The 57,671-nt window shown below is 37.3% G+C and carries 62 protein-coding genes and 1 pseudogene (2 of these 63 running past the window's edge); 56 read left to right on the forward strand and 7 right to left on the reverse strand.

Annotated elements, in window-relative coordinates; genetic code table 11:
• The 11 genes from mltG to MHB53_RS25245 all read left to right on the forward strand — a co-directional run.
• On the forward strand, positions 1–1,071 hold the 3' portion of the coding sequence (mltG, locus tag MHB53_RS25195; RefSeq protein WP_445661482.1) for an endolytic transglycosylase MltG. The gene continues 117 nt to the left of window position 1, outside the view; the window shows 1,071 of its 1,188 coding nt (coding positions 118–1,188); the start codon falls outside the window, past its left edge; it ends in the stop codon at positions 1,069–1,071.
• Positions 1,064–1,717 carry an O-methyltransferase gene (locus MHB53_RS25200; RefSeq protein ID WP_340923928.1) on the forward strand — a complete coding sequence of 218 codons (654 nt, stop codon included), beginning with the start codon at positions 1,064–1,066 and terminating at the stop codon, positions 1,715–1,717. The genes mltG and MHB53_RS25200 overlap by 8 nt, the downstream gene beginning before the upstream one ends.
• Positions 1,714–2,349 carry a uridine kinase gene (gene udk, locus MHB53_RS25205; protein WP_340923930.1) on the forward strand — a complete coding sequence of 212 codons (636 nt, stop codon included), beginning with the start codon at positions 1,714–1,716 and terminating at the stop codon, positions 2,347–2,349. The genes MHB53_RS25200 and udk overlap by 4 nt, the downstream gene beginning before the upstream one ends.
• Before the next feature lie 135 nt (positions 2,350–2,484).
• Positions 2,485–2,961 (forward strand): transcription elongation factor GreA, encoded by a 477-nt coding sequence (gene greA, locus MHB53_RS25210; RefSeq protein ID WP_340923932.1) that lies wholly within the window; start codon positions 2,485–2,487, stop codon positions 2,959–2,961.
• A gap of 126 nt (positions 2,962–3,087) precedes the next feature.
• The gene (locus tag MHB53_RS25215) at positions 3,088–3,732 is read left to right on the forward strand and encodes a YrrS family protein (RefSeq protein WP_340923934.1); all 645 of its coding nucleotides are present in this window, start codon (positions 3,088–3,090) and stop codon (positions 3,730–3,732) included.
• A gap of 28 nt (positions 3,733–3,760) precedes the next feature.
• Complete coding sequence (mtnN, locus tag MHB53_RS25220; protein WP_340923937.1) at positions 3,761–4,453, forward strand: 5'-methylthioadenosine/S-adenosylhomocysteine nucleosidase; 693 nt, start codon at positions 3,761–3,763, stop codon at positions 4,451–4,453.
• A gap of 104 nt (positions 4,454–4,557) precedes the next feature.
• On the forward strand, positions 4,558–5,136 hold the full coding sequence (locus MHB53_RS25225) for a histidine phosphatase family protein (RefSeq protein WP_340923942.1): 579 nt from the start codon (positions 4,558–4,560) through the stop codon (positions 5,134–5,136).
• 140 nt (positions 5,137–5,276) lie between these two features.
• Complete coding sequence (gene rpiA, locus MHB53_RS25230) at positions 5,277–5,960, forward strand: ribose-5-phosphate isomerase RpiA (protein ID WP_340923945.1); 684 nt, start codon at positions 5,277–5,279, stop codon at positions 5,958–5,960.
• Positions 5,961–6,135: 175 nt separating this feature from the next.
• On the forward strand, positions 6,136–6,624 hold the full coding sequence (locus tag MHB53_RS25235) for a sigma-70 family RNA polymerase sigma factor (protein WP_340923948.1): 489 nt from the start codon (positions 6,136–6,138) through the stop codon (positions 6,622–6,624).
• Positions 6,625–6,627: 3 nt separating this feature from the next.
• Complete coding sequence (locus tag MHB53_RS25240) at positions 6,628–7,758, forward strand: anti-sigma factor (protein WP_340923952.1); 1,131 nt, start codon at positions 6,628–6,630, stop codon at positions 7,756–7,758.
• A gap of 24 nt (positions 7,759–7,782) precedes the next feature.
• Complete coding sequence (locus tag MHB53_RS25245; protein ID WP_340923954.1) at positions 7,783–8,079, forward strand: DUF4190 domain-containing protein; 297 nt, start codon at positions 7,783–7,785, stop codon at positions 8,077–8,079.
• Positions 8,080–8,081: 2 nt separating this feature from the next.
• Here the strand turns inward: MHB53_RS25245 and MHB53_RS25250 are convergent, their stop codons facing one another.
• Positions 8,082–9,875, reverse strand: a complete 1,794-nt coding sequence (locus MHB53_RS25250; protein ID WP_340923956.1) for a M3 family oligoendopeptidase — start codon at positions 9,873–9,875, stop codon at positions 8,082–8,084.
• A gap of 144 nt (positions 9,876–10,019) precedes the next feature.
• On the opposite strand from MHB53_RS25250, the gene sigK reads away from it, so the two are divergent.
• Positions 10,020–10,748 (forward strand): RNA polymerase sporulation sigma factor SigK, encoded by a 729-nt coding sequence (gene sigK, locus MHB53_RS25255; RefSeq protein WP_340923958.1) that lies wholly within the window; start codon positions 10,020–10,022, stop codon positions 10,746–10,748.
• A 46-nt stretch (positions 10,749–10,794) separates the two neighbouring features.
• A complete protein-coding gene (locus MHB53_RS25260) occupies positions 10,795–10,929 on the forward strand; it encodes a hypothetical protein (protein ID WP_340923960.1) in 135 nt (44 codons plus the stop codon).
• A 324-nt stretch (positions 10,930–11,253) separates the two neighbouring features.
• Here MHB53_RS25260 and pssA read toward each other — a convergent pair whose 3' ends face one another.
• On the reverse strand, positions 11,254–11,793 hold the full coding sequence (gene pssA / locus MHB53_RS25265) for a CDP-diacylglycerol--serine O-phosphatidyltransferase (RefSeq protein ID WP_340923963.1): 540 nt from the start codon (positions 11,791–11,793) through the stop codon (positions 11,254–11,256).
• A 114-nt stretch (positions 11,794–11,907) separates the two neighbouring features.
• On the opposite strand from pssA, the gene MHB53_RS25270 reads away from it, so the two are divergent.
• Positions 11,908–12,723 carry a phosphatidylserine decarboxylase gene (locus tag MHB53_RS25270; protein WP_340923966.1) on the forward strand — a complete coding sequence of 272 codons (816 nt, stop codon included), beginning with the start codon at positions 11,908–11,910 and terminating at the stop codon, positions 12,721–12,723.
• Between the two features lie 136 nt (positions 12,724–12,859).
• Here the strand turns inward: MHB53_RS25270 and MHB53_RS25275 are convergent, their stop codons facing one another.
• On the reverse strand, positions 12,860–13,009 hold the full coding sequence (locus MHB53_RS25275) for a sporulation histidine kinase inhibitor Sda (protein ID WP_340923969.1): 150 nt from the start codon (positions 13,007–13,009) through the stop codon (positions 12,860–12,862).
• Positions 13,010–13,347: 338 nt separating this feature from the next.
• On the opposite strand from MHB53_RS25275, the gene MHB53_RS25280 reads away from it, so the two are divergent.
• The 8 genes from MHB53_RS25280 to MHB53_RS25315 all read left to right on the forward strand — a co-directional run bounded on the left by MHB53_RS25280 (position 13,348) and on the right by MHB53_RS25315 (position 18,560).
• Positions 13,348–13,869 (forward strand): YqeG family HAD IIIA-type phosphatase, encoded by a 522-nt coding sequence (locus MHB53_RS25280; protein WP_340923971.1) that lies wholly within the window; start codon positions 13,348–13,350, stop codon positions 13,867–13,869.
• Entirely contained in the window at positions 13,851–14,972 is a 1,122-nt protein-coding gene (gene yqeH / locus MHB53_RS25285) for a ribosome biogenesis GTPase YqeH (protein WP_445661483.1), read from the forward strand. Before MHB53_RS25280 ends, yqeH begins: the two co-directional genes overlap by 19 nt.
• 204 nt (positions 14,973–15,176) lie before the next feature.
• Entirely contained in the window at positions 15,177–16,025 is an 849-nt protein-coding gene (gene aroE / locus MHB53_RS25290; RefSeq protein WP_340923975.1) for a shikimate dehydrogenase, read from the forward strand.
• Entirely contained in the window at positions 16,019–16,312 is a 294-nt protein-coding gene (yhbY, locus tag MHB53_RS25295; RefSeq protein ID WP_340923977.1) for a ribosome assembly RNA-binding protein YhbY, read from the forward strand. Before aroE ends, yhbY begins: the two co-directional genes overlap by 7 nt.
• Positions 16,313–16,324: 12 nt before the next feature.
• Positions 16,325–16,924: a nicotinate-nucleotide adenylyltransferase gene (locus MHB53_RS25300; protein WP_340923980.1), complete on the forward strand. Its 600-nt coding sequence runs from the start codon at positions 16,325–16,327 to the stop codon at positions 16,922–16,924.
• Entirely contained in the window at positions 16,887–17,468 is a 582-nt protein-coding gene (yqeK, locus tag MHB53_RS25305; RefSeq protein ID WP_340923982.1) for a bis(5'-nucleosyl)-tetraphosphatase (symmetrical) YqeK, read from the forward strand. The genes MHB53_RS25300 and yqeK overlap by 38 nt, the downstream gene beginning before the upstream one ends.
• Complete coding sequence (rsfS, locus tag MHB53_RS25310; protein WP_340923984.1) at positions 17,458–17,814, forward strand: ribosome silencing factor; 357 nt, start codon at positions 17,458–17,460, stop codon at positions 17,812–17,814. The genes yqeK and rsfS overlap by 11 nt, the downstream gene beginning before the upstream one ends.
• The gene (locus tag MHB53_RS25315; protein WP_340923987.1) at positions 17,811–18,560 is read left to right on the forward strand and encodes a class I SAM-dependent DNA methyltransferase; all 750 of its coding nucleotides are present in this window, start codon (positions 17,811–17,813) and stop codon (positions 18,558–18,560) included. Before rsfS ends, MHB53_RS25315 begins: the two co-directional genes overlap by 4 nt.
• Before the next feature lie 87 nt (positions 18,561–18,647).
• On the opposite strand, the gene comER is transcribed toward MHB53_RS25315, so the two are convergent.
• Positions 18,648–19,514 (reverse strand): late competence protein ComER, encoded by an 867-nt coding sequence (comER, locus tag MHB53_RS25320; RefSeq protein ID WP_340923989.1) that lies wholly within the window; start codon positions 19,512–19,514, stop codon positions 18,648–18,650.
• A gap of 38 nt (positions 19,515–19,552) precedes the next feature.
• On the opposite strand from comER, the gene MHB53_RS25325 reads away from it, so the two are divergent.
• The 3 genes and pseudogenes from MHB53_RS25325 (at position 19,553) to MHB53_RS25335 (ending at position 23,312) form a co-directional block, all read left to right on the forward strand.
• Positions 19,553–20,167, forward strand: a complete 615-nt coding sequence (locus MHB53_RS25325; RefSeq protein ID WP_340923991.1) for a helix-hairpin-helix domain-containing protein — start codon at positions 19,553–19,555, stop codon at positions 20,165–20,167.
• Positions 20,168–20,229: 62 nt separating this feature from the next.
• A pseudogene (locus tag MHB53_RS25330) lies at positions 20,230–20,664 on the forward strand (ComE operon protein 2); the annotation flags it as partial.
• 329 nt (positions 20,665–20,993) lie between these two features.
• The gene (locus MHB53_RS25335) at positions 20,994–23,312 is read left to right on the forward strand and encodes a DNA internalization-related competence protein ComEC/Rec2 (protein ID WP_340923995.1); all 2,319 of its coding nucleotides are present in this window, start codon (positions 20,994–20,996) and stop codon (positions 23,310–23,312) included.
• Between the two features lie 77 nt (positions 23,313–23,389).
• Here MHB53_RS25335 and MHB53_RS25340 read toward each other — a convergent pair whose 3' ends face one another.
• Complete coding sequence (locus MHB53_RS25340) at positions 23,390–23,524, reverse strand: YqzM family protein (RefSeq protein WP_340923997.1); 135 nt, start codon at positions 23,522–23,524, stop codon at positions 23,390–23,392.
• Between the two features lie 537 nt (positions 23,525–24,061).
• Between MHB53_RS25340 and holA the strand changes: the two genes are divergently transcribed.
• Entirely contained in the window at positions 24,062–25,081 is a 1,020-nt protein-coding gene (gene holA, locus MHB53_RS25345) for a DNA polymerase III subunit delta (protein WP_340923998.1), read from the forward strand.
• A 49-nt stretch (positions 25,082–25,130) separates the two neighbouring features.
• Here holA and rpsT read toward each other — a convergent pair whose 3' ends face one another.
• Positions 25,131–25,394 (reverse strand): 30S ribosomal protein S20, encoded by a 264-nt coding sequence (gene rpsT, locus MHB53_RS25350; protein WP_340924001.1) that lies wholly within the window; start codon positions 25,392–25,394, stop codon positions 25,131–25,133.
• 198 nt (positions 25,395–25,592) lie between these two features.
• On the opposite strand from rpsT, the gene gpr reads away from it, so the two are divergent.
• The 12 genes from gpr to deoC all read left to right on the forward strand — a co-directional run bounded on the left by gpr (position 25,593) and on the right by deoC (position 40,250).
• The gene (gene gpr, locus MHB53_RS25355) at positions 25,593–26,720 is read left to right on the forward strand and encodes a GPR endopeptidase (protein ID WP_340924004.1); all 1,128 of its coding nucleotides are present in this window, start codon (positions 25,593–25,595) and stop codon (positions 26,718–26,720) included.
• A gap of 99 nt (positions 26,721–26,819) precedes the next feature.
• Positions 26,820–27,146, forward strand: coding sequence for a hypothetical protein (locus MHB53_RS25360; RefSeq protein WP_340924007.1), 327 nt, complete (start codon positions 26,820–26,822; stop codon positions 27,144–27,146).
• 830 nt (positions 27,147–27,976) lie between these two features.
• Complete coding sequence (lepA, locus tag MHB53_RS25365; protein WP_340924009.1) at positions 27,977–29,812, forward strand: translation elongation factor 4; 1,836 nt, start codon at positions 27,977–27,979, stop codon at positions 29,810–29,812.
• Positions 29,813–29,948: 136 nt separating this feature from the next.
• A complete protein-coding gene (gene hemW / locus MHB53_RS25370) occupies positions 29,949–31,076 on the forward strand; it encodes a radical SAM family heme chaperone HemW (protein WP_340924012.1) in 1,128 nt (375 codons plus the stop codon).
• A gap of 93 nt (positions 31,077–31,169) precedes the next feature.
• The gene (gene hrcA / locus MHB53_RS25375) at positions 31,170–32,198 is read left to right on the forward strand and encodes a heat-inducible transcriptional repressor HrcA (protein ID WP_340924987.1); all 1,029 of its coding nucleotides are present in this window, start codon (positions 31,170–31,172) and stop codon (positions 32,196–32,198) included.
• 96 nt (positions 32,199–32,294) lie between these two features.
• A complete protein-coding gene (gene grpE / locus MHB53_RS25380) occupies positions 32,295–32,885 on the forward strand; it encodes a nucleotide exchange factor GrpE (RefSeq protein WP_340924990.1) in 591 nt (196 codons plus the stop codon).
• A gap of 35 nt (positions 32,886–32,920) precedes the next feature.
• Positions 32,921–34,753, forward strand: a complete 1,833-nt coding sequence (dnaK, locus tag MHB53_RS25385) for a molecular chaperone DnaK (RefSeq protein ID WP_340924015.1) — start codon at positions 32,921–32,923, stop codon at positions 34,751–34,753.
• A gap of 351 nt (positions 34,754–35,104) precedes the next feature.
• A complete protein-coding gene (dnaJ, locus tag MHB53_RS25390) occupies positions 35,105–36,226 on the forward strand; it encodes a molecular chaperone DnaJ (protein ID WP_340924018.1) in 1,122 nt (373 codons plus the stop codon).
• 21 nt (positions 36,227–36,247) lie between these two features.
• Positions 36,248–37,186 (forward strand): 50S ribosomal protein L11 methyltransferase, encoded by a 939-nt coding sequence (gene prmA, locus MHB53_RS25395; protein ID WP_340924019.1) that lies wholly within the window; start codon positions 36,248–36,250, stop codon positions 37,184–37,186.
• Positions 37,187–37,198: 12 nt separating this feature from the next.
• Positions 37,199–37,951 (forward strand): 16S rRNA (uracil(1498)-N(3))-methyltransferase, encoded by a 753-nt coding sequence (locus tag MHB53_RS25400; RefSeq protein ID WP_340924021.1) that lies wholly within the window; start codon positions 37,199–37,201, stop codon positions 37,949–37,951.
• A 4-nt stretch (positions 37,952–37,955) separates the two neighbouring features.
• The gene (gene mtaB / locus MHB53_RS25405; protein ID WP_340924023.1) at positions 37,956–39,308 is read left to right on the forward strand and encodes a tRNA (N(6)-L-threonylcarbamoyladenosine(37)-C(2))-methylthiotransferase MtaB; all 1,353 of its coding nucleotides are present in this window, start codon (positions 37,956–37,958) and stop codon (positions 39,306–39,308) included.
• Between the two features lie 270 nt (positions 39,309–39,578).
• Entirely contained in the window at positions 39,579–40,250 is a 672-nt protein-coding gene (gene deoC / locus MHB53_RS25410; protein ID WP_340924024.1) for a deoxyribose-phosphate aldolase, read from the forward strand.
• Positions 40,251–40,358: 108 nt separating this feature from the next.
• On the opposite strand, the gene MHB53_RS25415 is transcribed toward deoC, so the two are convergent.
• A complete protein-coding gene (locus tag MHB53_RS25415) occupies positions 40,359–41,291 on the reverse strand; it encodes a Na/Pi symporter (protein WP_340924026.1) in 933 nt (310 codons plus the stop codon).
• Positions 41,292–41,470: 179 nt separating this feature from the next.
• Between MHB53_RS25415 and rpsU the strand changes: the two genes are divergently transcribed.
• The 18 genes from rpsU to MHB53_RS25505 all read left to right on the forward strand — a co-directional run.
• Positions 41,471–41,644, forward strand: a complete 174-nt coding sequence (rpsU, locus tag MHB53_RS25420) for a 30S ribosomal protein S21 (protein ID WP_340924028.1) — start codon at positions 41,471–41,473, stop codon at positions 41,642–41,644.
• Between the two features lie 14 nt (positions 41,645–41,658).
• Positions 41,659–42,105, forward strand: coding sequence for a GatB/YqeY domain-containing protein (locus tag MHB53_RS25425; protein ID WP_340924030.1), 447 nt, complete (start codon positions 41,659–41,661; stop codon positions 42,103–42,105).
• Positions 42,106–42,287: 182 nt separating this feature from the next.
• Positions 42,288–43,589, forward strand: a complete 1,302-nt coding sequence (locus MHB53_RS25430) for an NfeD family protein (RefSeq protein ID WP_340924032.1) — start codon at positions 42,288–42,290, stop codon at positions 43,587–43,589.
• Positions 43,590–43,634: 45 nt separating this feature from the next.
• Positions 43,635–44,636: a flotillin-like protein FloA gene (gene floA, locus MHB53_RS25435; protein ID WP_340924993.1), complete on the forward strand. Its 1,002-nt coding sequence runs from the start codon at positions 43,635–43,637 to the stop codon at positions 44,634–44,636.
• 34 nt (positions 44,637–44,670) lie between these two features.
• A complete protein-coding gene (locus MHB53_RS25440) occupies positions 44,671–45,156 on the forward strand; it encodes a hypothetical protein (RefSeq protein ID WP_340924034.1) in 486 nt (161 codons plus the stop codon).
• 82 nt (positions 45,157–45,238) lie between these two features.
• On the forward strand, positions 45,239–45,523 hold the full coding sequence (gene yqfC / locus MHB53_RS25445; RefSeq protein WP_340924037.1) for a sporulation protein YqfC: 285 nt from the start codon (positions 45,239–45,241) through the stop codon (positions 45,521–45,523).
• Between the two features lie 3 nt (positions 45,524–45,526).
• A complete protein-coding gene (gene yqfD / locus MHB53_RS25450; RefSeq protein ID WP_340924040.1) occupies positions 45,527–46,723 on the forward strand; it encodes a sporulation protein YqfD in 1,197 nt (398 codons plus the stop codon).
• Positions 46,724–46,726: 3 nt separating this feature from the next.
• Positions 46,727–47,701, forward strand: a complete 975-nt coding sequence (locus tag MHB53_RS25455) for a PhoH family protein (RefSeq protein ID WP_340924043.1) — start codon at positions 46,727–46,729, stop codon at positions 47,699–47,701.
• A 122-nt stretch (positions 47,702–47,823) separates the two neighbouring features.
• Complete coding sequence (locus MHB53_RS25460; protein ID WP_340924046.1) at positions 47,824–50,013, forward strand: HD family phosphohydrolase; 2,190 nt, start codon at positions 47,824–47,826, stop codon at positions 50,011–50,013.
• Positions 50,000–50,467, forward strand: a complete 468-nt coding sequence (gene ybeY, locus MHB53_RS25465) for an rRNA maturation RNase YbeY (RefSeq protein ID WP_340924048.1) — start codon at positions 50,000–50,002, stop codon at positions 50,465–50,467. Before MHB53_RS25460 ends, ybeY begins: the two co-directional genes overlap by 14 nt.
• Positions 50,451–50,834, forward strand: coding sequence for a diacylglycerol kinase family protein (locus MHB53_RS25470; RefSeq protein ID WP_340924050.1), 384 nt, complete (start codon positions 50,451–50,453; stop codon positions 50,832–50,834). The genes ybeY and MHB53_RS25470 overlap by 17 nt, the downstream gene beginning before the upstream one ends.
• A gap of 427 nt (positions 50,835–51,261) precedes the next feature.
• Positions 51,262–51,660, forward strand: a complete 399-nt coding sequence (locus MHB53_RS25475) for a cytidine deaminase (protein ID WP_340924052.1) — start codon at positions 51,262–51,264, stop codon at positions 51,658–51,660.
• Positions 51,653–52,567, forward strand: a complete 915-nt coding sequence (gene era, locus MHB53_RS25480; RefSeq protein ID WP_340924055.1) for a GTPase Era — start codon at positions 51,653–51,655, stop codon at positions 52,565–52,567. The genes MHB53_RS25475 and era overlap by 8 nt, the downstream gene beginning before the upstream one ends.
• Before the next feature lie 264 nt (positions 52,568–52,831).
• Positions 52,832–52,975, forward strand: a complete 144-nt coding sequence (locus tag MHB53_RS25485; RefSeq protein ID WP_340924058.1) for a YqzL family protein — start codon at positions 52,832–52,834, stop codon at positions 52,973–52,975.
• Positions 52,976–53,032: 57 nt separating this feature from the next.
• The gene (gene recO / locus MHB53_RS25490; protein ID WP_340924061.1) at positions 53,033–53,785 is read left to right on the forward strand and encodes a DNA repair protein RecO; all 753 of its coding nucleotides are present in this window, start codon (positions 53,033–53,035) and stop codon (positions 53,783–53,785) included.
• 335 nt (positions 53,786–54,120) lie between these two features.
• Complete coding sequence (gene glyQ, locus MHB53_RS25495) at positions 54,121–55,017, forward strand: glycine--tRNA ligase subunit alpha (RefSeq protein WP_340924064.1); 897 nt, start codon at positions 54,121–54,123, stop codon at positions 55,015–55,017.
• Entirely contained in the window at positions 55,010–57,073 is a 2,064-nt protein-coding gene (gene glyS / locus MHB53_RS25500; RefSeq protein WP_340924066.1) for a glycine--tRNA ligase subunit beta, read from the forward strand. Before glyQ ends, glyS begins: the two co-directional genes overlap by 8 nt.
• A 324-nt stretch (positions 57,074–57,397) precedes the next feature.
• Positions 57,398–57,671, forward strand: partial view of a pyruvate, water dikinase regulatory protein gene (locus tag MHB53_RS25505; protein ID WP_445661484.1) — the start only. The gene runs 533 nt beyond the window's last position; the window shows 274 of its 807 coding nt (coding positions 1–274); the start codon lies at positions 57,398–57,400; its stop codon lies off the right edge, out of view.

The following is a 57,671-nucleotide window of genomic DNA, read 5'->3' on the forward strand; positions in this document are numbered from 1 at the left end:
GCACTTATTCTTATTCTTATTGCTGGAGGTACGGCCTTGGGCGGTTATATATACATTAAATCTGCTTTAAAGCCTGTGAATCCAGAAAATAATAAACAAATTAAAGTTGAAGTTCCGATTGGATCATCGACAACTTCGATTGGGATGTTGCTCGAGAAAAAAGGAATTATTAAAAATAGCACTGTTTTTAAATATTATGTGAAGTTAAATAATATTTCAGGATTTCAAGCAGGTAACTATGCCTTAACTCCTTCTATGACATTAGATGAAATTACGCAAACCATCCAGACTGGAAAACTTGTTAGAGAAGCCTTATTTAAAATGACCATACCTGAGGGGCTTTGGTTAGATCAAATAGCTGAAATCATTGCAAAGAAATTAGATGTACCAGTCGCTGATGTAACAAAAAAAATGACGGATGATGAAACACTGAAACGATTAATGGCTAAATATCCTAGTTTACTTACAGATGATATTTTACAAAAGCAAATCCAGCAACCGCTTGAAGGTTATTTTTTCCCAGCTACATATCCGTTTTATGAAGAAAAGCCCTCTATTGAGTCAGTGTTAGATATGATGTTGAATCAAACGCAAGTAGTTATTGCAAAATATGCTGAGACGATGGAAGAAAAAAATATGTCCACACATGAGCTACTAACAATGGCTTCGTTAGTAGAAAAGGAAGCAACGGAAAAAGCGGATCGCCATTTAATATCAAGTGTTTTTTATAATCGAATAAAAAACAAAATGCCGTTGCAAACAGATCCAACCGTTGCATATGCGCTTGGAAAACACTTAGATAGAACGCTATATGAAGACTTAGAAGTAGATTCTCCTTATAACACGTATAAAAATCAAGGTCTACCACCTGGACCAATTGCTAATGCTGGAGAAGCTTCGATTGAAGCTGCATTAAATCCAGAGAAATCTGATTATCTATATTTCTTGGCTGAATATGGAACTGGTGATGTATATTATGCGAAAACATTGGACGAACATAATGAATTAAAAGCAAAGCATATTACGAATAAACGGAAAGAGTCTACGGGAGGCAATAAAGAAAATGAATGATGCAATGAAACACTATCTTGAAGGGTTGCTTCCTGTTAGAAATCAACACTTTAAACAGCTAGAAAAGTTTGCTAAGGAACACCGCGTACCAATTATGGAGCCGACGGGCATAGAGTCAATGCTGCTTATGATGAAAATGCAAAGCCCTAAACGGATTTTAGAAATTGGTACTGCAATTGGCTATTCGGCTCTAAGAATGGCAGACGCGCTTCCAGAGGCAAAAGTAATCACGCTAGAATTGGATGAGGAAAGAGTCGAACAAGCCTTAACAAATATTAACAATGCGGGAATGGATGAGCGAATTAAGGTCATTACAGGGGATGCACTTGAACTTTATGATGAAACTGCAGCACAAGGTCCATATGACGCTATCTTCATTGATGCGGCGAAAGGCCAATATATAAAATTTTTTGAAATGTATAGTGAGCTTTTAACAGAGCAAGGCTGTGTATATACAGATAATGTTTTATTTAAAGGACTTGTTACAGAAGATAGTATAACGAATAAGCGGTTGTCTGGGCTAGTGAATAAAATTAAAACGTATAATAGATGGCTCATGGATCATAATGGATTTGATACTGTTATCCTACCAGTAGGGGATGGATTAGCTGTTAGTAGAAAAAGGTCAGGTGTTAGTAACGAATGAATAAGAAACCAGTAATTATCGGTATCGCCGGTGGCTCAGGATCGGGAAAAACGAGTGTGACAAATACGATCTATGATATTTTTAAAGAGCATTCGATTCTCATTATGGAACAGGATTATTATTATAAAGACCAAGCGGATCTACCTTTAGAGGAACGGTTAAAAACAAACTATGACCATCCGTTTGCATTTGACAATGATTTATTAATTCAACACCTTGAGCAATTATTGCAATACGAAGCAGTTGAAAAACCTGTTTATGATTACACATTGCATACACGTTCTTCAGAAGTAATCCAAGTAAAGCCAAAGGACGTTATCATTCTTGAAGGTATTTTAGTATTAGAAGATGAAAGATTGCGCAACTTAATGGATATTAAGCTTTTTGTTGATACAGATTCTGACCTTCGTATCATTCGTCGTATCCTTCGTGATATGAAAGAGCGTGGAAGGTCGATTGATTCCGTTGTTGCACAGTATGTTAATGTGGTGCGTCCGATGCATAATCAATTCATAGAACCGACAAAAAGATATGCAGATGTAATTATCCCTGAAGGGGGACAAAATCATGTTGCAATCGATCTTGTGGCAACAAAGATCCAAACAATTCTTGAACAAAAGTCATTTTTGTAATACGATAGCATAGATACTAATATATGTATTGTCATGAAACGAGAAGCGCGCCTGTAAAAGGCGCGCTGTCATGTATTACATACAAAAACATCCTGAACCATTTTGGGATGGTGAAATGATAAGGAGTGAAGGGAAATGGCTACAGAAAAAGTATTTCCGATGACAGAAGCAGGTAAAGAAAAACTCGAACAGGAATTAGAACAATTAAAATCAGTGAAACGTAAAGAAGTAGTAGAACGCATTAAAATTGCACGCAGTTTCGGTGATCTCTCAGAGAACTCTGAATATGATTCGGCGAAAGAGGAACAATCATTTGTTGAAGGGCGTATCACAACTCTTGAACATATGGTCCGTAATGCGAAAATCATTAAGGACGATGAATTAAATTCTGATACTGTAACGCTTGGAAAAACGGTTACATTTATCGAGCTTCCTGATGGAGATGAAGAAACATACACAATCGTTGGAAGTGCAGAGGCTGATCCATTTGAAGGGAAAATTTCAAATGATTCACCTATTGCTAAAAGTTTACTTGGACATAAAGTAAATGAAAAAGTGACAGTACAAACACCTGGTGGAGAAATGAAAGTGAAATTAGTATCAATTAGTTAATAAAGAAAAACGCGGTTTATAACCGTGTTTTTTTATTCTTTATAATCTGTTATGAGATGGACAGGTTATTGATTCAAGTTTTATCGCGTCCATGATATTATTAATGATAGAAATGGAGGAGATACAGTGCCAATTGATTTTAAAAATTCTGGGCAACGCTTTGAACAACGAGCAAAGCGTAGAAAAACAAATATTATATTAAATTCATTAATTACCATCGTTATAATTCTAATTATCCTTGTTGGTAGCTACATCTTTTTCGGTGGAGATAATAAAGATCAAGAGAAGACTAGTAGTGGTGCAACTGGTAAAGATAAAACAGAACAAAACATAGAGGATTCTAAGAAAAAAGATGAGCAGTCGGTTGATGATCAAGAAGCAACAGATGAAAATAGTGCTGATGAAACCGAAAAAGATGAACCGATTGAAACCGAAAGTGATGAACCAAATGTAGAAAAAGTAATTGTTAATCCAGCATGGAAACCGATCGGGACAGAGCAAACCTCTGGTCATCAGTCGTCTTCTGAAATGGGTAGTGTAGATTGGAATGAGAAGTTAAAGGCTGCTGCCTATGCAGTGAATATATCTGTAGATAATATGACACCTTGGTGGGTAGAACGTGGGGAAGACCGGGAAAATCAGGCGATTTTAACTGTTTCCGAAAAAAGTGCTGGCTCAGATGTTTTTCGAGTATATATTGAGTGGGTCGATGGTGAAGGTTGGAAACCAACTGAAGTGAAAAAATTAATTGAAAATGATAAAAAGCAATAATGTAAACATGGGGAAATGGGGTTTAAGGATGATAATTGCTATAATTGGGGCGATGGAAGAAGAAGTCTCATTATTACGTGAACAAATAGAAAATAAACAAACGGAAGTTATTGCTGGATGTGAATTCATCGCGGGAACTCTTGGTAATAAAGAAATTATTTTATTACGCTCTGGTATCGGTAAAGTAAATGCAGCTATGTCTACAACCATTCTGATGGAAAGATACCAACCGGATGTCGTAATTAATACAGGCTCTGCTGGCGGTTATAACCCTGAATTAAAAGTAGGAGATCTCGTCATTTCCACTGAAGTGCGACATCATGATGTTGATGTTACGATTTTTGGGTATGAATATGGACAGGTGCCACAACTGCCACCCGCTTTTAAAGCAGACCAAGGCTTGATAGATGCTGCAGCAAAGGCAGCATTACAACTTGAAGATATTCAAGCTGTAACTGGATTAATCGCTACAGGTGATTCATTCATGAATGATCCAGTGAGAGTAGAATTTGTACGAGAGAAATTCACCGATCTACAAGCTGTGGAAATGGAAGGGGCAGCGATTGCCCAAGTTGCACACCAATACAGCGTGCCATTTGTTGTTATTCGTTCTTTATCCGATATAGCGGGTCAAGAATCAAATATCTCTTTTGATCAGTACTTGGAGACAGCAGCAGTTAACTCTGCGAATTTGGTGTTGGGGATTGTTAAATCAATATAGGGAAAAAACCAAGGGCAGCTGCTCTTGGTTTTTTCTTATATTATCTTTGTTGTTTCACCATTCTATAATAAATAAAATAAAGGATATATCTAGGAGGAGGAGGAATGATGGAATTAATTTTTATTAGACATGGGCAAGGCGAGCATACATTAGATTTACCTGAGAGCCTAAAAATTTCTGATCCATCATTAACCAAACTGGGTATAGATCAAGCGATTTCTTTAAGAGAGAAAATCGCCCTTACTGAAAATGACATTATATTAATTAGTCCCATTAGAAGAACGCTAGAAACGGCATTATTATGGAGTGGCAATATAAAATGCCGTAAAGTCGTTCATCCCTTGGTCTCGCCTAGAATGTTTCCTATTCATCCAGAATGGAGCACACTTCCCTGCGATAAAATTCTTGATATAGAATTAATAGAAAGTGATTTTCCAACATTTGAAATTGAAAATAGTTTTTCTAAGAGTATATGGCTTGAAGGAATCAATGTTTTACCTGAGAACCTTTTTTTATTATTAGTAGAAGAATTCGTTACATACTGCAAACAGTTTCAAAAAGAAAAAATATATATCGTGTCACATGATGGAACTATTACATCTTATCGTCAGTCTATTTCCGGTAAAAAGCTTACTCGTAAAGATTTTCCTGAAGAAATAGCCTGGTTTACATTAACCTGTTGAACGCAAGGGCAAAGTAACGAACTTCAATAAAAAACTGAGTCTTTACGTATTCAAATAAAGAGGTTCATGTTAGATTAGTCTTAATGAGGATAAATGTATTGATAAATAAAACGTTTATTCGAGATGGGTTGTGATGAGGAATGAACGCTAAAAAAGCTGCTGGGGAAAAAGTAGTTGAATTTGTGAAGGATGGAATGATATTAGGATTGGGAACGGGCTCTACAATTTACTGGACCATCCTTAAGCTCGGTGAATTGGTTAGAAATGGATTATCTATTCGTGGTGTAGCTACCTCCCTTAGTACGGAAGAACTTGCTATTAAGATGGGAATTCCATTAGTAAATCTTGAGGAAGTTGATGAAATTGATTTGACGATAGATGGTGCTGATGAAGTTAATTCTAATTTAGAATTAATAAAAGGTGGCGGTGGAGCGTTATTACGTGAAAAAATAGTTGCAACAAATTCACGGAAAAATATTATTATTGCGGATTATACAAAATATGTTTCTGATTTAGGGGATTTTCCTTTACCGATAGAGGTGGTTCCATTTGGTTGGAAATTGACATGTAGACAAATATGTAAATTAGGTTGCAGATTTAGTTTAAGAATGGATAATCATCTTCCTTTTATTAGTGATAATGGAAATTATATACTCGATTGTCAATTTGGGAAGATCCAAAACCCAAAAGAATTAGCCGTTTGTATTAATATGATTCCTGGAGTAGTGGACAACGGACTTTTTGTAGGTATGACAGATATAGTTCTCATAGGTTCTAATGATGGTGGAATTGAGACTCTAAATAAAAATAGCTTTAATCTATGAATACAAATAAATTAGATTTTAAGAAAGAAAATAGTTCATCCATTTTCCCAATTGGCGTTTCTACAACGAGTAGGAATGCCCTTTTTACGTCAATTTTAGAAAGAAAATATAATTCTTTTGTTAATTATGTAACCTTTTTCCTTTTCAATCGTGCTATTAGTGAGGGGAGGAGTAAATGAAGGAATCAATTGAATCGATTTATGACTATTATTTTAATGATATCTACCGCTTCCTCCTTTCACTCAGTCGTGACCATCATACAGCTGAGGACTTAGTTCAGGAAACATTTTTGCGCGCGTATTTACATGTAGATAAACACGATAATGAAAGCATAAAATCATGGCTTTTCACTGTCGCACACCATGCGTTTATTGATTATTATCGTAAACAAAAACGGATAGAATTGAAAAAGCAAGGCTTCTTTTCGAAACTATTAGATAAAAGAAATACGCCAGAAGAATCAATCGTTATTCAAGAGGATATCCAAGAAATTATCAATCTTTTGGACGGTTTACCGGAAAAACAAAAATATGCTGTTCTCTTACACGATTTTCATGAACTTAGTTATTTGGAAGCAGCTACAGTAATGAATGTGTCACTAGCCAACTTCAAAGTGATTTTATACCGAGGCCGACAAGCGGTGAGAAGGAAGAAAGGTGAATGAGAAATGAGTGATGAATTTAAGAGAAAACTCGAAGCCTTTGAAAATGGTCAGTTAAAAGGCGAGGAGTTAATAGAGTTTGAAAAGGAATTAGCTAAACTAGAACAGTATCAAGAATATCTTGAAGAAAAAAGTCCGAAACAGAAACTGCAAATGAATGTAGAAAAGCAGAAGAAAATTCTGAGAAGAAGTAAGTGGAGGGCTCGTTTTCAAACAGCTGCATTGGCGTTAGGTATTTTTATTGTTGTTTTGATCGCTTCAATAATTTTGACAGGAGTGTATTATTCTTGGGGAAATCCTGATCGGAGCGATGTATTTACAGATGTAATTGATTACACGTTGACAGTCACCGAACCTTACGGTGATGTAGGGAGTACAAGTTCGAATGCGAAACCATTTTTTGGAATGGAGATGTCGAGAGATCTAAATAAAAAAGTTGGTAAAGAGATTATCCAAATGGGCGAGTTGAAAGTTAATTTTCTTTTTTCACTAATGAGTTATCCAGAGCGAAATTATACAGGTAATATATCACAGAATCAACCGTCATTTACTTATCCAGGGTTCGGAGATCTAAGTATGGCAGAATGGGATAGATTGAAAAAGCTCCCAGAAGGGACAGTCGTTTCAGCTTATCTCTCTTTCAATAAGTTAGTAGAAACGAGTGATGTTTTTCAACAATTTGCTGATATGAATTTTGACATCACTTGGTTTACGGTTGATACAGGTATTGAAGGCCGGGATGATTGGTATGGCGATTTTATTGGCTTTCCTGCCTCCCCAATTTGGCATGATGATGACATGATTCGAGGCTCTCGTGAAGAACAAAAAGATTTTCTGTTCGGAAAGGTTGTTTCAGAAATGTATTCTTCCCCGGATTACGAGGCAGGGGATAGTGTGATTCTTCATAAACAGTTTTTAAAAACATTACAATTTCTTGAAAAACATGAAAAGAAAGCGGAACAATTATACGGTAGAGCGGACCTAGATCTTGATAAACGAATCAAATACCTTGAAAAGAATGGAATAAAACATTATGGAATTGTCGTCACTGGACCGACGAAAGAGATATTAAAGCTAAAAGAGGAGAAATTAATTAGTTCTGTTGAGGTCGACGAGGTTGGTTTTTGGAACTGGTAAGGTTGATAAGAAATATGTGGAGGGATGCATGGAGGAAGTAAAAGTAAATCAATTGCTTTCCTTTACTTAGGTATTTTATCAATAATCGTAATTTATGCTGGTTTAATCTTAGGTATTATCGGATTTGTTATGGCACGAAAAGTCATGGAAGAAATCGATAATCAAAGCAATAATAGCAATAGTTTAGCTGTTTCTGGAAGGATATTAAGTACTGTAGACATATGTATTCAATCACTTTTATTCATATTAACTATCCTCGGATTCGCGGTGTATTATGTTAAATCAAAAGGGTTCGGAGTCAATCACTCCGAACCCTTTTAGCATTATTTATTCACCATCTCCATAAAATCCTCTACATCTTTAATACAAAGCTTTACGCCAGCTTCCCAGAATTCGCGCTTTGTTAAATCAACACCAAGATGTTTTTGCGCTAGATCCTCCACTGTCATCGAGCCTGTATCCTCAAGCATCGCCATGTATTTTTTCTCATAGCCTTTGCCTTCTTTTACAGCTTGGGCATAAATTCCAAGAGAGAACAAATAGCCAAACGTATACGGGAAATTATAGAAAGGAACACCGGTAATAAAGAAATGCAGTTTAGAACCCCAAAATAACGGATGGTAATCCTCAAGTGAGTCGGCATATGCTTCTTTTTGAGCATTCTCCATCAGTTCATTCAACCTTTTTTTATTAACCATGCCTTTTTTGCGTTCTTCGTAAAAGCGTGTTTCAAACAAATAGCGTGCGTGAATATTCATCAATAAAGCAACAGAGCGTTGAATTTTATCTTCTAGCAATGCCAGTTTCACATCTTCATTTGCTGCATTGTTTACGGCGGCATCAGAGACGATCATTTCTGCAAAAGTAGAAGCTGTTTCAGCTACATTCATTGCATAGCTTCTATTCAATGGGTGTGCGTCCTTTAGTGCATAGGAGTGAAATGCGTGACCAAGTTCATGAGCAAGAGTCGAAACATTGGACGGTGTACCTGAATACGTCATGAAAATTCTAGATTGATCACTAAGAGGGAAAGAGGTGCAAAATCCACCTGGCCGTTTCCCAGCGCGATCCTCTGCTTCAATCCAGCGGTCTTCAAAGGCTTTTATTGTAAAGTCTGTGAGTTCGTCTCCAAAATCGCCAAAATGCTTTAGAATGAATGCTGCGCCTTCTTGGTAGTTATATGTTGTTTCTGTTTTTCCCACGGGTGCATCTAAATCAGCCCAACTTAATTTTTTTACTCCGAGCAATTCCGCTTTCTTTTTTAGAAAATCAGCAAATGGTTGTTTGTTGTCTGATATTACTTCCCACATGACATCGAGTGTTTCTTGCTTCATTCTGTTATATGTCAGTGCTTCCGTTAATACATGGTCCCAGCCTCGCTGTTTATAAACAGATAAACGGAAGCCTGATAGATGGTTTAATGTGCCCGCAAGTAAATCAGATTGCTTGTCCCAAGCCTTTTCCCATTCCTGGAAAATTTGTTTTCTTATTTTAGGATCGGAACTGGAAAATTTATTAGCTGCCTGTCCTACAGATAAGTTCAGTTTTTCTCCATTTTCTTCAAATGGGATTTTAACCTGAGAGACGATCGTATCATACATTTCTCCCCATCCGTGATAGCCATCGATACTTAGAGCATTGATCAATGCTTCCTGTTCTTTTGAAAGTTTTTCACCCGCATTTTTGCGTCGCTCATTCAGTACGAAGCTAAGTTCTTTTAATGAATCTTGCTTAAGTAATCCGTTCCATATGTCTTTTTCGATGTTTAAAAGCTTTTCATCAAAACTTGTTAAAAGCGTGCTGAATCTAGAACTTAGAGTAGTCACCATGCCCCGCAATTCATTTGCCCTTGTGTCAGTCGTATCTTGTGCTTGTAAACAGCTAACAAAAGCACCTGCTTGTCTTATATTTTGTGATGTAGATTGAAATAAATGAAGTAGATCAGATAGACTTTGATCATTAGCAGATACTGGGATTTCCCAATTCTCGATGGATGACTGGAAATGCTCCAATTGACCTTTTACTTTTTCCAAATGATTGATAAACTCGCGAGACGCACTTCCATCTTTAAAAAAAACATCGATATCCCATGTTAAATCATATATAGCTACCGCCAAATGAATCCCTCCATAATATGTATTCATTACATTATACGAGAAAATTAGTTATTATCCCAATATTACATCTCCTTCATTACGGTTATTTCAACGACAACACATACATATATATAAATATAGGCTAAAACTGTGGGGGGTGAGGCATTGTCCAGTATTCTTACGGCAATAGGTTATTTATTTAAAGAACTCGTATTTCTCGTTTCATATGTTAAAAATAATGCATTTCCTCAGCCGCTTTCAACTGAAGATGAAAAGAAATACTTACAACTAATGGCAGAAGGTGATGAAAATGCTCGGAATCTCCTAATAGAGCATAATTTACGGCTTGTCGCCCATATTGTGAAGAAATTTGAAAACACTGGGGAGGATGCTGAGGATTTGATCTCGATCGGAACGATTGGTTTGATTAAAGGAATTGAAAGTTATTCTTTTGGAAAAGGCACGAAACTTGCTACCTATGCTGCTCGCTGTATAGAAAATGAAATTTTAATGCATCTACGAGCGTTAAAAAAGACCAAAAAGGATATTTCTTTACACGACCCGATTGGCCAAGATAAGGAAGGGAATGAAATATCGCTAATTGACGTATTAAAGTCTGAAGCGGAGGATGTTTTTGACACAATCCAACTAAATATGGAGTTAGAAAGAGTCAAAGAATACGTTAGTGTGTTAGATGAACGAGAGCGGGAAGTCATTGTTGGCAGATTTGGCTTAAGTTTAGAAAAAGAGCGAACGCAAAGGGAAATAGCAAAAGAACTCGGCATATCAAGAAGCTATGTATCGCGTATAGAAAAAAGGGCGTTGATGAAAATGTTCCACGAATTTTATCGAGCAGAAAAAGAAAAACTTAAGAAAGCGAAAGAAGATGAGTAAAAGTGCGGGACGGAAATTACCTTTTTTAAAAAGGGTGGAAGCATAAATGAACAACAATAAAAAGTCACAAGAAAATATCGATTATGAACTTGAAGTGGCACGGATGATATACGAAGGTGGGGCTAATTGTCAAGATTATATTATCTCCACTAATAATGAATCCAATCGAGTAGAGGAATAATCATCAAATATTGATATAATACAGGGAAGAACCTACTTTATAATGCTGTGATGTATGGCTAGTTAAAAAAACATTATATTCATTTCAAGGAAAATTAGTATTTCCGGAACAAAGAAGTTGGCCATTAGTTATCGATGGAGAGGAAACGGAAAAATTAATATAGCCAACTGACCATAATCATGTTATATTTATATAGCGATGAGCTGATTTGCATAAGTCGACTGACATGCTTAAATGCACACATGCTGTGAACATGTGGTCTTTCGCCGCAAACGCATAAGACGCCTGCATTTATGCAGGCGTCTTTTATCATATCTTATTGTATTAAATCTTTTTTAATGTAAAAGTGCTGATCATCATTAATGATAAGGTTAAAATAATAAAAATGAATGAGTACGATGGAAAATATGGGACAAATAAATAACTAAGTGTTAATAAGCAACCCGCTGAAGTAATTGGAAGTCCTGTAAAATAACCATTGCTTTCGGAGACGTTAAATCTTGCAAGGCGGAAAGCTCCACAGGCTATATAAAATATAGTGAAAAACACTCCGGGAAAACCGAACAAGAATAAGATACCTTGGTATAATAATAAGGCGGGTGCTACGCCAAAAGATACAATATCACTCATAGAATCCAGCTGTTTACCAAGATCAGATTCAATTTGAAGTTTTCTGGCAGCCATTCCATCGAAACGATCAGCCAGTGCAGCAATAAAGATAAAAACTACACTTAAATGAAGTTGGCCATTGATACATGAAATAATCGCGAAGCTACCTAATCCTAAGTTTACTAAAGTAAGAAAATTGGCGGTTTGTGCTTTTATTTTTCTAATTGTACTGTCTACGACATCTGATAAAAACAAATAAATTCCCCCTTCCTTTTTGATGTAATTAAGTGCCTTGTATCTATTAATACTTAATTATATTCTTTTTAGACATTAAAGTTAAGGGAATCTTTTTGGAAGGAGTGAAAAGTATTGAAGGGTAAGCTGTATCGCGGGCTTATTCAATCTTTGAATGGACCGGTCGTTTCAAACGTATTACTAAAATATGCGCAATCTAAATGGAGTAAGCCAATAATTAAATTTTATGCAAGAGCCTACCGAATTAATGTAGCGGAAATGCGCGATAATATGGAAACCTATCCTAATTTGCATGCTTTTTTTACGCGAAGATTGAAGACTGATTCTAGACCCATTAATTTTGAACCAAATACCATTGTCAGTCCAGTGGATGGTATCTTAGAGGATTGTGGAACCATCTCTCCTGCGTGTGAAATAATTGTGAAGCATAAGGCTTATTCCATTAGCGAAATGCTAGGTGGGGAAGATAAGGCAAACAAATATATTGGTGGTACATATTTGATTCTTTATTTAAGCCCTTCACATTACCATAGAATTCACTCTCCAATTGATGGTAAGGTCGTTTCTACATATTCTTTAGGTGGAAAATCTTACCCCGTTAATCGATTAGGATTAAAATACGGTAATAGTACATTAGCTAAAAACTTTCGAATTGTTACAGAACTTAAGCATCATACCAATTCTATGGCGATGGTAAAGGTTGGAGCAATGTTCATTAATTCTGTCAAAGTAGTGAATCAGCATCATGAATGGAAAAAGGGCGATGAGGTAGCTTATTTTTCATTTGGTTCTACTGTTGTCCTGCTGTTTGAAAAAGGAATGTTTCAACTAAAACAATCATTATCTACACCGGCGGAAATAAGAATGGGGGAGCATTTGGGGAAGTGTGTTGAGATTAGAAAAGAGAGAGGGTTGTATGAGGTGCAGTGACTGAGGACTATTAGAATGTGTACATCAAGATAAGCGTAAAAAAGACTAATGATTCAAGGCGATTCTAAAACCAGTCATTTATTCTAAAATAAAAAGCGCCTTATCATAGGCGCTAAAGTAATCATATTTATATATATTATCCAACAACATAGGTTATTTTTATTTGATTCACCAATGATCTCCGTTGAAGCTCAGATTCAATTAAATCAATAAATTCGGAACTTAGGTTTAATTCTTTCGCTTTTTCGTAGGATTCTATTAGTAACTCATCAGATAATCTGTTCATTAGCTTCACCTCCAGGAATTTTTTGTTCTAATTCTAATGGGTCATGAATAAATTAGTAAGATATCCCTTTAATAACCATTACATTATCAGAAGAAATGAATTGGAACAAGCGTTCCTTTATCCACAGGTACTGGTGGATAACCTGTTGGTAAGAAGATATTATCGCATAATAAAGTAGCCCCTACGCAATACTTCATGTTTATAAAGTTATCCACAATTGTGGAAATGGTAGAAAATTGTCGAAAACTTTTCTCCCCTATTTGGAAAAAGATGCGAACGAACCGAATATTGGTTAAAATAAACATAATGACAAAGATTAATTAATGAGGTGCAGATGATTGTTAAAAAAATTTTTACCAAGTGAATATGTTAAAAATATATTTCTAATAAAACCTGAGGATCTAAAAACAAGAGGAATAAAAGGAATTATCACAGACTTGGACAACACGCTCGTTGAATGGGACAGGCCTAATGCTACACCAGAGCTTATTGAATGGTTTGCTGAAATGAAGCAACATGATATTAAGATAATCATTGTATCGAATAATAATGAAGATCGTGTGAAATTATTTTCCGATCCATTAGAAATCCCATTTATTCATAAGGCGAGAAAGCCACTTGGCGCTGCTTTTAAAAAAGCAATCACTGTAATGGGAACATCAAGGGAAGAGACGGTGATTATTGGTGATCAGTTATTGACAGATATACTTGGCGGAAATAGAGCCAGTTTATATACAATTCTGGTCGTTCCGGTAGCAAAATCGGATGGTTTTTTTACTCGATTTAATCGAGCGATTGAACGAAGAATTATGGCCAATTTTAAGCGAAACGGATTAATTAAATGGGAGGACGACAAGTGAAGAACGCAGATATTACCTGTATTGGATGCGGAATTTCAATCCAAACAGAAGACCAAAATACAATAGGTTATACACCTTCTTCTCAACTTGAAAAAGAAGAGATTATTTGTCAAAGATGTTTCCGATTAAAACATTACAATGAAGTGCAAGATGTATCACTTACGGATCAGGACTTTTTAAATATTCTTCACCAACTGGGAAAAACTGACAGTTTAATTGTAAAAGTTATTGATATCTTTGATTTTAATGGCAGTTGGCTAACGGGATTACATCGATTTGTTGGGAAGAATCCGATTTTACTTATTGGAAACAAAGTAGATTTACTTCCTAAGTCAATCAAAAAGAATAAATTGGTTCAATGGATGAGAGGGCAAGCAAGAGAACTTGGCCTTCACCCAATTGATGTGCTTCTAGTAAGTTCTAAAAAAGGCCTACATATTGAGGAAGCAATGGAAAAAATTGATCAGTACCGTGCTGGTAAAGATGTTTATGTTGTTGGCTGTACAAATGTGGGGAAATCTACTTTTATTAATAGAATTATTAAGCATGTGGCCGGAGAAGAAGATGTAATTACAACATCTCATTTTCCAGGGACAACACTTGATATGATAGACATACCATTAGATGATGGAAAATCCTTATATGATACTCCGGGAATCATCAACCATCACCAAATGGCACATTTTGTAGATAAAAAAGATTTAAAAATCATTACACCAAATAAAGAAATTAAGCCTAGAGTATTTCAATTGAATGAGGAACAGACACTTTTCTTTGGTGGATTAGCAAGACTGGATTATGTACAAGGTGGACGCAGATCTCTCGTATGTTATTTAGGGAATGAGATTAACATCCACAGAACGAAGCTAGAAAACGCTGATGAATTATACAAAAACCATGTTGGCGATATGCTACAACCACCTCGGAAAGATGAATTGGATACATTTCCGAAACTTGTTCGTCATGAATTTATGATTAAAGAGGGAAAAACGGATATTGTATTTTCAGGGCTCGGTTGGGTAACGGTGAATGATCCAGGTGCAAAAGTCGCTGCTTATATACCAAAAGGAGTAAATGTCACGCTACGTAGTTCGCTTATTTAAAAAAGCAGCATAGGCACCATAAACAGATAGACATACGTGAGGGAAGACAGGGAATGGAATATCATTTAAGACCGGATGAAAGGCACTGACAAATGAACTAGCTCCTGTTCCACGTCTACGTACCACAATGTATTTGTATCCTTGTAATATCTGTGTTGCCTCATCATGTGTGTCCAAATTAATTTAAAAGATAGGGTGAGGTGTTTGCAAAAACTTTATGGCGTTATTGGTAAGCCAATTGCACAGTCCATGTCTCCGCTTATGCATAATGAGGAGTTCCGACAGCTTGGAATAAACGCAAACTATCAGCCATTTCATATTTTAGATCATGATTTGAAAACGGCTGTAGAAGGAATGAAAGTAATAGGCATAGAAGGATTTAATGTAACAAGCCCACATAAAACAGCAATTATGCCTTTTTTAGACAGTATCGATCCGCTTGCTAACGCAATAGGTGCAGTGAATACAATTGTTCGTGAAAATGGGGACTTTCGTGGTTATAATACAGATGGAACAGGATTTATCCAAGCCCTACAATCTGCATGGAAAAAAGATTTTATGAATGAACAGACACGTACACTAATTGTAGGAGCTGGTGGTGCGTCAAAAGCAATATATTATACGCTCCTAGCAAAAGGCATGAAATATGTGGATATTTGTAACCGTTCAGTAATTAATGCGCAGCAATTAATAGAGGATTGTCCTTATGAAGGTGTTTCTAAAGCATTGTCACTTCATGAAGCTGAACTGGAGCTAGTTGACTATGATCTCGTTATCCAAACCACATCTATTGGTATGTATCCAGATATAACGAATAGTCCACTGGATCTTGAGCATTTGCGTACTAATGCATTTGTTTCGGATATTATTTATAATCCTTCTGAGACTGCTTTTTTACAGCAAGCGAAGCACAAGGGAGCGCAAACGCAAAACGGCATAGGTATGTTTATACATCAGGGGGCGCTTGCTTTTAAAATGTGGACAGGAATAACCCCTAACTTTGAACGTATGACAAATATTGTAACAGAGAAATTAGGAGGAACAACATGTTAACTGGTAAGCAAAAACGTTATTTACGATCTAAGGCACATCATCTTGACCCAATTTTTCAGGTAGGTAAAGGTGGAGTCAATGAAAATATGACAAAACAAATAAGTGAAGCTTTAGAAGTACGAGAATTGATAAAAATAAGCATATTGCAAAACTGTGATGAAAACAAAGAAACAGTAGCTGAGGCACTTGTGGCCGGTACCAAAGCAGAACTCGTTCAAATTATTGGTAAGATTATTGTTCTTTATAAAGAGTCTCACGAGCGTAAAACCATTAATTTGCCTGTATAAGGACGGATAATCATGAAGAGAAAAATTGGGATATTAGGAGGGACATTTGATCCTCCTCATCTTGGTCATTTAATTATTGCGAATGAAGTACTTCATCATTTAGCGCTGGATGAAATACATTTTATGCCCAACCAAGAGCCACCTCACAAAGAGAGAGTAAGTGGTACTACTGCAGAAGATAGATTGCGAATGCTCGAACTTTCTATCGCGGGAAATAGTCAATTCGCTGTGGAAAGTATAGAACTTGAGAGAAAAGGCCGTTCCTATACGATAGATACGATAAAAATTTTACAAGAATTACATCCGGATTTTGATTATTATTTTATTATCGGAGCTGACATGGTGGAATATTTGCCGAATTGGCACGAAATAGATGAACTTGTACAACTGATTCAGTTTGTAGGTGTGAATAGACCGAACTATCAAATGGAAAGTCGGTACCCAGTGACACATGTAGATGTACCACAAATAGATATTTCTTCGACGGCAATGAGAGAAAAAATAAAACAAGACATCTCTACAAAATACTTAATTCCTGATAGCGTAATTGGCTATATAAAGGAGCGCGGTTTATATGAATATGGAGCAAGCAATAAAGATAGTTGGAGGTAAAATAGCAGGGCCACGCTATGATCATACGCTTCGGGTGTTAGATACAGCCCGTGAACTAGGGAAAAACGTTGGTGTTGATGTGAAAAAAACAGAAATAGCAGCAGTTTTTCACGATTATGCAAAACTTCTTTCGATCCCTGAACTTAAAGTAAAAGTAAGTGATGCCAGGGAAGACCCGCGCTTACTTGCTTATCATCCTGAGCTATGGCATGGCCCTGTTGCTGCACAAATCGTTCTAGATGAATTCGATATTAGCGACAAGGATATACTTAACGCTATTCGCTTTCATACGACGGGTCGAGCAAATATGTCTATGCTTGAAAAGGTTATTTTTTTGGCAGACTATATTGAACCAGGTCGTAGCTTTCCGGGTGTGGAAGAAGTAAGGGAACTGGTAAAAGAAGATATTAATAAGGCTTTACTTTATGCCTTAGGAAACACGATTCAATTTTTAATCATAAAGAAAGCGTTGATCTTTCCCGATACATTTGAAGCGTACAACCATTTGATATTTAAAAAGGAGCGAAATTATATTGGAGACTAGGGAATTATTAAAGATAGTTGTTAAAGCAGCAGATGATAAAAACGCAGAGGATATTGTTGCATTGAATATGGAGGGTATCTCATTAATTGCAGACTACTTTGTTATTTGTAGCGGGAATTCTAGCAAACAAGTTCAAGCAATCGCCCGCGAAATGAGAGAGATGGCTCTAGAAGCTGGCATCGATGTGAAGAAAATGGAAGGTTTTGATGAAGGGCAGTGGATTCTCGTAGATATGGGTGACGTCATTGCTCATGTCTTCCACCGAGATGAGCGAAGCTATTATAATTTAGAAAGACTATGGGGCGATGCTCCATTCGAGGATGTACTGGGAGAACTTGCTCAGTGAGTTACGAAAGACTGGCTTATGTATACGACTTTTTAATGGCTAATGTTCCGTATGAGAAATGGCTACAATTTTTAACGATAGAAAAACGGCGTCATCAAGTTCGAGGGAATCGGGTGCTCGATTTGGCATGTGGAACAGGTGAATTATCTATTCAGCTTGCCAAAGAAGGTTTTTTGGTAACTGGTGTTGATTTATCAAGCGATATGTTGATGGTTGCCCGCGAAAAAGCTGAACAAGCATCTGTACCAATGGAATTGTTTCAGCAGGATATGAGTGCGCTCGAAGGGCTTGGCACATTCGACCTGATCACGGTATTTTGTGATTCGCTCAATTATCTTCAAACTCCAACAGATATGAAAAGTACTTTTTTACATGTTCATGAGCATTTAGATGAGAATGGACTGTTTTTATTTGATGTACATTCTCCATATCAAATGGATCATATTTACATGAATGAAACATTTGCTTTAAGTGAAGATGATGTGGCATACATTTGGCATTGTTTTCCCGGAGAACATATATATTCCGTAGAACATGAGTTAACCTTTTTTGTGATGGATGAAGATTCAGGATTGTATCAACGATTTGAGGAATTGCATAAACAACGTACATATCTCTTGGAAGATTATGAGGCATGGCTAGATGATGCTGGTTTTATAGTAGAATCTGTAACAGCAGATTTTACCTCGAATCGACCAGTTGATACATCAGAACGAATCTTTTTTACATGTAAAAAAAAGAAATAAGCGGAGATTAGGAGGAAACTCCTTTTCCTCCGCTTTTTTTATTTTTTAAAAAAGAAAGGATTTTTAGCGTGTGTGTAGAATTAGTTATTAAAGATGATGTTTTACCTCTATTTCTTTCACTTCAAGATTAAACTTCTGATGTGTGGCTTGAAATAATTTCTCAAACACATCATGGAGCTCAACTTCTAACACGTCAATTCCAATCCCTGTTATTCCACCTTTTACACACACTTTCTCTTCTAAAGTAGGTAATGAATAATAACCTTTTTTCAGTAAATCTCCAAGTCCGATCAGCATCTGCTCAGATAGCAATGTTGCAGTTTCTCTGTCAATTTTCGTTTCAGCAACTGCTGCATCAATAAATCTTCTTGTCATATAACTGAAAAAAGCTGGCCCGCAACTGACGATATCCGAAGCTACCCGCGTGATATTATCATTAATATCTATTGGAAAGGATATCTTATCAAACATATTTATAAGTTTATTTTGCCATTGTTGATCGCACTTTTTACCAAAGCTGAATAAAGACACACCTGAGAGAGCCCTATTCGTTATACTTGGAATAATTCGCACACAAGAACATGGAATAATACTTTCTAACCATTCGACTTTAATGGGGCTTGTTATGGATACAATACAATGTTCCGCAGTTAGATCTTGAAGATGACTTTTAAGTAGCGGTAGAATATCATGCGGTTTCACACAAATGAAAATAAGTTTGGCCTTGTTTATTGTTTCTTTAGGGCTATTTGCCACTTCGATACCTTCAAATTTATATTTAAGCTCATCAGCTTTAGCTTTCGTCCGATTGACGACAATTAAATCTGAAGGAGAAACTGCTTTCCCTTCTAGCAATGCTTCAGATAAAATTGTTCCCATGTTTCCGGTTCCGATGACTCCGACCTTCATGCTTTCCCCTCCTTCTAATCTACTCCTACCAAATGTATGCTGCATCTAAAATAATATTCCTTTCTGATAAGAGGTGATTCTTTTTGAAAATTTGGTTTGAAAGTTATAAAACGATGTTCATTTGTGGAATAGTTATTCTGATAGCGATTTTTCTTTATTACAGCAGACCCCAAGAGCAAGCATTTTCGGAACCAATAAACACGGATATGCAACCCTTGGAAAGCAAACCACCAGAGGCGAATATGGAGGAAATGGAAGAAAATAATATTCGTATATTTGTAGATGTTAAAGGTGCTGTTCATAAACCTGGCCTTTATGAGGCTGTTGAAGGTGAGCGCATATTTGATATAATTGGACAAGCAGGTGGGTTGCTAGATGATGCTGATGAGAATCAAATTAATTTTGCCGAAAAACTCCATGATGAAATGGTTGTTCATATTCCAAAAGTGGGTGAAGATTTAGATGAAATGCCGGCAAATGTTAATTCGGGGACAAAGAAAGATGGGATAATAAACATAAATAAAGCAGATAGTACGGAATTGGAATCCCTCCCAGGTGTGGGGCCTGCAAAAGCGAAAGCGATTATCGAATATAGGGAACAAAATGGCCCATATCAGCAAATTGATGATTTGCAAAAAATATCTGGAATTGGTCCGAAGTCATTTGAAAAGCTTCAGGATTTAATAAGTGTAAAATGAAGGTATTAACTTCATAGAAATACATCAATAAATTAGAGAACAAAGCAGAGGGAGAAGAGGATATGGAAAGAATATCATGGAATCAATACTTTATGGCGCAAAGTCATTTACTTTCATTTCGAAGCACATGCACAAGGCTTACAGTAGGTGCAACGATTGTTAGAGACAAAAGGATAATAGCTGGCGGTTATAATGGATCAATTACAGGTGGGGTTCATTGTATTGACGAAGGTTGTTATGTGATCGACGATCATTGTGTAAGAACGATCCACGCTGAAATGAATGCGATATTGCAATGTGCAAAATTTGGTGTACCAACAGAAAATGCAGAAATTTATGTTACTCATTTTCCTTGTCTTCAATGTTGTAAAGCAATTATTCAAGCAGGTATAAAAGCAGTTTACTATGCAAAAGATTACAAAAATCATCCGCATGCGATCGAATTGTTTGAACAAGCAAACGTAAGGATGGAGAAAGTTCCTGTAAATAAGGAAATCTTTCTTTCGTTTGCGGAGCAAACAAACGGTTTGTGATCATTGGCTCACACCCTCAGCCATGCTGAAAGATGTGAGCCAAAAAACAACAGTAGCATTTTCTGAGGGCACTGAAAAACATTCGGCTATTCAATGAAATTTATTTGCAAGGTTAAAAAAACCGGGCGAAAAACATGCCCGATCTTTTTACAACTATTCGAATAGGAGTGTTGATTTCCGTGGGCGGAAAGCAACAGGATTCTATAATAGATCCTTGCATTAGAAGGACTTTTTCAGTGCCCACCAAATTCTTGCTGTTTGCGACCCATAGATGAAGTCGGAAAGGAGTATATATGGCTGGTAAATGGTTTTATGTAGCAAGCGCAGCACTTGCGGGAATATTACTTTCGCTAGAATGGCACCTATTAACATTTTTATTTTCTTGTTTAATAATTGTACGAGTAATGAAAGAAAAAAACAAACACTTGTTGATTCTACTTTTTACTGTCTTGCTGCTTTTTTTTAGTACAGGTATGAAAAGTGAAAAGGATAAGCATTCAGCTTTTTCCGCAGGCATTATCCACGAATATATTACCTTTCAAGCGTTCCCCGAAATAGATGGTAACCGCCTAAAGGCTGTTGTCACAGCTTCTAATAATGAAAAACTACTACTCACCCACATCATTCAAAATGAAGAAGATAAACATTTATTAGAGAGAAAGTTAGAATCAGGAGCTTCGTGCCATATTACTGGAGAACTAATAAAGCCACAAAAAAATAGTAATGAAAATGGATTTAATTATCAACAATATTTATTTAGACATAACATACACTGGTTACTTGAAACAGACAAGATCAGCCTAGAGAATTGTTCATTCTCTGCCCTTCATATGATTAATAAATTACGGAATATAAGAATGAAGGGAATAAAGAAAGTGGAGGAAAACTTTCCAATAGCATTAATACCTTATGCAAATGCACTAATATTTGGCGAAAGATCAAATTTTACGGATGAAACGTATCGGGCATATCAGCAAATTGGTGTTGTGCACTTACTTGCAATTTCGGGATTGCATATTGGTTTGTTAGTTAGTGTTTTATATTTTGGCTTATTACGTGTAGGATTTACGAAAGAGAATGTATTTTGGATATTATTCTGTCTATTGCCAATATATGCGGTTCTATCTGGTGGAAATCCACCTGTCATGAGGGCTGTTTTAATGGCGTTATTGCTTTTAGCTGGACAAAAATGGCGGCTACCATTTACAACGTTAGATGCGCTATCAATTAGTTTTATTGCATTCTTATTTTATGATCCGTATCTCGTTTACCACGTAGGATTTCAACTTACATATTGTGTAAGTTTTGCTCTCATTGTCTCGTCACGAAGAATTCTTCAGAAAACAGCAACATACATCAAAAAAATGATCAATATTTCTATCGTTTCTATGCTCGCATCATTTCCGGTACTTTCTTTTCACTTTTATGAATTTTCAATTATTAGTATAATAGCAAATATAGTCTACATTCCATTTTACACAATTATTGTTTTACCCTTCATGTTCTTTTTGTTTTTTTTACAATTTATCCAAACTTCTCTTTTTCATCTTTTGTCAGAATGGGGAGCTAAGTTGCTATTATACTCCGAACAATTTGCAGCATTTGCAAGCTCATTTAACTTCTCAATGATTGTTACTGGGAAACCAGGAATTATTATGATGGTGTTTATGATCGTTGGAGTGATAATGTATTTGTTATTTAGTGAACAAGGGAAATCAATGCTCTATTCTGGGGTACCGTTGGTTCTGATCTTTTTTATTTTCTTTTTGGTAAATCAATATTCAGCAAAAGGTGAAGTCATTTTCATTGATGTTGGTCAAGGTGATAGTATTTTGATTAATTTGCCTTATAATCGTGGGACTTATCTGATAGATACTGGAGGTAGTATCCAATTTCCTGTACCGGATTGGGAAAAAAGGAGCAATTCCTTCCAAGTTGGCGAAGACATATTGTTGCCATTATTAAAAAGTAAACGAATTAATCGAATCGATAAATTGATTTTGACACATAGCGATATGGATCATATGGGTGCTGCACATGAATTACTGGGGAAGGTAATGATTAAGGAAATTATAATCACTCCTCGTTCATGGGAAAAAACGATAATGGCAGACCTAATTGTACAGGCTCAATCATTAGGAATTCCTGTTAATGAAGAAAAGGTAGGATCAGGTTGGCATAATAAATCAGGAAAATTCCAATTTATTTATCCGTTTAATGATGATTATGAAGGAAATAATGATTCGCTTGTCCTCTTTGGGGAATTTGGCGGATTAACATGGGTTTTCACTGGAGATTTAGAAAAAGAAGGGGAAGAAGAAATAATTAAGAAATATGGTAATTTACAAACGGATGTATTAAAGATTGGGCATCATGGTAGCAGAAGCTCTACAACCTCAGCTTTTTTAGAAAAAGTACAACCTAAATACTCGATCATATCTGCAGGAAGAAATAACAGATATGGGCATCCGCATCCAGAGGTATTAGCTGTTCTAAATGAATTTAACACAGCTATCTTTCGGACGGATGAACATGGAGCTATTCATTACGAATTTACAAAGAAAGGAGGAACCTTTAAGACCCAATGGCAATATGATAAAGCAATGAAATGATAAAAAAAAGAGCAAGCGCCTTGAACCACAAGTTCATTACTTATGATTACCGAGGTACCAAGACGCCTGCCATTTTGTTACTTCCCTAGCAATTGAATGACTGTTCCGATCACAAATATTGCAGTGAAGAATACAAAGGAAACGGCAAATCCAATACCAGAATCGATCGCATCATTGCGTTTTGATTGGACATTTTGTTCAAATTCGTTCACAATTACCCCTCCTATATCCACTATAGTATAGACGAATGTAGTAGAAAAATCCACTGTTCAATTACCACTGCTGACAAGAGTTAACAGCCATATTTTTGGCTTGAAAGGCTAAGCTAAGATCAGCAAGAAAAATTGGTTCTTGATTACCGCTTCCGACTAAGTATCCTAGGCCTTAATCCGAAGCGTTCATCATAGATTGGAGGACATCCATCACATCTGTGAAGTTTGTCCTCTTTACCCCTTGTCAAAAGAAGCAAATTTCCATACGATAGTAGGGGATGTTCAAAAAGTCACCAAATGATAAATGGCGAATTTCTTCGTTGGCTTGTCTTTTCGGTCCTCATGTAAAAAGGATCCTCTGTTAAAGAAGAGAGGAACCTCTGTTAAGATCGCTCACGTCCTGTGCAAGTACGTCCTGTGAGCAACACAGAGGTCAGCACAAGCCCTACGCCGCCTCGAACTTCTTGTTTTTAATTTGGCTCCTTTTTGAATATGCACTAGTAGGAAGAATGCTTTAGAAGAGGGGACACTAATTTTATGAATGCATGGAAAAAAATTGAACAGAAACAATTTTCGCCTTTATATTTATTATACGGAACAGAGACCTTTTTAATCAATGAGACAAAACAAAAATTAGTGGCAAATGTGTTAACGAAAGAAGATATGGATTTTAACTTATCTGTTTATGATTTAGAGGAAACACCTATAGAAATGGCGATTGAGGATGCTGAAACCATACCTTTTATGGGAGATAAAAAATTAATTATTTTACATAAACCAGCATTTTTAACTGCAGAAAAGTCAAAATCAAAAATCGAACATGATTTCAAAAAACTGGAGACATATATACAGGCCCCCCCTCCATTTACGATCATGGTGTTTGCAAGTACATATGAAAAATTAGATGAACGCAAGAAAATAACGAAGTTGCTAAAAAAATCAGCAGAAGTTATTGAAGTGAAAAAGATGAATGAATCTGAATTGAAGGTATGGGTAAGGGAGAAAACTGCCGAAAATGAAGTGCAAATGGATGAAACAGCAATGGATCTTTTGCTAGTTTTAGTTGGTTCAGATTTGATGAAGTTGGATACTGAAATTCAAAAATTATCTTTATTTGCCGCTGATACAAAAAGAATTGATGTAAGTATGGTGGAAAACCTGACATCTAGATCTATTGAACAAAATATTTTTTCTTTAGTAGATAAAGTGGTTCATCGGAGAATGGATGAAGCATTTCGAATATATTACGATTTGAGAAAGCAAAATGAAGAACCGATAAAGATTCTGGCACTTTTAGCTAGTCAATTTAGATTGATTTACCAAGTGAAGGAGCTAATGAAAAGAGGGTATGGACAGCAGCAAATCGCCTCAACATTAAAGACTCACCCATTTCGCGTTAAACTTGCATCTGGACAAGCTAATTCTTTTTCCGAAGAAGCGCTTGGGGAAATTATGAATTTGCTTGCTATTAGTGATGAGCAATTAAAAACAGGTGCTAGCAGTCGCGACCTTGCAGTTGAATTATTTCTATTTAAATTAGGGAGCTTGAAAATATAGCGCAATACAAATAAAAAAACGACTCCAATTGGGGTCGTTTTTTTCTGTATTATGCAGTTGCTTTATTTAACTTTTTTGCAAGACGTGCTTTTTGACGATTTGCTGTGTTTTTATGGATTAAACCTTTTGTTGCAGCTTTGTCCAAGTGCTTGATAGCAACTTTAAACAAATCTTTTGCAGTTTCTTCTTTTTGGTCAGCAGCAGTTTCAAATTTCTTCACTGCAGTACGCATAGCAGATTTAACTGCAATGTTTTGAGCGCTTTTTTCTTCATTGATTCTCACACGTTTAATAGCTGATTTAATGTTTGGCAATACATTCACCTCCTGACGAGTATCGAGGTTTTATTGTCACTCGAATTTCACGGTTCATTAACAATAAGAACAAGAGATATTTTATCAAATGAATGCTAAGAAAGCAATAGAATTCCATTTGCATTGGAAGTTTGAATGAAAAATCGGGCAATAGGAAAAGCTTGGGAGTAAGAAGTTTTTTATCTGGAGGTATAAGTGATGGGAAAAAAGGAATTGGATTTGAGTTGTTACAATGTGAGGACAGACTTAGCTTCAGAATCGTTTGAAATGGCACTTGCACAACTAGATGCCAAACAAAAGGGGAAAAAAGTACATAAGGAAATTGAAGGTGTGATTTTTAAGGAAAAGATGGTTGGAGATATTAAAATATCATCAACGGAAATTACAGAAGAAGGGGCGAACCGACTAGGGAAAAAACAAGGAAATTATATAACGATGGAAGTTCAAGGTATACGAGCACAGGATAGTGTGGTGCAGCAAAAGGTACAAGAGGTGTTTTCGCAAGAATTTAGTGCTTTTTTACAAAAGTGTCAGATACCGAAAACAGCAAGTTGTTTAATTGTAGGGTTAGGAAATTGGAATGTGACGCCAGATGCGCTTGGACCACTTGTTTGCGAAAATCTAATCGTCACTAGGCATCTGTTTGAATTGGATCCAGATAATGTCGATGATGGTTATCGTTCAGTTAGTGCGATTTCCCCAGGTGTTATGGGGATAACTGGTATTGAAACGAGTGACATCATCTTTGGTGTAGTGAGAAATTCAAAACCTGACTTTATTATTGCAATAGATGCACTTGCATCAAGATCTATTGAAAGGGTCAATTCAACTATTCAAATTTCTGATACGGGTATTCATCCAGGTTCAGGGGTTGGAAATAAACGTAAAGAGATCAGTAAAGAAACACTAGGTGTGCCAGTTATATCGCTTGGTGTACCGACTGTTGTTGATGCAGTAACAATTACAAGTGATACGATTGATTTTTTACTTAAGCATTTTGGTAAAGAGCTGGGTGAATCTGGAAGACCGTCACGTTCCCTAGCGCCTGCTGGACTTACGTTTGGGGAGAAACGCATGCTTACTGATGAGGATCTACCTGAGGAAAAAGAAAGAAAGACTTTTTTAGGTATTGTTGGAACTTTAGAAGAAGAGGAGAAACGGAAGTTAATCCACGAAGTTCTTTCTCCTCTTGGTCATAATTTAATGGTCACACCGAAGGAAGTGGATGTTTTTATTGAAGATATGGCAAACTTGCTTGCGGCAGGATTAAATGCAGCACTTCATTCTTCGGTAGACAAGAGTGATACAGGTTTTAAAACAAGATAAAGTACTGTCTATCATTTACTTATGTATCAACGTCGAAAATAGTAGTTCTATCATTTCAAAAATAATCATATAAGTATACTAGAACTAGGAGGTGCTGAAATGAGAGGCTTTATCGTAAAGTGCTTACTGCTAGTGCTTGTATTGTATGCAGGTGTGTTAATTGGAATGGAGAAGGCTAGTGACGAGAAAAAGCAAAGTAATTACGAAACATACTCACTTCAGGCTCCTAGTCTTATTAATGAGCAGGATGTACAAAACATTGAAACTACACTGGTAGAAAATAATATAGCAGGGAATGGCGAAGGAGAAAATGTCCAAGAAAATATCGAATCAAATAATATTTTTTCAAAAGCTGGAAGTACCTTGGCTGAGACTATCACTAACATAATGAAAAAAACGATAGATGTTTTATCTAGCTTTATTTAATATAAGAGGATGTTCAAAAAGTCACCAAATGATAAACAGCAAATTTCTTCGTTGGCAATTAGGTACTTTTACTAAAGTAAGGAATCTCTGTTAAGGGAGAGAAAAGGATCCTCTGTTAAGGAATGAGAGGAGGATCCTCTCTCTGTTAAGGAAGAGAAAAGGATCCTCTGTTAAGATCGCTCACGTCCTGTGAGCAACACAGAGGTCAGCACATCGTGTGCAAGTACGTCCTGTGAGCAACACAGAGGTCAGCACATCGTGTGCAAGTACGTCCTGTGAGCAACACAGAGGTCAGCATGTCGTGTGCAAGTACTTTCTATGGGCAGCGTAGAGTCAGCGCATCCTGTGCAAGTCTGTTCCTCAAAACCTTCTCGTCTCGAAATTTTTGTTTCTAATTTGGCGCTTTTTTGAACACGCACTATAATACATAATCTTACTGACTTTTAAAAAATTATATGATGAAAAGAGATGAAGCGTATTCTATCAGATGCGCTTTTTGTTGTGGTTACATTGTCACCTGTAAATACACATGGAGCGTCGACTAAAACCGCCACGTCCTGTGGCAACGTTGACGAATCGGCATCCTGTGGGAGCAGTTTGTACGTCACTTAACGGGCGCTTCCACATTTCTATATGTCTAGTTGCAGGCGCTAATGAATCGAGGTCATAAGTCAATCCGTCAAGCAGGTAAAGATCAACCTTCTCACTGTCTTGTCTTATGCTTGTCGCCCCTAAACGAGCGCCTTCCGCATTTCTATATTTGCTCATTGAATTATTCGCTGATATAATTTAATCTAGCATACATGCGCCGATTAACAGGAGTGAAGAAAATGAATCATGATGAAAAAGTAAGAAGACGGGAAAAGATCCGTAACTTTTCGATTATTGCCCATATTGACCATGGGAAATCGACGTTAGCTGATAGAATTTTAGAACAGACGAAGGCATTAACTTCACGTGAAATGAAAAGCCAACTGCTTGATTCCATGGATTTGGAACGTGAGCGCGGCATTACGATTAAATTAAATGCGGTTCAATTAAAATACCGTGCTAAAGATGGTGAAGATTATATTCTTCATCTAATCGATACACCTGGACATGTCGACTTTACATACGAGGTTTCTAGAAGTCTTGCGGCTTGTGAAGGGGCGATTCTCGTTGTAGATGCTGCCCAAGGGATTGAAGCACAAACTTTAGCTAATGTTTATTTAGCTTTAGACAATGAATTAGAAATTCTACCCGTCATTAATAAAATTGATTTGCCAGCTGCTGAACCTGAACGAGTGAAACAAGAAATTGAAGACGTGATCGGTTTAGATGCTTCAGACGCGGTCCTTGCATCTGCTAAGGCTGGCATTGGCATTGAAGATATTCTTGAACAGATTGTAGAAAAAGTTCCCGCACCTCAAGGAGATCCAAGTGCACCATTAAAAGCTTTGATTTTCGACTCTTTATACGATGCATATCGAGGTGTCATCGCGTCAATTCGAGTGGTTGAAGGGACAGTAAAAGTTGGCGATAAAATTAAAATGATGGCTTCTGGGAAAGTATTTGAAGTACTAGAAGTTGGCGTTCATGCACCAAAGCCAGTGCTTGTGGATGAGTTAACCGTTGGAGATGTTGGATTTTTAACTGCCGCTATTAAAAAAGTGGGAGATACGACGGTCGGGGATACGATTACCCATGCAGTCAATCCAGCGACAAAGGCTTTACCGGGATATAGAAGAATGAATCCAATGGTTTTTTGTGGACTTTATCCAATTGATTCAGCAAAATTCAATGATCTACGTGAAGCATTGGAAAAATTAGAACTGAATGATTCAGCACTAGAGTATGAACCGGAAACGTCACAGGCGCTTGGATTCGGTTTTCGCTGTGGATTCTTAGGACTTTTGCATATGGAGATTATTCAAGAGCGAATTGAACGCGAATTTAAAATTGATTTAATTACTACTGCGCCAAGTGTTATTTATAAGGTGTATATGTCAGATGGAACAGAACTATCGGTTGACAATCCTTCCAATATGCCTAATCCGCAACTGATCGACCATGTGGAGGAGCCATATGTGAAGGCCTCGATGATGGTTCCAAATGATTATGTCGGTGCGGTGATGGAATTGGCTCAGGACAAACGAGGTAATTTTGTTGATATGCAATATCTAGATGATATCCGAGTAAGTGTCGTTTATGAAATCCCGCTTGCTGAAATTGTCTATGACTTTTTCGATCAATTAAAATCGAATACAAAGGGTTATGCTTCATTTGATTATGAATTAATTGGTTATAAACCGTCGACCTTAGTTAAAATGGATATTTTACTTAATGCAGAAACGGTGGATGCTTTGAGCTTTATCGTGCATAGTGATTTTGCATATGAGCGTGGTAAAACGATCGTAGAAAAATTAAAAGAGCTCATTCCACGTCAACAATTTGAGGTACCGGTTCAAGCTGCAATTGGTCAAAAAATTGTAGCTAGATCAACAATAAAATCAATGGGTAAAAATGTGTTGGCCAAATGTTATGGCGGTGATATTTCCCGAAAGCGTAAATTATTGGAAAAGCAAAAAGCAGGTAAAAAACGTATGAAACAAGTTGGTTCTGTCGAAGTTCCTCAGGAAGCATTTATGGCAGTATTGAAGAGAGATGACTCAGGAAAAAATAGTTGAGGAATTACTTTCGATTTTAATAATAAAAGGGAGGTTCAGCCTGATGCCTGCATCATGCTGTACTTCCCTTTTAGCGTGTGTTTGAACGATCCTCATTTACTATGTTTTTCATTTTTTATATAAGGTTGTGAACGAAATGAAGGCAGCATATATCCATATTCCTTTTTGCGAACATATTTGTCATTATTGTGATTTTAATAAAGTGTTTCTTCAAGGACAACCAGTAGACGAATATATCGATTTATTAATTAAAGAGTTTGAAATCGCCGTTAATCAACAGCCGTTCCAACAATTAGAAACGATATTTGTTGGTGGCGGTACGCCAACTGCATTAAATGAAAAGCAATTGGAAACTCTTTGTAGGGGTATAGTTAAACATTTGCCATTGGAAAATGGAGAATTTACTTTTGAAGCAAATCCAGGTGATATGTCCATAGAGAAGTTACAAATATTGGCAGACCATGGTGTGAATCGGTTAAGCTTTGGTGTCCAAGCTTTTAATGACGAATTATTAGCAAAGATCGGAAGAGCGCATCGTGTCAAAGATGTGTATACAACGATTGAAAGGGCACAGAAAGTTGGATTTTCTAATATAAGTATTGATCTAATATATGCGTTACCGACTCAAACCATTGATGATTTTCATGCAACTTTAGTAGCGGCCCTTGCTTTAGACCTCCCACATTATTCAAGTTATTCATTAATTGTTGAACCGAAAACTGTCTTTTATAATTTAATGAGAAAAGGAAAACTTCATTTACCAGGCCAAGATGCTGAAACGGAAATGTTTGGTATGTTAATGGAGGAAATGGGGAAAAAGGGACTAAGCCAATATGAAATAAGTAATTTTTCTAAACCAGGTTTCGAAAGTCGTCATAATTTAGTGTATTGGAATAATGAAGAATATTATGGATTTGGAGCCGGGGCCCATGGATATGTAAATGGGAACCGTTATTCAAATGCAGGACCGATAAAAAAATATATGGAGCCACTTCAAGTTGGGAGGCTTCCTGTTTTTGAAAAGAATGAGGTCACAAAAAAAGAAATGATGGAAGAGGAAATGTTTCTAGGGCTAAGAAAAACTTCTGGTGTGCATATGGGACATTTTAAAGAAAAATATGCAGTGGATCCTTTAGATATTTTTGCGTCATCCATATCTGAAATGAAAAATAAAAATTTGTTAAAAATAGAAGGGGATTCCTTACGTCTCACAAAGAAAGGTTTCTTTCTTGGGAATGAAGTATTTCAATCATTCCTTCTTTAAAGAGTAAAACCGTTGACATCAACAAATCATTTTGATATTTTAATTATAGATTTAGCACTCGTTTGAATAGAGTGCTAACAGAGGTGATAAATGTTGTTAACAGATCGTCAACTACTCATACTTCAGGTTATAATTGATGACTTTATCAGATCTGCCCAACCAATTGGCTCGCGAAGTCTTTCCGAAAAGCAAGGTATTCTTTTAAGTTCAGCGACAATTAGAAATGAAATGGCTGATTTAGAAGCAATGGGATTTATTGAAAAAACTCATACATCTTCTGGGCGTGTTCCTTCTGAAAAAGGGTATCGTTACTATGTGGATCATTTATTATCGCCACACGCGTTACATGCTGATGACATCAAAAAAATCCATGCTGTTTTTGCTGAAAGAATATATGAACTAGAAAATATCGTTCAGAATTCAGCAAGGATATTATCTGAGCTGACAAATTATACCGCCATACTGCTTGGCCCTGCCGTCAAAGAAAATAAGCTAAGAAAGTTGCAAATCGTTCCGCTTAATCAAGAGACGGCAGTAGCAATAATTATTACTGATACTGGGCATGTAGAGAATCGAATCTTTTCTCTTCCGGATAATATTGCACCAGAGGAAATTGAAAAGCTTGTAAATATTTTAAATCACAAGTTACAAGGTGTCTCGATCTCAGAATTACGGGACACAATGTTCAAAGAGGTTGCAGATTTATTGCACCAGAATATTCAAAAATATGATTACTTGCTTAAATCGATTACTGAAACAGTGAATATACCTGCCGCAGAAAGACTTTTTTTTGCCGGAAAAATGAATATGTTGTATCAACCTGAGTTCCATAATATTGATAAAGTCCGTTCATTATTGGACATGATAGAACAGGAACAGGGAATATACGAGTTATTCAAGCACACACCGGTCGGAATACATGTTAAAATCGGTAAAGAAAATACCCATTCGATAATGGCGGATTGCAGTTTAATAACAGCAACATATTCTATTGGTGAGGAGCCCGTTGGCACAATAGCTATTTTAGGGCCGACAAGAATGGAATACTCGAGAGTAATTACATTGCTCGACTTTTTAAGTAAAGATATGAGTCTAGCTCTATCTAGGCTTTACCAACAATAACGTTGTCGTAGGTGCTATCGAATGGGGCCCCACAGCCTCGGACAAGCACTTTAACCAATTCATATCGTATAACTATTTTAAGGAGGTGAAGTCATGATAGATGAAACAAAGGTTACATCTGAAAAAGCGCATGATACAGAAGAGGAAACAGTTACATCCACGCAAGAAGAAATTCTAGAAGAAGTGGAAACTGTTGAAGGTGATGTAGAGGTTACTGAACCTGAATCTGATGCATCGACATTGCAAATTGCCGAACTTGAAGCAAAACTAGAAGAATCTGACAGCCGTTATTTGCGCTTGTATGCGGATTTTGAAAATTTCCGTCGTCGTACCCAACTTGAAAGGGAAGCGGGCGAAAAATATAGAGCACAAAACTTAGTAACAAATCTTTTGCCAGCCATTGATAATTTCGAGCGAGCTATGCAAGTTGAACTCGATAATGAACAGGCGAAATCTTTACTTACAGGTGTTGAGATGGTTTATCGCGGTATAATCGATGCGTTAAAACAAGAAGGTGCAGAACAGATAAAAGCTGAGGGAGAGGAATTTGATCCGAATCTCCATCAAGCAGTAATGCAAACAGAAGAAGAACAATATGGATCTAATATTGTTGTGGAAGAATTCCAAAAGGGATATAAATTAAAAGATCGTGTGATCAGACCAGCAATGGTTAAGGTAAATAAATAAAAGAAGGTTACATACTTTTTAGGAGGTACATGAATATGAGTAAAATTATTGGTATTGACTTAGGTACGACTAACTCTTGTGTAGCAGTACTGGAAGGCGGGGAAGCGAAAGTTATCCCTAATCCGGAAGGTAACCGTACAACTCCATCCGTCATTGCTTTCAAGAACGGTGAACGTCAAGTAGGGGAAGTAGCAAAGCGCCAAGCGATCACTAACCCAAATACAATTATGTCTATTAAGCGTCATATGGGAACAAATCATATGGAAGATATTGAAGGGAAAGAATATTCTCCACAGGAACTATCTGCTATTATTCTTCAATATTTAAAATCATATGCAGAAGACTATCTAGGTGAAAAAGTAGATAAAGCGGTTATTACTGTACCGGCATATTTTAACGATGCAGAGCGTCAAGCTACAAGGGATGCTGGAATTATTGCAGGTCTTGAAGTGGAACGTATTATTAACGAGCCAACAGCAGCAGCGCTTGCATATGGTCTTGATAAAACAGACGAAGATCAAACGATTTTGGTTTATGACCTTGGTGGCGGAACATTTGATGTTTCTATCATGGAACTGGGTGACGGTGTATTTGAAGTACTTGCAACAGCAGGTGATAACCGTCTAGGTGGAGATGACTTTGACGGGAAAGTAATCGATCATCTCGTTCAAGAATTCAAAAAAGAAAACGGTATTGATTTATCTAAAGATAAAATGGCTTTACAACGTTTGAAAGATGCAGCTGAAAAAGCGAAAAAAGATCTTTCAGGAGTTACATCTACACAAATTTCATTACCATTTATTACAGCAGGTGAAGCAGGGCCACTTCATATGGAGCTATCTTTGACTCGCGCGAAGTTTGAAGAATTGACTTCGGATTTAGTTGAGAGAACAATGGGGCCAACTCGTCAAGCCTTAAAAGATTCAGGTAAATCTGCATCTGAAATAGATAAAGTTATCCTTGTTGGTGGTTCTACGCGTATCCCTGCGGTACAGGAAGCGATTCGTAAAGAAACGGGCCAAGATCCACATAGAGGAGTTAACCCAGATGAAGTTGTAGCTATGGGGGCTTCTATTCAAGGTGGAGTATTAACAGGTGATGTGAAAGATGTGGTACTTTTAGACGTTACTCCACTTTCGCTTGGTATTGAGACAATGGGCGGCGTATTCACGAAGCTAATTGACCGTAATACAACAATTCCAACTTCGAAAGCGCAAGTTTTCTCAACTGCTGCTGATAGCCAAACAGCAGTTGATATACATGTTCTACAAGGGGAACGTCCAATGGCAACAGATAATAAAACGCTTGGTCGTTTCCAATTAGCTGATATTCCTCCAGCACCACGTGGCATTCCGCAAATCGAAGTGAAATTTGACATCGATAAAAACGGAATTGTAAATGTAAGTGCGAAAGATATGGGTACAGGTAAAGAACAAAATATTACAATTAAATCATCTTCAGGTCTATCAGATGAAGAAGTAGAACGTATGGTAAAAGAGGCAGAAGAAAACGCTGAAGCAGATAAAAAGCGTCAAGAAGAAGTAGAGCTTAGAAATGAAGCAGATCAGTTGATTTTCACAACAGAAAAAACGTTGAAAGACCTTGAAGGTAAAGTAGACGAAGAAGAAGTGAAAAAAGCAGAAGAAGCGAAAGAAGCTTTGAAAGCTGCAATTGAGAAGAATGAACTAGATGATATTCGCGAAAAGAAAGACGCGCTTCAAGAAATCGTTCAAAATCTTTCTATGAAGTTATATGAAGAGGCTGCTAAGCAAGCAGAAGCAGCACAAGGAGCAGAAGGCGGTAAGGAAGAAGATAATATCGTTGATGCTGAATTTGAAGAAGTAGATGAGGACAAAGAAAAGAAATAAACATATATGGTTGACATTGGTAAGCCTGTCAATTATTAAGGGACAGCTGATGTGACCCGTATTATGCGCAGTATCCAAAAGTCAAAGCCTATCATAACTGGCTTTGACTTTTCTTAATAATAAAGAACGTTTTTCTATATCGCTTAATCGTTGTAAGAACTTTAACTGACACGATTTACTAGTGCGACGGGTCTGTAAATCGTAAACAATAGACGTTGCGTTTATAGCTAGTGTGTCTAATGTACATAATAGTCCTTGCACATTTCTTAAAGGAGATATATGTTTCTTTCAATCTCCATGTCCTATGTGTTAAAATATACGTTATGTGAAAAGATTCGGGAGTGGGTAAATATGAGTAAACGAGATTATTATGAAGTGTTGGGTGTAGCGGAAGGTGCATCCAAAGATGAGATTAAAAAAGCATATAGACGCCTATCGAAAAAGTATCATCCAGATATTAATAAAGATCCTGGCGCCGATGAAAAGTTTAAAGAACTTACTGAAGCATATGAAATATTGAATGATGATCAAAAGCGTGCCCAATATGATCAGTTTGGACATCAAGGACCTCAAGGTTTTGGTGGAGGCGGTTCGGACTTTGGCGGTGGCTTTGGTGGCTTTGAAGATATCTTTAGTACATTTTTTGGTGGCGGTGGTGGGCGACGAGACCCTAACGCGCCAAGACAAGGATCAGATCTTCAATACACCATGTCACTTACATTTGAAGACGCTGTTTTTGGTAAAGATACGACAATTGAAATACCGAGAGACGAGTCGTGTGAGACATGTGACGGTAGTGGTGCAAAACCGGGTACAAAACCTGAGACATGTTCACATTGTAATGGTAGTGGGCAATTGAATGTGGAACAAAACACACCTTTTGGTCGCATCGTAAATCGTCGTGCATGTAACCATTGTCAAGGAACCGGAAAAATCATTAAAGAAAAATGCCGTACATGTGGTGGAGACGGCACAGTAACTAAGCGTAAGAAAATCAATGTGAAGGTACCTCAAGGTATTGATGATGGCCAACAAATGAGAGTGACTGGACAAGGGGAGCCGGGCGTTAATGGTGGACCTCCAGGGGATCTTTATGTGGTTTTCCATGTGCGTGATCATGAATTCTTTGAGCGTGATGGTGATGATATCTATTGTGAAATGCCAATCACATTTGTTCAAGCCGCTTTAGGTGATGAGATTGAGGTTCCTACTTTATATGGTAAAGTGAAATTGAAAATTCCAGCTGGTTCACAGACAGGAACAAGATTCCGCTTACGTGGGAAAGGCGTGAAAAACGTCAGAGGATATGGTACAGGTGATCAACATATACTTGTGAAAGTGATTACGCCTACCAATTTAACAGAACAGCAGAAGACAATGCTACGTGAATTTGCCGATGTAAGTGGAAATGTGCCAGATGAGCAACATGAAAGTTTCTTTGATAAAGTAAAACGCGCTTTTAAAAGCGAGTAACGATGATTGGGGTCTGGTGCAATGAAATGGACTGAAATAAGCATTCACACTACGAATGAAGCGGTTGAGCCTATATCTAATATCCTCCACGAGACTGGAGCGAGTGGAGTTGTAATTGAGGACCCGGCTGAGTTAAGTAAAGAACGCGTAGATCAATTTGGGGAAATCTATGATTTGAATCCAGCGGACTACCCTGATGATGGTGTTATTATTAAAGCGTATATGCCAGTCAACAGCTTTATGATTGAAACGATTGAGGCGATTAAGCAGGGAGTAACGGATCTTTCAAGTTTTGATATTGATATTGGTAAAAATCATGTTACTACAACAGAAGTAAATGAAGAAGACTGGGCCACGGCGTGGAAGAAATACTATACCCCAGTAAAAATATCGGAAACTTTTACTATTGTACCGACTTGGGAAGAATATGAACCAAGTACAAAAGAAGAATTGATCATTGAGCTTGACCCAGGTATGGCCTTTGGCACAGGCACACATCCAACAACGGTGATGTGCATCCAGGCGTTAGAGAGAACGGTTAAACAGGATGACTTTGTTGTAGATGTTGGCACAGGTTCGGGGGTGCTTAGTATTGCTGCTGCTTTATTAGGAGCGAGCAATGTAATGGCACTTGATTTGGATGAAGTAGCTGTAAAAGCGGCCCGTGAAAATGTGGAGTTAAACCAATTAGCTGATCAAATAACAGTAAAGAAAAGCGATTTACTTCATGGACGGGCAGAGCGAGCGGATGTTGTAGTAGCTAATATTTTGGCTGAAGTTATTATGAAGTTAACAGAAGATGCTGCAAAGACAGTGAGAAAAAATGGCTATTTTATTACTTCTGGAATTATTCAGCAGAAAAAATTAGAGGTGAAAGATGCCATTATCGCTGCTGGATTTGACATTGAAGAAACACTTGTCATGGAAGATTGGGTTGCATTCATAGCAAGAAGGAAATAATGGGGTGGAATGATGCAACGTTATTTTATCAATGAGCCTTTTACAAACCAAACAACGGTGAAAATATTCGGGGATGATTACCACCATATTGTTCGTGTGATGCGCATGAAAGATGGAGATGAATGTCGTGTCGTTGTAGACAATGGAAAAGTGGCAACAGCGGTCATTGCTCGAATAACAGATGAATTTGTAGAAGCAAATGTCGCTTTATGGGAAGAAGAAATGAAAGAATTGTCGGTTCATGTTGTCATTGCGAGCGGACTGCCTAAAGGCGACAAATTAGAATGGATCATTCAAAAAGGGACAGAATTAGGGGCAGCTGAATTTGTCCCTTTCATTGCTGACCGCTCCATTGTAAAATGGGAAGAGAAAAAAGCGGTGAAGAAACTAGAACGTTGGAAAAAGATTGCTAAAGAAGCAGCGGAACAATCGCATCGGCAAATCTTACCTACAGTGCATGCACCATTAACTTTCAAAAACCTTATTCAATTGAGTGAACAATTCGAACAAAAAGTTGTTGCTTATGAAGAAGTAGCAAAAGACGGGGAACAAAGTAATTTTGCAAAAGTGTTGAGCGTGACCAAGCCTGGGAACAAAGTTTTAGTCGTTTTTGGACCTGAGGGTGGGCTTACAGAAAAAGAAGTAAATGAACTTCAAACACATGGCTTTGAAATATGTGGACTTGGCCCGAGGATTATGAGAACGGAAACGGCGCCATTATATACATTGGCAGCTATTTCCTACCATTTTGAATTAATGAGGTGATTTTATGTCTCTTGTTGCATTTCATACATTAGGTTGTAAAGTGAACCATTATGAAACAGAAGCAATATGGCAATTATTTAAAAATAACGGGTATGATCGCGTTGAATTCGAAGCTAGAGCGGATGTATATGTAATCAATACTTGTACAGTAACGAACACAGGTGATAAGAAAAGTCGACAAGTAATTCGACGCGCAGTTCGTAGTAATCCAGATGCGGTTATTTGTGTAACGGGTTGTTATGCGCAAACATCGCCAGCAGAAATCATGGCAATTCCTGGAGTTGATGTAGTTGTCGGTACGCAGGATCGCGTGAAGATGCTTGAGTATATTGAGCAGTTTAAGGAAGAAAGACAACCAATTAACGGTGTCGGCAATATAATGAAAAATCGTGTATATGAAGAGTTGGATGTTCCGGCATTTACGGATCGCACGCGCGCTTCCTTGAAAATTCAAGAAGGGTGTAATAACTTTTGTACATTTTGTATCATTCCATGGGCACGGGGCTTAATGCGCTCTCGTGATCCAAAAGAAGTCATTCGCCAAGCTCAGCAACTCGTTGAAGCTGGATATAAGGAAATTGTACTTACTGGTATCCATACTGGAGGATATGGTGAGGATATGAAGGATTATAATTTAGCTGCGCTCTTACGCGATTTAGAAGCCCAGGTTCATGGACTAAAAAGAATCCGAATTTCTTCGATTGAAGCAAGTCAACTAACAGACGAAGTGATTGATGTCATTGATAAATCAAATCTTGTTGTTAGACATTTACATATTCCACTACAATCTGGCTCGAATACTGTTTTGAAAAGAATGCGTCGTAAATATACGATGGAATTTTTCGCTGAGCGCTTGCAATTGCTAAAAAAGGCATTGCCTGGACTCGCTGTTACATCTGATGTGATTGTTGGTTTTCCTGGTGAAACAGAGGAAGAATTTATGGAAACATATCAATTTATTAAAGAACATCAATTTTCAGAGCTTCATGTTTTCCCTTATTCGAAGCGTACAGGGACACCTGCTGCAAGAATGCCAGATCAGGTTGATGAGAATATTAAAAATGGCCGTGTACACCGGTTAATTTCCTTGTCAGATCAATTGGCCAAGGAGTACGCCTCTCGCTTTGAAAACGAAGTGCTTGAGGTTATTCCAGAAGAGGCTTATAAAGAAAATCCAGAAAGTGGATTGTACGAAGGCTATTCAGACAATTATTTGAAAGTTGTTTTCGAAGCAACCGAGGATATGGTTGGTAAAATTGTTAAAGTGAAAATTACTAAAGCAGGTTATCCTTATAATGAAGGACAATTTGTTCGTGTATTGGATGATAGTCAAGATCTGAAATCACTTGTCATATAAAAAATGAAACTGCAGTTATATGCTGCAGTTTTTTTGACATAGTTTTCGGGGGAGTTCTTAATGTAGCTTGGTACGCAGTTGTTTTTTAGCCTCGTTTTAAATCACACAGAACGTGTACACGACGGTAGGGTTCTAGTTATAAACATCTGCCCCTCTATTCGTGTTTTAAGCGTCTCTGTGGCTAAGAGGAAGCTGTTGAATAGATAACCTTTTTCTGAAAAAGCTACAGATAATATAAAAAATGATTCAAAATAGGAAGGAGATTTTTTAATGTCAAAAAATATTGCACAAATGATTGATCATACTTTACTAAAGCCCGATGCAAAGCTGGAGGAATTAAAAATACTATGCAGTGAAGCAGAAAAATATCAATTTGCTTCGGTATGCGTTAATCCTACATGGGTAGATTATGCAAGTAGTTTATTAAAAGAAACAGACGTAAAAGTTTGTACTGTGATCGGATTTCCTTTAGGAGCCAATACGCCGGAAACTAAAGCTTTTGAAACGAAGAATGCTGTTGAGCATGGTGCACAAGAAATTGATATGGTTATAAATATAGGTGCATTGAAAAGCGGTAATATTGAACTTGTAAAAAAGGACATTATCGCTGTTTGCTCAGCTGCAAAAGATAAAGCGTTAGTAAAAGTTATTATTGAGACCTGTCTTTTGACGGACAAAGAAAAAACGCAAGCTTGTGAAATAGCTAAAAATGCAGGCGCTGATTATGTCAAAACCTCTACTGGCTTTTCAACTGGAGGAGCAACCATTGAAGATGTTGCACTTATGAGGAAAGCAGTGGGACAGGAATTAGGTGTTAAGGCATCTGGAGGTGTAAGAAGCTTAGATGATGTAAAAAAAATGATAGAAGCTGGAGCAACAAGAATCGGTGCAAGCTCAGGCGTTGCAATCGTGCAAGGTCTGTCTAGTGAAACGGATTATTAAGCACGATCTTTAACTTTCTTTAAAGTTTAAGCATAGACTGATTTGCTAATCAGATGGGGAAAGAATCCCCATCTGATTCCCTGATGTTTCAGCTTTTCTGAAACAAATTCATTTTGGAGTTTTTTTTCCGTGCATCCTCATAATGAAATTCCCGAATTGCTTCGCAAATGGCAGCACAAGCAAGGAGCAAGTTATGTTGAAAATGACGCTGGCATGTGCAAGTTGAATATCAGATGACATAGCAATGATGCTGCTTACACTTGCTAACACTGGGATTAAAGGGAAAAATAATAAAGCACCACCAATATTTAGCCACATATGGGCATATGCTGTGAGCCGGGCTTCACTACCGGCTCCAATGCTCGCAAGAAGAGCAGTAGCACATGTTCCGATATTAGAGCCGATCATGATGGCAATACCAGTTTCGAGTGGAAACAATCCTGCTGCAAGAAAACTCATTGCAATACCAGTCATCACTGTGCTTGATTGAATGAGACCTGTAAGCATCATTCCGGTAGTAAACGCAATGAATATATGGTCACTCATAAAAAGGATAAGATTTTGTACATAATCAATTTTTGCTAATGGTCCTGACAGCCACTCGAAACCGTTCATAGCAGCAAAAATAATTCCGATACCTAATAAAATGAAACCACTGCTTTTAATTTTGTAGTCTCGAAAAAGTTGCATGATACTTCCTATGACAAAAAGAGGAATAATTATTTTTGACATATCAAAAGTAAGGAACTCAAGGGTGATGGTTGTCCCAATATTAGTGCCAAGTATAATCCCAATCGTTTGCGGAAAAGAGAGGATCCGGGCTGAAACCAGTCCTACGGTAATCACTGTCACTGCCGAACTACTTTGAAGGATTGCCGTCATGAAAATACCGGCAAAAAGACCTTTAATAGGTGAGCTAGTTACATTTCGCAGCCACTTCTCCATCGCGCTACCCGATAAATTATATAGGCCAATTCTCATCCATGTCATACCAAGTAAAAAGCAACCTGCCAAAACCAAGAATAGCAATATATAAAGCATGTCCTTCACCTCAATTAAAGGTATGATTATTAATCATTAGACATGCGAAATTTGAGAAAAACTCCTAACAAGTCAATAAAGATTGTTGACCTGCTAATAGGCTTATATTATAATTGCAAAGTACATGGGTTTCCATGTGTGAACATGTTATTGCTTTGTTCGGAGGGAGGGAAAGAGAGATGTCAAAAACTGTCGTTCGAAAAAACGAATCACTTGAAGATGCTCTTCGCCGCTTCAAACGTACTGTTTCCAAAAGTGGAACAATACAAGAAAGTAGAAAGCGCGAGTTTTATGAAAAGCCGAGTGTGAAACGTAAAAAGAAATCTGAAGCTGCTAGAAAGCGCAAGTTCTAAAAGAGGGTGCACAAATGAGTCTTCTTGAGCGTTTAAATGAAGATATGAAACAAGCGATGAAAAACAAAGCAAAAGAAAAGCTCTCTGTTGTTCGAATGTTAAAGGCCGCCTTGCAAAATGAATCTATTAAGCTTGGCAAGCAAGTTTTAACGGAAGAAGATGAGTTGACAGTCCTTTCTCGCGAAGTAAAGCAACGCAAAGACTCCCTCCAGGAATTTGAAAATGCAGGTCGTCAAGATCTTGCTCAAAAAATTCAAACTGAACTTGCTTATGTAGATTATTATTTGCCTAATCAATTTTCTGAGGCGGAAGTGGAAGCTGTTGTCCTTGAGGCGATTGCAGAAACTGGAGCATCTACAAAAATTGATATGGGCAAAGTGATGACGGTACTTATGCCGAAAGTCAGAGGGAAAGCAGACGGGTCACTCGTCAATAACCTTGTCCAAAGGCATCTATCATAATTAGCAGTTAACCAAGCCGATAAGCATCCGTTTGCTTATCGGCTTTTCATATGACAAAGGGATATAAAGAGTGTTTTAGATGGGAATCATATATAATAATGATAATGCGATAAAATTTTTGAAACCTTTACATCTTCTGAACGTAATAATAATACATATGTTTCGAGAGGGGAGGGGTTTGAGTGAAAAAAATATTAGTCGTTATTTGCATTCTCGCAGCGGGATTATTATCCATGTTACCGGCTCAAGCTAGTAATGATGGAGCGAATGTATATGTTATCCCAATCAAAGATGATGTCGAAAAAGGATTGAATGCATTTATCGATAGGGCAATTAGGACAGCTGAAGAGGGTAAAGCGGATTTAATTATTTTTGATATGAATACACCTGGGGGAGCAGTTGACGCAGCTCGGGATATCGGAAATCGCATTTCTAAAACAGATGTGCCAACAGTTACTTTTGTTAATTCCTGGGCTATTTCCGCGGGCTCATATATCGCTTTACACACAGATAAAATATACATGACGCCTAATGCTGTAATGGGTGCGGCGGCAGTAATTAATCAACAAGGAAATACAGCTGGTGAAAAAGCAGAAAGTATGTGGCTTGCTGCAATGGAAGGTGCAGCCAAGCAAGGCGGCCGTGATCCCGATATTGCTAAAGCAATGGCAAACGGCGATATCGATCTACCCGATCTGAAAAAAAAGGGTGATCTATTGACATTGGAGTCAGACCAAGCATTAAAAGTAGGTTATTCTGAAGGTACAGTGAAAAATACAGATGAATTGCTTCAGAAGCTTGGCTACCCAGATGCTAACATCCATACTGTGGAATCTACTTTTGCGGAATCATTTGCAAGATTTATCACTAACCCGGTAGTTGTCCCAATCCTTTTATCCATTGCTAGCCTTGGCCTTGTATTGGAATTGTATTCTCCAGGGTTTGGATTGTCAGGTGGAATGGGAATCAGTGCATTACTTTTATTTTTTTACGGTCATTATACCGCAGGCCTTGCGGGATATGAATCGATGGTATTGTTCATTCTAGGTATTGTTCTAATTGTAGCGGAGTTTTATCTCCCAGGAGGTATTGCCGGACTTCTGGGTGCTGTAGCAATCATCGGCAGTATATTAATGGCAGGTGGGAATATAGTCCATATGGCTATATCCATTATTATCGCCTTGTTTTTAGCTGTATTATCAATCATTATAATGGTAAAGGTGTTTGGTAAACGTATGAATATATTCAAACGACTCATTTTAACTGATTCAACGAATACAGAAAGTGGCTATGTTTCAAATGTCAATCGCCTAGAATTGATTGGGCGTGAAGGAATGACAGTGACAGCACTAAGACCATCCGGTACAGCGAAAGTTGACGATGAGCGTCTTGATGTTATCGCTGAAGGTAGCTTTATTGAAAGTAATACAGCTGTAAAAGTAATAAAAGTGGAAGGTTCACGAATTGTAGTACGAGAATTATGATAAAATGATATGTATAAAGAGGAGGAAATAAGTATGGATTTGGGTATGGTTTTAGGTCCTGATACGGTATTTCTATTAGTGGCAATCGTAATCGGAATCATTGTTCTTGCAATTCTATTTACATTTGTTCCAATTGGTCTTTGGATTTCAGCCATCTCGGCTGGAGTTAAAGTGGGGATATTTACATTAATTGGAATGAGATTGAGACGGGTTATTCCCGGTCGTGTAATCAACCCACTTATTAAAGCGCATAAAGCTGGTCTAAGTGTTTCTACAAATCAGTTGGAGAGTCATTATCTAGCTGGTGGTAACGTCGACAGGGTAGTAAATGCTTTGATTGCAGCACAACGCGCAAACATTGATTTGGTGTTTGAACGTGCGGCAGCTATTGATCTTGCAGGTCGTGACGTGCTAGAAGCTGTACAAATGAGTGTAAATCCTAAAGTTATTGAAACGCCATTTATAGCGGGTGTGGCAATGAATGGGATTGAAGTGAAGGCTAAGGCAAGAATAACAGTACGAGCTAACATCGATCGTCTAGTCGGTGGTGCTGGTGAAGACACTGTAATCGCTCGTGTTGGTGAAGGGGTTATATCTACAATTGGTTCTAGTGCGACGCATGAAAGAGTGCTTGAGAATCCAGATTCGATTTCACGTACAGTTCTTTCAAAAGGGCTTGATGCTGGAACAGCATTCGAAATCCTTTCGATAGATATTGCTGATGTTGATATCGGCAAAAATATCGGTGCTCAACTACAAACGGATCAAGCGGAAGCAGATAAGAAAATTGCTCAAGCGAAAGCGGAAGAAAGAAGAGCGATGGCTGTTGCTAATGAACAAGAGATGAAAGCCAAGGTAGAAGAAATGAGAGCGAAAGTAGTTGAAGCAGAAGCAGAAGTTCCGCTTGCAATGGCAGATGCTCTTAAATCTGGTAATCTAGGCGTTATGGATTATTACTCGTTGAAAAATATTGATGCAGATTCAGATATGAGAGATTCAATCGGACGAATGACTCAATCGAACGATACTAAAAAAGATCTGGACTAAAAGTTATCTAACCGAATGAAAGGGGGTAACTCCTTTGGAACAATTTTTGTTGTTTGTTATCATAGGGATTATAAGCTTGGTGCTAAAAGGCAAGAAAGCAAAACCTGAACAAGAACAACGCAGTCCGGCACAAAGACAATCAACGATTCAACCTACACACTCAAACATGGAGCAGCGTAGAGATATTAATAGAACTCCAGCAACTCCTTCGAGTGCACATGGAGCTGATCGCCAGTTTCAGCGTTTAGAGGAAATAGCAGAAAACTTGCTTACAAAAGCAAAACCCAAAATAATAAATAAACAAGAAGAGCTTCACCTTGAAATGGAAGAAATGAAGCGAAAAGAAGAAATTAATCGCACTAAGGCTACAAATGTTCGTGCTGTACATTCAAGTAATGGGCATAAAACAGAACAAGAAGTAAGCATTCCATTTCAATCTAAAGATATATTAAACGGAATTATTATGGCGGAGGTTTTGGGGCCGCCTAGGTCTAAGAAACCTTATCGTCGTAGATATTGATGTAATATCTTCTGATCTGTAAATAACTGTGATGAAACCCCCTTTCTACTCATACATATGAGAGGAAAGGGGGTTCTTTTTTATGGCCAAAAAGTGGACTCATAGCTTGCGGAAGTGGGTAGCGTCTAAAATGGACCTTCCTGCTGATGTTATGATGGATTTGCCCCGCGTTACAATGGTAGGGCAATTACACATCTATATAGAAAATCATAGGGGCCTCCTTATTTTTACTGATAGTGAGCTAAGGCTTCTGTTAAAACAAGGGCAGCTGCTAATTAAGGGAAAATCATTTGTTATTAAAACCATTCTGCCAGAGGAATTATTATTAGAAGGAAAAATAGAAGAGGTTCATTATCTACATGAATAGGAGATGAGAGAGTTGAAGAATCAATGGTTTACATTCTTATCTGGCAGGGTGTTAGTGAATGCTCAAGGTAGTGGATTAGAGCGGTTGATCAATAAACTCGCTCGCTCTAACATTGCTTTGTGGAAATTGAAAAAGAAAACAAATGAGGAACTCTTATTTTATATTGCTCTTGGTGATTTACATAAATTAAGAAAAGTTGTTCGCGGCTCTGATTGTCACATTTCCTTTTTGCGTGGGGAGGGTATCCCCTTTTTATGGAAACGCACGAAAAAAAATAGTGGTTTCGCTTTTGGGCTTTTTCTTTCTATTGTTTTAATATTATTATTGTCTAATATTACTTGGGGCATTCATATCGAAGGAGCTAATCCTGAAACGGAGCATAAAATCCGCAGAGAGTTAAATGCACTTGGAGTAAAGGTAGGGACTTTCCATTTTTTGAATGATGATCCGGAAATGATTCAGAAAAAGTTATCGGATAGAATAGAGAATTTGACTTGGATTGGTGTAGAGTTAAAAGGGACAACCTTTCATTTTAAGGTAGTTGAGAAAACAGAACCGGAGCTAATTGAGGAGAAAAGTCCAGCTCATCTTGTTGCAAAGAAAAAGGCAATTATTTCTCATATGTTTATTGAAAAGGGGAAGTCGTTAGTAAAAATTCATCAATATGTTGAAAAAGGGCAAATGCTTGTTTCCGGTACGATTGGAAATGAAGACAAGCAGGTGAATATTCCGGCACGAGGAGAAGTTTGGGGGCATACATGGTATAATTCTAAAGTTGAATTTCCGTTGGAGTCATCGTTTCAAGTTTATAGTGGCGAGGAAAAAAGAATCCATTCATTGGAAATAGGTAAGCTGAATATTCCTGTTTGGGGTTTTGGAAAAATACCTTTCTCTAAATATGAAACCGAAAAGGAAGAGCATGATTTACACTTTTTAGGGTGGAAACTTCCTATCAAATATGTGGATAAAACGTTACGGGAAAAAGAAGAAAGTCACAGATCATTAACGAAAAAAGAAGCAATTGAAGCAGCTAAGGAATTAGCGAAAAGAGATTTAAAAATAAATATTCCGGAAGATGCTCGCCTTGATAAAGAATATATTTTGCATGAAGATGTAGAGAATGGTAAAGTTAAACTATCAATAAATTTCCAGGTGATTGAAAATATTGCTGAAGAAAAAACAATCATTCAAGGGGACTAGCGAATGTCAGAAGAATTGAAAGCTCAACAAATGGAGTTAGAAAATGCTAATGAAGCATTGATTTTATTCGGCAATGCCGATATCAACTTGAAAATGTTAGAAAAAGAATTTAATGTAGCGATTGTAACTCGTGGAGAAACGGTGAATGTCACAGGCGAGAGTGACTCTGTTATTATGGCTGTGGAAACACTTAAACAATTACTACGTGTTATTCGTAGTGGTGTCCATATTACTGAGCGGGATGTTTCATACGCCGTTCAATTAGCCAACCAGGATAAGATAGAATACTTCTCGGAGCTTTACGAAGAGGAAATAGCCCGAAATATTCATGGGAAGGCTATTCGGATTAAAACATTAGGCCAACGATATTATATCGATGCCATAAAAAAAAGAGATCTCGTATTTGGGATTGGTCCAGCGGGTACCGGAAAAACATATCTCTCTGTAGTAATGGCTGTAAACGCCTTGAAAAAAAATCAAGTTAATAAAATAATTTTAACTAGACCTGCTGTTGAAGCTGGTGAAAGTTTAGGATTTTTACCAGGAGATCTTAAAGAAAAGGTAGATCCGTATTTAAGACCTTTATATGATGCCCTTCATGATGTCCTAGGAGCGGAGCATACCCAAAGGCTTATAGATAGGGAAACGATTGAAATAGCGCCACTGGCGTATATGAGAGGCCGAACGCTAGATGATGCTTTCGTTATTTTAGATGAGGCGCAAAATACGACTCAAGCGCAAATGAAAATGTTTCTAACTAGACTTGGTTTTGGGTCTAAAATGGTGATAACTGGTGATGCAACACAAGTTGACTTGCCTAAAGGTGCCAAGTCTGGCCTCGCCGCTGCGGAATCTATCCTCAATGGTGTGAATGGCGTTGCTTTTATACACCTAACCCAAAATGATGTGGTGCGACATCCACTTGTGGCACGTATTATCGAAGCATATGAGCGGATCGACGAAAAACCCGGACAATGAGCTCCGGGTTTTTCTGTGTTTTTGAATAAATGGCAAATTACGGATGTATTCTATAGCAAAAACTGCTATTATCTTACATAGGTAATTATATTTTGGGGGTTATAGCAGTTAGGGGGAGTTTTATGGACTTTCAAGTATATATAAGCAAAATACGAAAAATATTAGGTTATAAGGTTTTTACATCGATTATTTATGGCCTGCTGGCAATCGTATTATTTGTCATTTTATATCACAATGTTAAGCCAGAAACATATGACATGGAACTTTTTTCAGTCGCGGAAAATACAATACGCGCACCTAAGACGGTGGAAGATGAAGTGAAAACCGAAGAAGAAAGAGTAAATGCTGCTGAAGAAGTTGAAAAGGTTTACGTGATGAAAAAAGAAATGGCACAAAATAGGGTGCTATTGTTAACGTCGATATTTGATTTCGTAAAAGAAACAAATCAAGAGTTTGATCGATTAAGAGAAAATGAAAAAGAAAAAAATCAAGATAAAGAAGCCGATAACGCAACGATTCAACCGAGGCTAACATTATTAAAAACAAAATTAACAGAAAATGTTTCAGAGGATATTACAAATTCTATATCAGATAAAATTTTAACCTCATTACTTGAAACTGATGCTACTTTGCGGGATCAAACAAAAGAAGCAGTCATTTCTAATGTAGAGACAGTGATGAATGAGAGAATCCGAGAAGAACAAATCGTTAAAACAAAAGAACATCTTGCGAACCGGATAAAGGCGGTTGAACTTCCAGTCGCAATGGAAGATGCAGCATTACAGTTGGGACAGTACGCGATTATAGCGAATGATTTATATGATCCAGACTTAACAGAAGAAAGGAAAAAACAGGCAATGCAGGGTGTGGAACCTGTGAAAATTCTCCAAGGTCAAATTATTGCACAAGAAGGCCACTTAATTGATCGAGAAACATATCGACAATTAGAAATGTTGGGTCTACTAAAAAATAATCCAACGCCGAAGCCGTTAATTGGTCTTGCTATTTTTGTTGTCATTGCCATTGGAACCATCTACATTCACTTTTCTAGGGTCCAAAGATCGGAAGAGAAAAAACAAAGTTATTTAATGCTTGTTAGTTTAATATTTATTTGTTCCTTACTAATCATGAAAATAATTGGATTAATGGAAGCGGTAAATGTTTATAATATCGCTTATATATTTCCAGCGGCCATGGCGCCAATGTTAATCAAAATTTTGCTGAATGAACGCTTCGCGCTGATTATGACTATTCTAATGGCCGCCTGCGGAAGTATAGTATTCAATGATGGGATTTCTGGTACAATTGATGTGGAAATAGCTGTTTATATTTTATTTAGCGGGTTGGCAGGTGTTTTATTTTTATCTGGTAGGAATGAAAGACACCAAATATTACGCTCAGGGATGTTTATATCTGGGGTAAATATTTTACTTATATTTTTCTTGCAGCTAATAGGAAGCGGGCAATTTACAGCAGTTGAATATACTTATTATGTCATATTCGCTGTGGTTTCCGGTGTGGTTTCAGCTATTTTGACAATTGGTCTTCTACCGTTTTTTGAAGCCGGATTTGGCATGTTATCAACTATTCGATTAATAGAGCTTTCCAGTCCAAATCACCCACTAATAAAGAAAATACTTACCGATGCACCAGGAACATATCATCATAGTGTAATGGTTGCCAATCTAGCCGAATCAGCATGCGAGGTAATTGGAGCAAATGGACTATTAGCGCGAGTAGGTTGCTATTATCACGACGTTGGTAAAACAAAGCGACCACATTTTTTCATAGAAAATCAAATAAATATTGAAAATCCGCATAATCAACTTCCCCCTGAAACGAGTAAAGATATTATCATTTCGCATGTATGTGATGGGGTTGCGGAATTGAAAAAACATAAACTGCCTAAAGAAATTATTGATATTGCGGAACAACATCATGGCACAAGTTTATTGAAATTTTTCTATTACAAAGCAAAAGAAAAAAATGATAAAATTAGTGAAAAGGAATTTAGATATCCTGGTCCTAAGCCGCAAACAAAAGAGGCAGCAATCATAAGTCTTGCAGATAGCGTTGAAGCAGCTGTAAGATCTATGAATCAGCCGACGCCCGAAGAAATTCGATCGCTTGTGCACAATATTATGCAAGACAAACTAGTAGACGGACAGTTTAATGAATGTGATCTCACACTAAAAGAAATTGAAGTGGTAAACAAGACATTTTGTGAGATATTAAACGGGATTTTTCATTCTAGAATTGAATATCCTGATTTTAAACAAAAAAAGGTGGTGAGTGGAAATGCTACAAATTGATATTATTGATGAAACGCAAAAGCTAACAGAAGAGCATATGGATATGATGGAAGGAATTTTGAATTATGCGGCGATTCAAGAGGGAGTAGAAGAAGGCAGTGAAGTATCAGTAACGATCGTGTCGAATCAAGAAATCCAAGAAATAAATAAAACATATCGAGGGAAAGATCAACCAACTGATGTGATTTCATTTGCTATGGAGGAACTTGGGGAAGGTGAGATAAAAGTCATTGGGGAAGGAATCCCGCGTGTGCTAGGTGATATTATTATATCTTTTGAAAAAACCAAAGAGCAGGCTGATGCGTACGATCATACTTTTAGTCGAGAACTAGGATTTCTAGCTATACATGGTTTATTACATTTACTAGGGTATGATCATCTAAATAAGGATGATGAACAGAGAATGTTTTCCAGACAAAAAACGATTCTAGATGGATATGGCCTTGAAAGATAAGCGTAGTTTTTTCGGACGACTAGCTGCATCTTTCAAATATGCTTTTCAAGGTTTATCGCATGTGATAAAGAAAGAAAGGAATTTCCAAATCCATCTGGTGATAGCGACATTAATTATTCTATTATCTATTATTTTGGATCTAAATAGGTTTGAGTGGATTGTTATCCTATTATCTATTTGCGGTGTCCTCGTACTTGAGCTTATTAATTCAGCCATAGAGCGAGTAGTTGACCTTATAACGCTTGATACAAACCCTTTAGCTAAGCAAGCAAAAGACATTTCCGCTACTGCGGTCCTACTATGTGCGATTACGGCCGCAATCATTGGATTTATCATATTAGGACCAAAGCTACTCGCATTGTGGTAAGCTAGCATAAGCGCCCGTTAATCGGCCCACAGGATGCGGTCTGTCAACGTCGCCACAGGACGTAGCGATGTTAGTTGACGTTTCTTACCCGTATGAGATATATGAAACACAGCGTGAGTGTATCGTGTTGACTTGGCCGTAAGTAGGGGAGTCCACTGGTTGTTGGCCGTGTGGCGCCAGCGGTACTAGTACGTGTGCGTCGAAGCTAAATACTAAAAAATGCTACCATCTGGTAGTGTTTTTTTTGCCTGAAAAGCTTGCCGAATTTGAATATGATGGGCGAGTAGGATAAAATGTTTCCACAGGCCATTCGTTTTTAAATATCTTTAATTAAAGTTTAAATTATCAAAAAACTTTTCGATATTCTATAACTTTTTCTTGAAAATGTAGTAAAATGAAAATATGACGTTGAAGGAGTAACAAACAGATGAATGTGGAAGAATTAATCAAGGAAGCGGAAGCGGCTAGAGATAAAGCATATGTTCCATATTCACAATTTCCAGTTGGTGCTGCCTTGTTATCAGCAGCTGGAAAGGTCTATCATGGTTGTAATATTGAGAATGCAGCTTACGGCCTTTGTAATTGTGCGGAACGTACCGCAATATTTAAAGCAATTTCTGAAGGAGATAGAGAATTTACAATGTTAGCAGTTACGGCTGATACTAAGCGTCCTGTCCCCCCGTGTGGAGCATGTAGACAAGTGATTGCAGAATTATGCCCTAAAGATATGAAAGTGATATTATCTAATGGCAGAGGAGAAATGAAAGAAGTAACTGTTGAAACCTTATTACCCTTTGCTTTTTCACCGGAGGATTTATATGAATAATAATAAACCAACATTTAAATCAGGCTTTATTTCTATTATCGGCAGGCCAAATGTAGGGAAATCAACATATTTAAATCGTGTGATTGGCCAAAAAATTGCGATTATGAGTGATAAAGCGCAAACAACTAGAAACAAGGTTCAAGGTGTGTTAACAACTAATGAAGCACAGATGATTTTTATTGATACACCTGGGATTCATAAGCCAAAGCATAAGCTAGGCGATTTTATGATGAAAATCGCTATTAACACGTTAAAGGAAGTAGATTTAGTCCTCTTTATGATTAATGCAAAGGAAGGATTCGGACGCGGGGATGAATTTATTATTGAAAAACTGCAGGGGCTTTCGACACCTGTTTTTCTCGTAATCAATAAAATTGATCAGATTGAACCTGACGAATTGTTCCCGTTAATAGAGCAGTATAAAGAAAAGTATAAATTTGCTGAAGTCCTACCAATTTCGGCTCTTGAAGGAAATAATGTGGATCGATTGCTTGAACAAATTTTACTGCAAATGCCAGAAGGTCCTCAATATTATCCAGCAGATCAAATTACAGATCATCCGGAACGATTTATTGTATCAGAACTGATCCGGGAGAAGGCACTCCACCTAACAAGGGAAGAAATCCCACATTCGATTGCTGTTTTGATAGAAAAGATGGAGCAGAAAGCTGATCAAGATATTGTACATGTAATGGCAACGATCATTGTTGAACGCGATTCACAAAAAGGAATAGTAATTGGTAAGCAAGGTAAAATGTTGAAGGAAATAGGTCAGCGCGCACGACTGGATATTGAACATTTACTTGGTTCCAAAGTATTTTTAGAACTCTGGGTGAAGGTGCAAAAGGATTGGAGAAATAAAGCATCGCATTTAAGGGATTTTGGATTTAAAGAAGATGAATATTAAGCCTGTACGATGAACGATCAAAACATAGTTTTTCTTACAAAAAATTCATGAATAAGCTGTACACACTGGCTTTCTGTCTGAATGGCTATTTATTCAATGAACCTTGTAAATAATTGATTTTGCACACAGAAATGAGTAATGTGCTTATGTTGAATAAGTAATTGGGTATATTAACATATTTTACGTTGTATCTTCCTTGTCCTTACGGAAAAAGTAAACATGTAAAGAAAGAATTATTTCAAAACATGGAAAGGCGGGAATAAAATGTATGAATTCACGTGGAGAGTTTTTAAAGAAACAGGTAATGTAGATATCTACTTACTTCTGAAGGAACTTGAAAAAGAAGAGCATATGAGTATTCTGCCGTATATGGAAAATGGACCTGAAATAGACTATCCTGTTACTTAATTTCATCCTGTTCTGCCCTGAATTGCGGACATTCGCTAAGAAAGGGAAGATGTGTAGATGTTGCAAAAATACGAGGGAATCATTATTCGAACAACTGATTATGGTGAATCACATAAGATTGTTGTTATTTACAGCAGAGAAGCTGGGAAAATTGCAGGGATGGCTAGGGGAGCAAAAAAACCGAGTAGCCGTCTAGCTGGAGCTTCTCAGCTCTTTACATATGGTCACTTCCTTATCCAATCGGGACGAGGATTAGGTACAATGCAGCAAGCGGAAATGATATCTTCCTTAAGAGCGATTAGAGAAGATATATTTAAGACCGCTTATGCTGCTTATGTAGTTGATTTACTTGATAAAAGCACAGATGAAAATGAACGAAATCCTTTTTTATTTGAACTGCTATCACAAACCTTGCATTATATAAATGAAGGTCATGACCCAGATATTGTTACACATATTTTTGAAATGAAGATGTTAAGTGTCATTGGGTTATATCCCGAGATGGGAAAATGTGTGATGTGTGGAAATACGGAGGCACAATTCGGTTTTACGATAAAAGAAAACGGCTTAATATGTCATCAATGTTTTGATAAAGACCCGCATTTTTTACCGTTATCACAAAATGCGGTAAAACTTTTAAGAGTATTTTATTTTTTTGATATGCAAAGGCTTGGATCTATTTCGGTGAAACCTGAAACGAAAAAAGAATTGAAACAGTTCTTTGATTTATATTATGATGAATTTTCTGGTCTTCAACTTAAATCAAAACGTTTTTTAGATCAATTAGATAATCTTAAAGGCAAGATTTAGACGATTATCATTGACAAATCGATATCAATCGGCTATTTTCTAATATAGGACTAATTATATAAGTTGTGTTGAAAGAAATTAGTACTTGGTCATATTCATGCATAGCGATTTCGGGATAGTGTGAGCCGGAGGATGGAGGAGCAAGGAAGGCATTCTGGAGCAACATCATTTAAAGTTGGCCGTTAATCATACGGCAAATAGGGTGGAACCGCGGGTAAAATCTCGTCCCTATGCTTACAAACATAAGCATAGGGACGAGATTTTTTGTTTTTCCAAAATGTTATTTAAAAAAAGTATTTTTGCTTTTCTATGTAAAACTGAAAGGGTGGTCAGTAATGAATATTCAAGAAATGATTTTAGCTTTACAAAAACATTGGTCAGACTATGGATGCATTCTTATGCAAGCCTATGATGTAGAAAAAGGTGCTGGGACAATGAGCCCTTTTACTTTTCTTCGGGCAATTGGTCCGGAGCCTTGGAATGTTGCTTATGTAGAGCCATCTCGCCGACCGGCAGACGGTCGTTATGGAGAAAACCCGAATCGTTTGTACCAGCATCATCAATTTCAAGTAATCATGAAACCTTCTCCTGAAAATATTCAGGAAATGTATTTGGATTCTTTACGAGTAATTGGAATTGAACCATTAGAGCATGATATTCGCTTTGTAGAAGATAATTGGGAGAATCCTTCACTTGGCTGTGCTGGCCTAGGATGGGAAGTTTGGTTGGATGGTATGGAAGTAACGCAATTTACTTATTTCCAACAAGTTGGCGGCCTTGAATGTAGGCCGGTATCTGTAGAATTAACATATGGGATTGAAAGACTTGCATCATATATTCAAGATAAAGAAAATGTATTTGATTTAGAATGGACGGAAGGCTTTACAGTCAGAGATATTTTTTATCAACCTGAATATGAGCATTCTAAATATGCCTTTGAAACATCAGATCAAGATATGCTGTTAAATCTTTTCAATATATATGAGACAGAATCAAAAAAACAAATGGAAGCGGGACTTGTTCACCCTGCTTATGATTATATTTTGAAATGTTCACATGTGTTTAATTTACTTGATGCAAAAGGTGCAGTTTCAGTAACAGAAAGAACCGCCTATATTGGTCGAATGCGAAAAATGGCCCGTGAGGTGGCAAAAACATTTTACGATGAAAGGGAAAAGCTTGGTTTTCCTATTTTAAATGGACAAGTAAAGGAGGAAAACAATCATGAATAATCGAGATTTATTGCTTGAAATCGGGATAGAAGAAATGCCTGCAAGATTTATTCTTGGTGCAGTTGACACTTTTGAAAAAAAGATGCTCTCATGGCTGGATGAGAATAGGATAGTACATGGAGAAATCCAGGCTTTTTCCACTCCAAGAAGAATAGCAATTCTAGTTAAAAATGTTGCAGAATTCCAACAGGATATGGAACAAGAAGCAAAAGGACCAGCGAAGAAAGTAGCGTTAGATCAAGACGGAAATTGGTCAAAGGCTGCGATTGGTTTCAGTCGATCACAAGGTGTGAATGCCGAAGACATATTTTTTAAAGAATTAAAAGGTGTTGAATATGCCTATGTAAAAAAGTTTACTAAAGGTAAAGGAACAATGACATTGCTCCCTGAAATGGGAGATTTAATTAAGTCCCTTCATTTTCCTAACAATATGCGATGGGGAGATTTGGACATTCGTTTTCTTCGACCAATTAGATGGATTGTAGCATTATTTGGTCAAGAAATAATACCCTTTTCGGTTGCAAATATACATGCTAGTGCAAAAACGGATGGACATCGCTTTTTAGGTAAAAAAATAGAATTGTCTACACCAGCGGATTATGAAAATGTGTTGCAAGGTCAATATGTGATTGCTGATTATCAGACTAGGCTGCAAATGATAAAAGAACAAATTACGAAATTAAGTGAGGATAAACGATGGTTCATTCCAGAGGATAACGATCTTATGTCCGAAGTGACTAACTTAGTCGAGTATCCAACCGTTTTCGCGGGCGCCTTTCATGAAGACTTTCTCCAACTCCCTGAAGAAGTACTAATCACATCTATGAAAGCACATCAACGCTATTTTCCTGTAAAGGATGAAGCTGGTGCATTACTTCCTTATTTTATCGGAGTACGAAACGGCAATGAGAATCATATCGAAACGGTTACTAGAGGAAATGAAAAAGTATTAAGGGCAAGATTGGCGGATGCTGATTTCTTTTATAAAGAAGATCAAAAAATGCTTATAGAACAATCGTTAATGAAACTGGATGCAATTATTTATCATGAAAAAATTGGAACATTAGCCGAAAAAGTCCATCGAATTCGCAAGATAGCTGTTGAACTAACTGGAATGATCGATCTACCTGAAGAAGTGAAACAACGCACAGATCGGGCAGCAGAAATAAGTAAATTTGATCTTGTAACAAATATGGTTAATGAATTTCCTGAATTACAAGGAATCATGGGAGAGAAATACGCACTGCAACAAGGGGAAAATCCAGAAGTTGCTAAGGCAGTCAATGAGCATTATCAACCAAGGCATGCGGATGATACGGTACCGGCATCCACAATTGGAGCGCTAGTAAGTATTGCAGATAAATTAGATTCTATCGTAACTTCATTTGCAATTGGGTTGATTCCTACGGGCTCCCAAGATCCTTATGCGTTGCGTAGACAAACGACAGGAATTATCCACATTTTATTAGAAAAGAATTGGAATATATCTTTAACTGATTTATTGGAAAAGGCAATTAGAATTACGAGTAATAGTTTGGACGTTAAGGATGACCTATTTCCACAACTTCGCCAGTTCTTTAAACTACGAATAAAATATATCCTTCAAGAGGAAGGAATTCGTCATGATATTGTCGAATCAGTGCTGGAAGGAGAATTTAATAGCGTTCCTGATATTGTAGGGCGTGCTAAGGCATTAGACATGATGAAAGAGGATGAGAAATTTAAGGAAACGATTGAATCGCTTTCCCGTGTCTTGAATATTGCGAGTAAATGTCGAGAGGGACTAACGGTAAATCCGACATTATTTGAAAATAACTATGAAAAAGCATTATATGAAAAGTGGCAGGCACTACAAGAAGTATCCGTATCAGAGCTAAAACCTGCGGACAGACTAGTGTCTTTGGCATCATTACAACCATCGATATCAGCATACTTTGAGCATACAATGGTTATCGCTGAACAAGAGACACTAAAAGATAATCGTTTATCTCAAATGAAACAATTGGCCAATTTGATTGGTGCCTATGCAGCGATGAATATTATACAAGTAAAGTAATTAGGAATGTTTAAAAAGTCCGGTAAAAATTGTTGTCGAATTTCGTTGTCAGCTTGCTTCCTAGAACTTTGACGATGGCAAGTCCTAGTACCGATGTTTTGGCTATCTTAATCGGTCTCGATTCTATTTATCCACCTTTTTGAACACGTAATAAAAAGAGTTTTGAGCTTGTTTATATAGAAGCAAGCTCAAAACTTTATTTTAAGGAAGAAAGTATAAGTTTTTATAAATGGCGTTTCCATTTCTAGCTTCGACATACAGGGATGTACTAGTGCCGACGCCACAGGACGTGGCGATCTAAGGTGGTTAGGGGAGGTTATTATAGTGGTATGTCCTATCATTTATGTTGTTTCAGACTCTATTGGTGAAACGGCGGAATTAGTGACAAAAGCTGCGATTAGCCAATTTTATGGTGTAAATGTAAAATTTAGACGCTACCCATTTGTGGAAGATTTGGATCATATCAATGAAGTCCTCACCATGGCAAAAAATGATCAAGGAATGGTTGTTTATACGTTAGTAAAGCCGGATATTCGGGCATATATGAAGGAGAAAGCGGTGGAACAACAGATCAATGCGATTGATGTTATGGGACCTT

The sequence above is a fragment of the Bacillus sp. FSL K6-3431 genome, assembly GCF_038002605.1.
Classification (GTDB): Bacteria; Bacillota; Bacilli; order Bacillales; family Bacillaceae_C; genus Lederbergia.

Bases quoted from the DNA above. Each gene is read 5' to 3' on its own strand.
- MHB53_RS25200 (WP_340923928.1), top strand. From the start codon at position 1,064: ATGAATGATGCAATGAAACACTATCTTGAAGGGTTGCTTCCTGTTAGA.
- udk (WP_340923930.1), top strand. From the start codon at position 1,714: ATGAATAAGAAACCAGTAATTATCGGTATCGCCGGTGGCTCAGGATCG.
- greA (WP_340923932.1), top strand. From the start codon at position 2,485: ATGGCTACAGAAAAAGTATTTCCGATGACAGAAGCAGGTAAAGAAAAA.
- mtnN (WP_340923937.1), top strand. From the start codon at position 3,761: ATGATAATTGCTATAATTGGGGCGATGGAAGAAGAAGTCTCATTATTA.
- MHB53_RS25225 (WP_340923942.1), top strand. From the start codon at position 4,558: ATGATGGAATTAATTTTTATTAGACATGGGCAAGGCGAGCATACATTA.
- rpiA (WP_340923945.1), top strand. From the start codon at position 5,277: ATGAACGCTAAAAAAGCTGCTGGGGAAAAAGTAGTTGAATTTGTGAAG.
- MHB53_RS25235 (WP_340923948.1), top strand. From the start codon at position 6,136: ATGAAGGAATCAATTGAATCGATTTATGACTATTATTTTAATGATATC.
- MHB53_RS25240 (WP_340923952.1), top strand. From the start codon at position 6,628: ATGAGTGATGAATTTAAGAGAAAACTCGAAGCCTTTGAAAATGGTCAG.
- MHB53_RS25245 (WP_340923954.1), top strand. From the start codon at position 7,783: ATGCATGGAGGAAGTAAAAGTAAATCAATTGCTTTCCTTTACTTAGGT.
- MHB53_RS25260 (WP_340923960.1), top strand. From the start codon at position 10,795: ATGAACAACAATAAAAAGTCACAAGAAAATATCGATTATGAACTTGAA.
- MHB53_RS25275 (WP_340923969.1), bottom strand. From the start codon at position 13,009: ATGAACAGATTATCTGATGAGTTACTAATAGAATCCTACGAAAAAGCG.
- yqeH (WP_445661483.1), top strand. From the start codon at position 13,851: ATGGGAGGACGACAAGTGAAGAACGCAGATATTACCTGTATTGGATGC.
- yhbY (WP_340923977.1), top strand. From the start codon at position 16,019: ATGTTAACTGGTAAGCAAAAACGTTATTTACGATCTAAGGCACATCAT.
- MHB53_RS25300 (WP_340923980.1), top strand. From the start codon at position 16,325: ATGAAGAGAAAAATTGGGATATTAGGAGGGACATTTGATCCTCCTCAT.
- yqeK (WP_340923982.1), top strand. From the start codon at position 16,887: ATGAATATGGAGCAAGCAATAAAGATAGTTGGAGGTAAAATAGCAGGG.
- comER (WP_340923989.1), bottom strand. From the start codon at position 19,514: ATGCAGCATACATTTGGTAGGAGTAGATTAGAAGGAGGGGAAAGCATG.
- MHB53_RS25335 (WP_340923995.1), top strand. From the start codon at position 20,994: ATGGCTGGTAAATGGTTTTATGTAGCAAGCGCAGCACTTGCGGGAATA.
- holA (WP_340923998.1), top strand. From the start codon at position 24,062: ATGAATGCATGGAAAAAAATTGAACAGAAACAATTTTCGCCTTTATAT.
- gpr (WP_340924004.1), top strand. From the start codon at position 25,593: ATGGGAAAAAAGGAATTGGATTTGAGTTGTTACAATGTGAGGACAGAC.
- MHB53_RS25360 (WP_340924007.1), top strand. From the start codon at position 26,820: ATGAGAGGCTTTATCGTAAAGTGCTTACTGCTAGTGCTTGTATTGTAT.
- lepA (WP_340924009.1), top strand. From the start codon at position 27,977: ATGAATCATGATGAAAAAGTAAGAAGACGGGAAAAGATCCGTAACTTT.
- hemW (WP_340924012.1), top strand. From the start codon at position 29,949: ATGAAGGCAGCATATATCCATATTCCTTTTTGCGAACATATTTGTCAT.
- dnaK (WP_340924015.1), top strand. From the start codon at position 32,921: ATGAGTAAAATTATTGGTATTGACTTAGGTACGACTAACTCTTGTGTA.
- dnaJ (WP_340924018.1), top strand. From the start codon at position 35,105: ATGAGTAAACGAGATTATTATGAAGTGTTGGGTGTAGCGGAAGGTGCA.
- prmA (WP_340924019.1), top strand. From the start codon at position 36,248: ATGAAATGGACTGAAATAAGCATTCACACTACGAATGAAGCGGTTGAG.
- MHB53_RS25400 (WP_340924021.1), top strand. From the start codon at position 37,199: ATGCAACGTTATTTTATCAATGAGCCTTTTACAAACCAAACAACGGTG.
- mtaB (WP_340924023.1), top strand. From the start codon at position 37,956: ATGTCTCTTGTTGCATTTCATACATTAGGTTGTAAAGTGAACCATTAT.
- deoC (WP_340924024.1), top strand. From the start codon at position 39,579: ATGTCAAAAAATATTGCACAAATGATTGATCATACTTTACTAAAGCCC.
- MHB53_RS25415 (WP_340924026.1), bottom strand. From the start codon at position 41,291: ATGCTTTATATATTGCTATTCTTGGTTTTGGCAGGTTGCTTTTTACTT.
- rpsU (WP_340924028.1), top strand. From the start codon at position 41,471: ATGTCAAAAACTGTCGTTCGAAAAAACGAATCACTTGAAGATGCTCTT.
- MHB53_RS25425 (WP_340924030.1), top strand. From the start codon at position 41,659: ATGAGTCTTCTTGAGCGTTTAAATGAAGATATGAAACAAGCGATGAAA.
- floA (WP_340924993.1), top strand. From the start codon at position 43,635: ATGGTTTTAGGTCCTGATACGGTATTTCTATTAGTGGCAATCGTAATC.
- yqfC (WP_340924037.1), top strand. From the start codon at position 45,239: ATGGCCAAAAAGTGGACTCATAGCTTGCGGAAGTGGGTAGCGTCTAAA.
- yqfD (WP_340924040.1), top strand. From the start codon at position 45,527: ATGAGAGAGTTGAAGAATCAATGGTTTACATTCTTATCTGGCAGGGTG.
- MHB53_RS25455 (WP_340924043.1), top strand. From the start codon at position 46,727: ATGTCAGAAGAATTGAAAGCTCAACAAATGGAGTTAGAAAATGCTAAT.
- MHB53_RS25460 (WP_340924046.1), top strand. From the start codon at position 47,824: ATGGACTTTCAAGTATATATAAGCAAAATACGAAAAATATTAGGTTAT.
- ybeY (WP_340924048.1), top strand. From the start codon at position 50,000: ATGCTACAAATTGATATTATTGATGAAACGCAAAAGCTAACAGAAGAG.
- MHB53_RS25470 (WP_340924050.1), top strand. From the start codon at position 50,451: ATGGCCTTGAAAGATAAGCGTAGTTTTTTCGGACGACTAGCTGCATCT.
- MHB53_RS25475 (WP_340924052.1), top strand. From the start codon at position 51,262: ATGAATGTGGAAGAATTAATCAAGGAAGCGGAAGCGGCTAGAGATAAA.
- era (WP_340924055.1), top strand. From the start codon at position 51,653: ATGAATAATAATAAACCAACATTTAAATCAGGCTTTATTTCTATTATC.
- MHB53_RS25485 (WP_340924058.1), top strand. From the start codon at position 52,832: ATGTATGAATTCACGTGGAGAGTTTTTAAAGAAACAGGTAATGTAGAT.
- recO (WP_340924061.1), top strand. From the start codon at position 53,033: ATGTTGCAAAAATACGAGGGAATCATTATTCGAACAACTGATTATGGT.
- glyQ (WP_340924064.1), top strand. From the start codon at position 54,121: ATGAATATTCAAGAAATGATTTTAGCTTTACAAAAACATTGGTCAGAC.
- glyS (WP_340924066.1), top strand. From the start codon at position 55,010: ATGAATAATCGAGATTTATTGCTTGAAATCGGGATAGAAGAAATGCCT.